The sequence below is a fragment of the Nostoc sp. genome, assembly GCF_036916975.1.
Lineage (GTDB): Bacteria > Cyanobacteriota > Cyanobacteriia > Cyanobacteriales > Nostocaceae > Nostoc.
In genome coordinates this window covers 1-57,671 of the sequence record NZ_JBALFF010000126.1, presented here as the reverse complement: position 1 = coordinate 57,671, position 57,671 = coordinate 1, and the positions used below count along the sequence as shown (strand labels likewise).

Here is a 57,671-nt window from a genome sequence, read left to right as displayed (position 1 = left end):
CAAGCTTATTTGTTTTTTAGCTTAGTAGAAAAAATTGGATGTTTTTAATTAGGAAGTCCCTTTGTACGCAAAACTACGCTATTGTCACCAAAGCCAAGCTGAACGAGCATCTGAAATTGCTAACTATGTGACAAAACTTCTGGCTAAAATAGGGCTATGTCTGAAATCACTTCTGCAACCCCAACACGCCCCACGTTCATCCTCGTAGATGGACACTCCTTGGCGTATCGTTCATACTTTGCTTTCGCTAAAGGGCGAGATGGAGGGCTGCGTACTAAAACGGGGATTCCTACCAGTATATGTTTTGGTTTTGTGAAGTGCCTGCTGGAGGTAATGGGAACACAACAGCCACAAGCAATGGCGATCGCTTTTGATTTGGGTGAGGCCACTTTTCGCCATGAAGCTGACGAGACTTATAAAGCCGATCGCAAAGAAACCCCAGAAGACTTTATTCCCGACTTAGCAAACCTGCATGAATTGCTCAATGGCTTCAATCTCCCAATTTTCACTGCCCCTGGTTTTGAGGCTGATGATGTTTTGGGAACCTTAGCACAAAAAGTCGCTGCTGCTGGGTATAGGGTGAAGATTCTGACTGGCGATCGCGATTTATTTCAACTAATCGACTCTGACAAAGAAATCACTGTTCTAAATTTTAGTCCAGATGCCCTAAAACGCTCTACAAATAGCATCACGGAATTTGAAGCAGAACAAGTCAAAGAAAAAATGGGCGTTTTACCTTCACAAATTGTTGATTTCAAAGCTCTTTGTGGTGATAAATCAGATAATATTCCTGGTGTCAAGGGAATTGGCGAAAAGACAGCAGTGCAACTGCTAAATACTTATGGTTCCCTTGAGCGTGTTTATGCTGCGTTAGATGAAATTAAAGGCGCAACTCAGAAAAAACTGGCAACAGGTAAAGAAGATGCCGATAAGTCTCGCTATTTGGCAACCATAGTTTTAGATGTTCCTATAGAATTTGATTTAGAAAAATGCAAATTAAAAGGTTTTGATACAAGCCTATTATCACCAATTTTAGAAAAGTTAGAATTCAAGTTTTTTTTAGGAAAGATAAACGACCTTCAACAACGTTTTGGTGGCAAAGTTGAAGAGAAACAAGAAGTCAAAACAGACGTAATTAATCCCAATACTAACTCAGAATTCAGCACTGATGAAGATAATGATTTGTGGTTTTTCAGTGCTAGTGATACAGCAGCAGTTACACAACAATCTACTTCCCCAATTACACCACACATCATCAACACCGAAGTAAAATTAACTGAGTTGGTGAAACTTTTGCAAAAATTCACTAGCCCAGAGACTCCCGTTGCTTGGGACACTGAAACTACAGCTTTAGAACCAAGAGACGCTGAGTTAGTAGGAATTGGTTGCTGTTGGGGAATGCAACCAGATGAGGTAGCCTATATTCCTGTAGGGCATAAAACTGGGGAAAATTTGCATAAAGATTTGGTGCTAGAAACATTACGCCCAATTCTCGAAAGTGCTGATTATCCTAAAGCTTTACAAAATGCCAAATTTGACCGCTTAGTTTTAAAGTGTCAAGGAATTAATTTGGCGGGAGTAGTTTTTGATCCCATGCTGGCAAGTTATATTCTAAATCCTGATTCAAGTCATAATTTGATGGATTTGTCGCAGCGATATTTGGGATTAATAGCGAAAAGTTATTTGGATTTAGTTCCTAAAGGTAAAACCATCGCTGATATAGATATTCCCGCCGTAGCAGATTACTGCGGTATGGATGCTTATTCTACCTTTGGCTTAGTGGCGAAATTACGTGAGGAACTGGATAAAATTCCAACTTTGTCTAAGCTATTAGTGGAAGTGGAACAGCCACTAGAAGCAGTTTTAGCCGAAATGGAATACACGGGTGTTCGGATTAATTCAGCTTATTTACAAGAACTTTCACAGCATTTAGAAACTGAGTTAGCCAGGTTAAAAGAGGAAGCAACTCAAATAGCTGGGGAAAATTTTAACTTGGGTTCTCCTAAGCAATTGAGCCAAATTTTGTTTGAAAAGTTGGGGTTAAGCACTAGACATTCTCGCAAAATTCAAACGGGCTTCTCTACAGATGCAGCAACGCTAGAAAGACTTCAAGAAGATGATAACACTGGATTTGTTGAGGCGATCATTGAGTATCGGACTTTATCTAAATTAAAGTCTACTTATGTTGATGCATTACCTGCATTGGTGCGTCCAGATACCCAACGAGTGCATACTGATTTTAATCAAGCAGCAACATCAACTGGTAGATTATCTTCTTCTAATCCAAACTTGCAAAATATCCCCATTCGTACAGCTTTTAGTCGCCAAATTCGGAAGGCATTTTTGCCCGAATCTGGTTGGTTAATGGTGGCTGCTGATTACTCACAAATTGAATTGCGGATTTTGGCTCATTTGAGTCAAGAGCCGATATTAGTGCAAGCATATCAGCAAAATGAAGATGTTCACACTGTGACAGCGCGGTTAGTGTTTGAAAAAGAAAATATAACCTCAGAAGAACGAGGGATGGCAAAAACTATCAATTTTGGCGTGATTTATGGAATGGGTTCTCTAAGGTTTTCGCGCTCAACTGGGATAGATAAAACGGTTGCCAACGAGTTCATTAAGCGGTTTAATGAAAGATATCCGAAAGTATTTGCATATTTAGAACGAGTCAAAAAAGAAGCGATCGCTCTTGGTTATGTAGAAACTATTTTCGGTCGTCGTCGTTATTTTGACTTTACTAATAACAGTTTACGCAAATTAAAAGGCAGTAAACTAGAAGATATTGATCTGAGTAAATTGAAGAATTTGGGTGCTTATGATGCAGGTTTACTCCGCTCTGCTGCTAATGCACCAATTCAAGGTTCCAACGCTGATATTATCAAAATTGCAATGGTAAGGCTGCATGAGGTTTTGAAGAACTATCAGGCGCGTTTGTTGTTGCAAGTTCACGATGAATTAGTGTTTGAAATTCCCCCTGAGGAGTGGGAAGAATTACAACCGCAAATTAAGTCGATGATGGAAAATGCAGTCCAGTTGAGTGTGCCGTTGCTGGTAGATGCGCGTGTCGGTGAAAATTGGATGGAGACGAAGTAACTCGAACTGTGACAAAGCTTTTATATAGAAAAGTCTCAATCAGTTTAAGTAGGTAGGCAAGATAAAACCAAACTATATAACGATAAGTAAAATCTCTGTATTTGGCTCGTAGTCGCGCTTTAGCGCTAAAGCGCAACTACGAACCAGTGATGATTATTTGCGCCGACTTACTTAGTTGAAAATTTAAAACTCTTATATCAAGTTGACAAAGTAATCAAGAGTCAAAAGTATCGACTCTTGATAATGGAATAGGCAACAGTTAAGAATTAACCACCACGCTTCAGCGCTGCTTCTACCTGCTGTAACTCCTTCTCTAAACGATTTTTGAGTTTTTCGGGTACGGCACGATTTGGGTAAGAACTGTAGTGTCCAGCCAGGGAGTTGAGGGCTGTTCGCATGGTTGTAAAGGAGCCAAGACCAGAAACAGAGTTAACTCGCTGATAGCGAGCCGAAAAGTCATTAATTTTTTGACGCGCTTCTGCTTGAACTGCTGCTTTTTCTGGTGAATCTTGTGAGATATCCAGAGCTTGTCTCATAACATTGACCACAGCTAAGGTATCTTGGCGATAATCCCCAGTCAAACTATCTGGACTGCCAGAACAGCCCATTAAGCCGATAGATACAACCAAAACCAGCGCAAGCAAACGCGACCAATAGCGCTTCATATTCATTAAGTAAAAGGATACGTAAATCAACGTCTATCCTATCTTGGATTGGTAACTTGGGGATCAATTGAGTAGGGAATGGGGAGAGACGCGATTAAACCAATTCGATGCATTTTTAATTCGCAATGATGCTCCTGCGTCGCTAAGGTTGCGTTCGCGGAGCGTCTCGTAGAGAATAGAGCAATTACGTTTTGTAACGTACAGCCCTTTGGGCATGAAAACCGCGGAGCGTCTCTAAGAGTTGAGTGCTGTTGTGGGGACGGTTTGGGTCCACAAAACTTCGGGGGATTTAAATTAGGCATTCAATTCTTGCTACCGTCGTTATGCTCTTGAATTAAACCCCGAAACTTTGTTAAAGATTTAATCAACTAATTTTTATTGCCTTAATCTTTGCAATTTAAGCATCGTAATACATATCATCAGCCACAAAAAACCGACTCCATAACCTGCAATTATATCTGTAGGCCAATGGACTCCTAAATATAAGCGGCTGATCCCAATAGCTGTAATTAAAATAATCGTCAAACTGTAAATAACTTTGGCAAAATTAGGATAGTGAGTTGCCAATTCGTAAGCAATAAAACCATAAAGTACCATAGAGCCTAGTGCATGACCACTAGGAAAACTAAAAGATTTTTCAGAAATCAATTGATGCCACAGTTGCGGGCGAGATTTAGAAAAAAACAACTTTAGCCCTGTATTTAAAATTAACCCTCCTAAGCAAGCAAATATAAAAATTTTCGCTTCTTCTTGGTAACGTCGCCACCAAAGTAATAAAAGAGTAATACCTGCAACTATAACCACTGTACTAGGATTACCAAGATTTGTAACAAACAGCATTAAATTATCTAAATTTGGATTGGCAAACTGATGTAGCCATAACAAAAAATTAGTATCAAATGCAAAAGCATCTCGCTCTAAAACCTCTTCAGCCAGTTTTGCTAAAACAAAAAGGATGAGCAGACAACTAGTAAGTCCAACAATACCAATTGTGGCAATTAAGGGAGCCAAGCGAGGATGTATATGATGCAACCAGAAATTAGAAATTTGTCGGAGCATACTTTAATTTTATTCATTATGCTTAAACGCATCACTCAATTGGGTGACGCAATTTTTTTTCTTTTCGCACGGAAAAGAATAGCACAATTGCGAGTAGGATAAAGGCGATCGCTGAAGCATAGCCCCTTGGCAGTGATAGACCGCCATTTTTGACTGGTTTTGTCAAAAAATCTCCGAAGGTGGCTCCGAAGGGACGTGTGAAGATGAACGCCACCCAGAATAGCAGAATATCGCTCAACTTTGTTACGTAGTGAAGGGCGATGACAACACCAATGACACTGGCTGTCACAAATGCGCCCTGGATATAGCTTAGTCCCAAGTTGCTTGTCAAAAAGTCACCAAAGGCGGTTCCCAAGCTGTTGGAGAACACTATAGCTAGCCAGTAGGTAGTTTCTGCATCTTTCCTAGCGATCGGATAAACGCTAAGATAGCGATCGCGGTAATACCATATACTAAGAACGCTCAACAGACCGGCTACCAGAAGAAGCGATCCCAGTGCGTAGCCAAGCCCAAGAGATCGATCCATCAGGTCTGAAACTTCGGTTCCAGCTGTGGTTGTTGCGATGATGACCACCCAATAAAGGGCTGCACGATATCTGTCGGATTGAATTTGAAAAAACAGGAGAATAGCAAGAATGGCGAACGTTACGGCAAAAGCTACATAATACCCTAGCCCAAGAGACATTGAGATGTAGTCACCTGCCGTCTCGCCGAGTGTCGTGGCGATGATCTTCATGATCCAGAAGAAAATCGTGACTTTTGCAACTTTGTTCATTTCTTTTTCACACTAAAAAATAGTAAGTCATCGTTTTTAAGACTTATGAGATTAAATTAACTAGACGCTAATCAATCTTGTCGGTCAATCGGGAGTAAGGCTAGTTTTTTCTGCTTAAGGCTTAAATAAATAACCAGGCTGATGATTATAGAAAGAAAAAGCATACTGGTTCCGACAGTACCAAAACCAAAGCCTCCATTTTTAGCAGATTGAGATAGTAAATCACCTATAGATGCTCCAAGTGGACGAGTCAAGATGTAAGCTAACCAAAATGCCAAAACTGCATTCAGGCGGAAGTAATAATAACCGATAGCTATGATTGCAATTGAAGCGCCAAATATCAGTGCTGATTGTGCATAACCCAACCCCAAAGACTCTGCTAATAAGTCTCCTGTTGCAGTGCCTAATGCAAAGGTAAACAAAACAGCCACCCAATAAAAAAGTTCTCTTTTAGCTGTATTGATGGAGTGCATGGCTAATGTCTTTTCGTTGGAATACCAGAGGGCAAAAACTACCAACAAGGAAACACTAAAAATTACAGTAGTTGTTAGCAAACTAACTCCAAGCTCGTCTACTAATCTATCAGTTATCAGTGTGCCAACGATACTTATCAAAACGACCACAAACCAGAAACTTGATGGAACATAGCGTTTCAGCTTAAACTGATTTAACAGCACAATCAGTAACACGCCACTCATAATGTAGGATGTAACGCCTAAACCAAGGTTCAGGGTTGCTGACAGAAAATCTGCTGCGGTTTCACCTACTGTGGTTGCCAGAACCTTAATAATCCAAAAGTAGATTGTAATCTCTGGAACCCTGTTTAACATCTTTTTCATGATCTTTCTCCTTCTTTATTTTTTGTAGAAGTGAGATTAAATGACATCTTAAAGTTAGCTGTATTCTCATAAATGACTGAGTGATTGTACTTTATACAGCAAAAGTCAAGAAATAGTCAAGATTTGATTAAAAACGGAATTTTATCCGAATAGAGTCCCTAAAAATAGCGGAAATCTCTACTTAAAAATTAATTTCACTATTTGATATTTTTATTTAACTTAAACAAATCTTGACTATTTCTGGACTTTTATTACTTACTGTGAAAATACAAACCCAGACTTCAAGGGACTTTACAGGTATGAAAACTTCAAACACAATCATTTTGGTAGCAGCTTTTATTGGTACTTTAGGACTTGCTGAATTATCGAGAGTTGTGTCTGCAAAACAACCACAATCTTTTGTAGCAATTGCACGTCAACATCATAGTGTTACCAAAGTTGCTGAAGCCGGTGATGGGGATGGTGAAACAAACGACGATGCACAAGAAGCGGCAAAACTGCAAGCGCTAGCTAAAATTACAGCACAACAAGCACAGCAAGTAGTTGAAGCATCTGTGGGAGGTAAGGCAAAAAGTGTCAAACTCGAAAATGAAGATAGCAACTTAATTTATGCTGTAGAAATTGGTCAGCAAGAAGTTACAGTAGATGCTGGTAACGGCAAAGTTCTCTATGTTGAAAATGCCAATCAACAAGATGAGAAGAATGAAGCGACTCGTCCCAAGAGTAGTATTCAAGTCAAAGAAACTAGTGATGGCGATCGCTAAACCAATGATCATGGTAAGTAAGAAACTTCAAATTACATTGTCAAGAAGTTGGTAAACGCACAGTAAAACAACTACCAACTCCTAATTGACTCGTAACACTAATTAATCCACCGTGATTTTGAGCAATAGCTTGAGCGATCGCTAACCCTAAACCAGAACCAGCTGACCAATAAGAACGAGACTGATCTGCTCGCCAAAAACGCTCAAAAACCTTGTCAATATGCTCTGGTGCTATTCCCACGCCTGTATCTTGCACGTTAACATAAAGCTGGGAACCGATGCGACTAGTTTTAATTTCAACTACGCCTCCCGATGGTGTGTAATAGAGAGCATTTTCAAATAAATTAGTAAACAGTCGCGTTAATTGAACTGCATCACCTATTAGCTGAAAATTAGCAATTAATTCAAATTTAAAGTTAATTTGTTTGGCTTCAGCTTGAGGTTTATACAGTTGTATTAGGTTCTCTAATATTGACGTTAAATTGAGAGTATCCCTATTCTGATCGGGGACTTTATCAGTGCGTGCTAACAATAATAAGTCTTCTGTGAGGCGAGTCATCTGGTTAGTAGCGCTGGCGATCGCTTGAAACTTTTCTGCATCTTTTGGCCCTATTTCTTCTGGATATTGTAGCGGTAACTCAGCATTAATTTTGATAGCCATTAACGGACTGCGTAGTTCATGGGAAGCATCAGCAGTAAACTGTTTTAGTTTTTGAAAGCTCTCTTCAATGGGTTGCATTGCTTGACGAGTGAGCAAAATTCCGCCAATACCACTAAAAACCAAAGTTATAATAATTCCACCGCCTAATACTAAGTCCAGTTTTTGCAGAGTTTCATCAAATTCTTCTAAAGATTGGCTCACCCTTACATACCCAACAAGCTCACCATTATCGCTAGCAATAATTGGAACATTCACCACTTGGATAGGAACTTTACCTGTCTGAATTTGTACTATTTTGTTTGGTAAAAAAGGTAAATTTAAAACAGTTTTTCCTTGTTGGTTAATTAAATTACCCTGAGTATCAAACCACTGTAATCCTTGATGATAAGCAATTAAGTCTTGGGGACGAAAGTCACTTTCAACTGTTAGGTGACCTTTTTCAAACTCTACATTTGCAGCCGCAACTTTGCCTATGGCTGTGAGTTTATCTGTTATTTGTTCGCTGAGACTGCGAGTGAAAGCAAATCGGACTGCGATCGCAAATATTCCTAGCAGCGATGCAAACACCGCTAAATAAGACAATAATAAACGATATCTGATTCTTTTAAACACATTATTTATCGGGTTTAAATTGTTAATTATTAATTTAAAATTTTATTTATATTAACAAATATTATAAGTTTAAGCCCCTAACAAGTAGCAAGAAGTAAGTTTTGTAGCTATTTGTAAATTCATGTTACAAAAGTGAATTACGAATTACGAATTATTTTACTTCTGTCCTAAACGATAACCAATGCCATAAATATTTTCAATCAAGTCTTCTGAACTTCCAGATGCTTTAAGTTTATTCCGCAAATTTGTAATATGAGTTTTAATACTTCCTTCTCCCGAAGATTTATCAAAGTCCCACAGTTTGTCAAGAATTGCAGAACGAGTAACAACTTGATTGGGATTTCTCAAAAAATATTCTAATATCATATATTCTTTAGGAGTTAATGATATGATATTTCCTGCATAAGTAACCTGTTGAGTTGCTGGGTCTAGTTGCAAATCACCGTGGATTAAAATCTGGGGACGAATTTCTGGAGTTCTTCGAGCTAAAGCCCTGATGCGTGCTGCTAATTCTTTTAGCTCAAATGGCTTAACCAAGTAATCATCAGCACCAGCATCGAGTCCGATAATTTTATCGTCTGTTGTATCTCGTGCTGTCAGCATTAAAATCAAAACATTAGATGAAGTAGCGCGTAAACGCTTACATAAAGTAATTCCATCTAATTTAGGAAGCATTAAATCTAATAAAATTAGCTCATATAATCCTGACTGCGACCATTCCCAGGCTGCAAAACCATCGGTTGTTATATCTACAATATGGTGTTGTCGTCTTAAAAATTCGGCCAATGGTTTAGCAATGCGATCGTCATCTTCAACTATCAAAATTCTCATAATGCTCCACCTTTCAATTATTGGGGCTTGCTAATACCGAATCAGGATTATCTTACCTACAAGGTTAATCTTAAAATTTTTATCATATATTCTTAACCTGAACTTAATTAAACTGGGTTAATGTTCCTATAAATGCTCAAAATATGTAATAGCAATCAAGCTGATTCATTAAATCACCAATTCCTAAATTAAATACTTTGATAGGAATAATGAGAAATAAAGGAATTTAAACTTGTGTAATTTAGTTAGTAAATATCTTTGCTAACTAAGTGCTCAGAAAGATGCTAGTAATGATGGTGGGATTGCTGCTGATGGAACACCTTCACCAGGTTTTGTTGCTGCTTTACAACATACAGACGCTAGTATCGGGAACATAGTTAATGCATTGAAGCAACGAAATTTGTTTGATTCAACATTAGTAGTATTGACAGCAAAACATGGTCAAAATCCCCGTGAGGGAACGGCTAATCTGATTTCGGAAAACACATTTACAGATGTCTTAAAAAAAGCTGGGATTACTGTAAATCAAGCAACACAAGATGATGTTGGCTTATTTTGGCTTGCAGATCAAAGCCAAGCTGATACTGCGACAACTCTTTTAAAGAATCTGAATAATCCGGCAATTAATCAGGTGTTATCTGGTGATGCCCTACAACAAGCAGGCTTTGGCAATCCGTTGTCAGATGACCGTACACCAGATTTAATTATCAAATTGAACCCTGGATATGTAATTTATGATAGTACAAAAAGGGCTGAACATGGAGGTTTTTCGGATGACGATACCCATGTTGGATTAATTGCTGCTAGTGGGATTTTAGCTTCTGGACTCAAAGGGACAATTCAAACGCAGACGGTAAAAACAACTCAAGTTGCTGTTACGGCTCTAGATGTATTGGGGTTAGATCCTGAGTTATTACAGGGTGCTGTGAAGGAAGGTACTAAAAAACTACCAGGGTTAGAAATTTCTGATACCCGTGGAGTTCCAGAGCCAAATACGAATCTTGGCTTGTTATCTTTTATGGGCTTGATGTTAACTGTTTCTCTATGGAGACGATGCAAGCAACTCATAGATGGTTGGAACTAAGTTAAGGGTTGAAGACTAGCTGACTTGTAAAATCTGTTTTTTTTCTGCGCCTAATAAGGTGAAATAAATTACTTTTAAACCGCAGAGGCGCAGAGAACACAGAGATAAGAGTTAAGAGTAACTGTTAACTTTTTGATAAATAGTATTGCGTTGTTGGTAAGGTCTTCCTAAAGAAGCGATCGCACCTTCTAAGGTTTCGACTTCCATACATGTACCACCTAAAGCACCTGCCATTGTGGTAATATGCTCCTCCATTAATGTGCCGCCAATATCGTTGCAACCCCAAACTAAGGCTTCCGTTGCACCAGCAAGCCCCAGTTTTACCCAACTCTGCTGATGGTTGGGAATCCAATTACCTAAGTAAATCCGCGCCACAGCCCCTAGCAGTAGTGCATCACTCAAAACTGGTTGATCGCGTCCGACACGGCGACGTAACGGTTTGGGCGCTTCTTGCCCAACGAAGGGTAATAAAATAAACTCTGTGATCCTTGCTGGATATTCCTGATTGATGGCGGTTTGTTGGAGCGATCGCAATTTTTCTAAATGCCCAATTTGCTGTTCGTGGGTTTCAATATGCCCAGATAACATGGTGCTGGTGGTGTGTAAGCCTAATTTGTGAGCGGTGCTAACAATTTCTAGCCAAGTCGCTGTGTCAATCTTCTCTGGACACAGTATCCGCCTTACTTGATCGTCTAACACTTCAGCTGCTGTTCCTGGCATTGAGTTAACACCAGCATCGCGCAAAGCAGTAATTACATCAGCATATTCATGTCCATCAAGTCTGGCGATAAATTCCACTTCTTGGGGGGAAAAAGCATGGAGATGTATGTGGGGAAATTCCTGTTTGATGGTTTCTACAACCTTGAGATAATAGGGCAAAGATTTACCATTTATCTGAGCTTGTGGATTTAATCCCCCCTGCATACAGATTTCCGTCGCACCCCGTTGCACTGCATCTGTCGCCTTTTCCAAAATTTGCGCCGAATCTAACCAGTATGCACCGGCATCACCATCATCTCGACGGAATGCACAAAAACTACAGTGTTGCTCACAAATGTTAGTAAAGTTAATATTACGATTAATTATGTATGTAACCGTATCGCCTGCTTGAGTGTGGCGGAGTGTATCGGATGTAGTACGTATCGCTGCGATCGCCTCTTCGTCAGTTTGTTGTAACAATACCACTCCCTCTTCGAGAGATAAGTCGTATCCCATTAAGGCACGCTCAAGAATTTTTTCAACAGCAATTTTTGTCAGCATCACTTTCTTAACTTCTGAGTAAATCTTAATTTGAGGATCTTGTAAATAATAAAATTCTACTTAATAAATACACCAAGTTCTGGAGAATCCCAAGATCGGACATAAGTTTTATCTTTAAAATTAATCTCTTGAGATTTTTTTTGTTTACTTTTTTTAGTTTCCATTGAAATAATTCCACAAGGCTCAAAATCTTTATAAGAAGCCTCTGTTTCTAATTTTGCGGAAACATTAGTAACATTAATATGTTGACTTTTAAGTAGTTTTTGATTATTTTCCTGCAAAAGTACCCATAAAGGGTATTCCCAAGGGTCTTTTCCCATTGATAGCCCAATATTCGAGCATTTTTTGGAATTTAAAAACTCAACTGCTCCTGTGTAAGTATCTTTGAGGAATGGTCTATTACTAAAATACTGCTCAATTCTGGGGGTTTGGAATATATTGTTGCTATCAATAATAGGTCTGTACCTATTAAAAAACACCCACGGTAATGATGATATTAGCAGAAGTGTTACTATCACAATGGCGATTTTCTGCTTTTTTAGCTTAGATAACACAACACCTACAAATGGAGAGAATAGGACAAACAAAGGTAAATGTAGACGACTATTCCATGCTTGCCATTTTAGCAAGTAGCAAAATATCAAAAATGTAGATACGGTTGCAATCAGATAAGTAAAAATATAACTTTTTTTACTGAGAGATTTTCGAGCTAGAAAAATAATTATACATATTATTATCAACGCTAGATGTAATAAATTACCAGCACTATTTTCATTACCACTTATCCCAATTGTTGACCAACCTCCTGGTACAAAGAATGTCTGCGAAAACGTTGTCCGAGGATCGTTATAATCTACACCGATGAATATATGTATAAGTTGAATTAATCTGTTCGCTTTTCCATTCCAGAAACCAATGGGTGTTCCTATATGTAAAGCAATATTTCTCAGGATATTAGAAATGAGTATATTAACACCGAGTATTTCATTACGATAGTCACTCGCTTCACCAAGTGGCGAACCAAATAAATTATAATTGCGTAAATAATGACTTATATTAAGCAATAAAGATATACTTGCTACTATCAAGGTAGGCTTCCATGTTTGCCACCGTAAGCGTTTAACCAGGTAAAAACCAAACCAAATTAAGAAGGGAAATACATAAAAATAAGCAGTTGCCTTGCTCAAAAGGGCTAATCCTGTGCTACTACCAATATTAAATGAATTAGTCCATATATCGCTTTTTGCTGCTTGGATAGTTGACAGTAAGTAGTAAGCAAGACAAACTAACCAAAATGCAACTACATAATCATTTTGAGTACTTGAAGCTTGCAAAATTCCCATAGGAATTGTTGCAGTTACAACCGCAGATAAAACTTGACCTCGTAAATCTGCTCCTACTTGTTTGGCAATTAATGACACTCCAATAATACACCCAATCATACTGAACCATTGAACTAAGTTAGCGAAGTAGTCACCACCACTTAAAATCTGAAAATGCAAAATCACGAACTCTGACCAAGGGTTTTGATATAACTGTGGGGTATAACTTGTTGGATAATGAGCAATGCTATGATTTTGTATCCAATGAGCAACACGACTCATGTGATAGTCCATAGAATCCCAGTTATTGGGGGGTGCGATGATGGCAATTAATCCAACTGTCGCTACAACAAAACCTATGCCATATAACAAAAAATTTACTTTAATATCTTTTTTTATTTTAGAATAATTTATTTGCTCTGGATTCGGTATTATTTGCTGATTTAGCCGAAAGTATATATAAATTAATGTGATAGATATTAATCCCCAAGTTACTAATATCCAGCCAAAAGTAATTAATTTAAAAATACTTAAAAATTCGGTGATTGCAGTGAGTAAAATTCCCCAGTAAGTAATTGCTAATATCAGCGACTCACGCCAATCGGTACGTTTTTTATTAATTAACAAAAAAATAGTAATTAAGGAAATAAGAGGCAAAAATATAAACATAAATAATATTATCCACTTTAAATCTAATTTATTACTAGCCTTGGCGGTTAGAAACCGCGGCTACACAGACAAAACCTGCCTCCGCAGGTTAAAAACCCTTGATTTTGTATTAGTCCACGGAGGTGGACTTCGTTTGTGTAGTAGCGAATTCTATTCGCCTAAAACTTGTTCATTCATCCTCTTTGTATTTTAAAATTGTAGATCAAATGTGTTGGGTAATTTGGCTTTTGATTCTCATATTGAATAAATTTACTCGCTACAAGTAACGGAATAAGTTAAATATCCTTTGCCGCAAACGTTCTAAAACTGGTTCTTCTTCGGGTGATACTTGTGCAAATAGGATCTCATATATCAATGGCACTCCTAACTGTAAGTCTTCGAGAACTTTACGTTGGGTAAATACATCTTGCGGTTTTCCCTCCATTACAAGTTGTCCCGCATCCATTACAAATATCCAGTCTGCCCAACGATAAACTAAATCAAGGTCATGGGTTGCCATGAGTATAGTTGTACCATCTGCATGAATCTTTTTTAGAGTTGTCATTAAGTTACGAGTATGCAACTTATCTAAATAAGCTGTTGGTTCATCTAACAATAAGAGTTCTGGCTTTAGCACCATGACATCAGCTATAGAAACTCGCTTTTTCTGTCCTAAGCTAAGATGATGCACTGGTCTTTGAGCTAATTCAGTAAGTCCAAATTCTATTAAGGCTTGCTCAACTCGCTGTTTAATTTCTCCTGTTGGCAATCCTAAATTACACAAGCCGTAAGAAATATCTTCTTCAACAGTAGAAGCTACCAGTTGTTGCTCTGGATCTTGAAAAACTAGCCCTACTTGTTGGCGTAATTTTATCAGTGATTTACGGTCATATTGCAGAGGCTTTCCTTGCCAAGATACTTTACCTTTATGAGGTTTGTATAGACCGTTAGCTAATAAAAATAATGTAGTTTTACCGCAACCATTCTGCCCAATTAACGCACATTTTTTGTTAAAAGGAATCCGCAGATTTAAACCATTCAAAGCTAATTGTTGTGCGCCGGGATAAGTGTAATGTAATTGCTCAAATTCGAGTAAAAATTGTTGCATTATCGTACCAATCCAAGGCGATTAATGACACACATCCTAAAATTGCTTCGATAGCATATCGCTTGGATAGATGGTAGCGATGAGGATGCCAAACTTTAAATTCTCCATTGAAGCCCCGTGATGCCAAAGTCAAAGAGACTTGACGATAGTTTTCTAGGGTTCGTTTGAGTAATTGTCCAATTAACAGAGCTAAACTTTTCATGCCAATCCTAAAAGTGCAGTAGCCACCGCGAGATTGTTGAGCAGTCCATAATTCAGAGGCTGTGTTTAATAGGACGAAAATAAAACGGTACATTAGTAATAATAGGTCAGTGAGTAGCACAGGAAAACCCACGCGACGCAGGACTTGTAAAAGCTCGGTAAAGGGGATAGTTAACATAATGAAATATAAGCAGGAAAGAGAGGCGATCGCTCGTGTTAAAATTGTCAATCCCTGCTGAAGACCGTGAACACTAATATACAGATAATACGAGCCAATATACAATCCTGTTACCGAGTCATTTTGCACTAAATGTAATTGAGAAATATCAACGCCATTGATAATTAAAGCTGGTAAACTTGTCAACCAAAAAAAACTAGCAACATACACTAGTTTAAAATAAATTTTGCTAGGAATTCTTGCATAGATAATTGTCCAAGTACTCATCCAAACTGCAATCAAAACTTGAACTAAGGGATGAGTAAAAGCAGCGATGATTAGCAGTGCGATCGCAAACAGTAATTTCTGCTCTGGTGCTAACCACCGCAATCGATTCGTATAAGCAAGGGTATCTATTTGCAGACTCATTCCTTATTCCTTTGTTGCTGGGAACGTCCCTTATATAAACCAATGACATAACCAATAACTCCAGCCCCTAAAGCCGCTTGTGAAGAAAATAACAAACTTTCTATTTCAGCACTAGGAGGTTGAAACAGCGGTTTAAACCAGCGTTGATATCCTGGGTGTACTTCACTAATCGCTTTTTGGGCTTGATCGTCTGAACCTGTAAATTTACCACCACTTACAAATATTAAGGGTGCAACTGCTAAAGCGATCACTGCTACTATTAAAAGCCAGTTACTCAATCCCTTTTTAGACTGTTTCATTGTGTTGAGGTTCCCGTTGAATTAATTTTAAAAATTCCAATTCTTGAGGCGTATAAGATTGTAGCCAATTCCATACCAGCACAGTCAGCAACCCTTCACTAATTGCTAGAGGAACTTGGGTAATCGCAAAAATACCGGCAAATTTGATGAATGAAGCAATAAACCCACCAACTGGGGCGGGAAAAGCCAAGGCCAGTTGCATAGAAGTAATAATGTATGTGAGTAAATCTGCTATGGCTGCGGCTAAAAAAATCGCTATTTTTTGCTTACCAGTTAGGCGCATCGTCAAATGATATATCCAGTAGGCGGCAAATGGGCCTGCGATCGCCATTGAAAAAGCATTTGCTCCCAATGTCGTCAAACCCCCATGAGCTAGTAACAGCGCTTGAAATAATAGAACTAAACCCCCCAACACTGACATCGCTAACGGCCCAAATAGTACTGCTCCTAAGCCAGTACCTGTAGGATGGGAACAACTACCCGTGACTGAAGGCATTTTTAACGCCGACAACACAAAAGTAAAAGCTCCCGCCAATGCTAAGAGTAATTTTAGTTCCGGGTTGGCTTGGGTGATGCGAGTTAGCGATCGCAATCCTAAAACAAAAAATGGTAACGCTACTATCCACCAAAAAAGCGCCCAATTTCCTGGTAAGTAACCTTCCATAATGTGCATAGCATAAGCTGGTGCAGATGCTCCAACAACTAAATAAAAGCTCAGAATCCCTATGAGGATGAGTGATACGCGTTTTGACTTAAGGGTAATTTTAGACACAATTTCTACCTCAAAATACTACATTTTGCTGCATTTAGCATGACAAAAACTTACTTCTAATAAAATATCCTCTCATCCTGATTGTTTGTCCTTCAGGTATTGCTAAGGCAACAAGCATATCAGGAATAGGCATGAAACAGTTAGTTGTCCTTGAAGATTATTTATACAGAACTCACTGTATAAATGCTGTAATATTTAAGTAAATTAGACTAAAGTTTTCAGGAAAAATTCTTCCTTTCTCTAAATTTAATAACTTCAGTAGCAGTTTTGCAGCGCTATCAGATTATTGACAATCATTACTAATTCCTCTAATATTTAGAAGCAATTGCAAAAGATTTGCAATTCTTTCTTGGTGCTAACCGTAACTAAATGTCATGCCCAACAACTTTGCTCTAGGTAACGGAAAACCTTGGAGCCGCCGTCAATTATTGCAGCTGGCACTAGCAGGTGCTGGAGTGACTGGTGCAGCTGGACTTTGGCAGATGCTAAATCTCCAAAGTAAGTCAATCGTCAAAGTGCCAGCATTCGATATTGAAGCACCAGACGAAGTTACTAACCCGATGAGGATGTTAAGGGATTTTGATTATGGGACGGTAAAGCAAGAAAATGGGCGGACTATCCGGGAATTTCAGTTAACTGCTGGTACTTCCATCATTCAACTCAATAGTGCTGTATCTTACAACATCTGGGATTTAAACGGTCGCATCCCAGGGCCAACGCTACGGGCAAAACAGGGCGATCGCATCCGGGTACTATTTCTCAACAAAGCGGGACATTCTCACTCTTTACATTTTCATGGCGTTCATCCGGCAGAAATGGATGGTGTTCGCCCAATCAGCAATGGTAGTGCCACAATTTACGAATTTGATGCTGAACCTTATGGCGTTCACTTGTACCACTGCCATATTGAACCAGTCACCCGCCACATCGCCAAGGGACTGTATGGAATGTTCATCATCGATCCACCTAATCCCCGTCCCCCGGCTGATGAGATGGTGTTAGTGATGGGTGGATATGACGTGAATGATGATAGCCATAATGATTATTACGCCTTCAACGGTCTGCCGCACTATTACATGCATAACCCGATTCGCATTTACAAAGATCAGTTGATTCGGCTGTATGTCCTCAATATCATTGAATACGATCCGGCGGTGACGTTTCATCTCCACGCCAACTTCTTTGATGTCTATCGCTACGGCATGAGTATGAGTCCTAGCGAGAAAGCTGATGTGATTACAATGGGTGTCGCAGAAAGGCATATCTTAGAATTTGCTTTTCGCTACCCAGGTAAGTATATGTTCCATCCGCATCAAGATGCGATCGCAGAAAACGGTTGCATGGGTCAATTTGAAGTACTTGCTGACACTAGCTCTCAAAATTCTGTGAAAAAGTCCTGACAAAATTATTAGTAATTCGTAATTAATTTATTAAAGTTTTCGGAAAATAGTTGATAAAAAATATCATTATGTGAGAAAGTAAAATCTATGACAATGTGTCAAACAAACTATTTTCTAGTAATAGTTTGAAATATTTCAATGAATACCTTTTTTAGTTGTGCGAGGAGCAAAAATGATAAAACTTCGTTATATTTGTTTAGCAGCAGCAGCAGCCGTAATAGTTACCTTGAGTTCATGTAGTAGTACGCCAACCGCAGAAAATCCATCAGCACCAGTTGCTAGTCCAGCTACAGAAACAGTAAGTAATAACAGTCATAGTAGCCACGGTGGCAAAGAAAAAATTAACATTAACACTGCTATATTGTCAGAATTAGATAAATTTGAAGGCAAACTAGGTGTTCCGGCTTTATCGAACAAAATCCAGGCAAGTCGTCCTTATGGTAGCCCAGAAGATTTAGTTACTAAAAAAGTAATCACTCAAGAACAGTTCGACCAAATTAAAGACCAGGTTGGTGTTCAAGAAGTGGCACTCACGGGTGAGGCAAAAGATGTTGACTATATGTCTAAATTAGGCTTAATGGAAGGACATCTTTTAGTAGCACGAGAACTGCTGGATCAGAATCAGCCAAAACAGGCAGAACCTCATATTGGACATCCAGTTGAAGAGATTTACGTTGACGTAGAAGACCAGTTGAATGAGCGCAAAGTCAAAGAATTTAAGACAACATTGGTAAGTTTGCAAGACTTAGTGAAATCTAACCCGAAGGATAGTAAAGTTAAAACTAATTTTACTTCTTCAGTGCAAGCAGTTGATTCTGCGATCGCAGCTTTACCAGCAGATCAACGCTCAAAACCAGGATTTGTGCTAAAGGTAATTAACGAATTGCTAGATTCAGCCAACTCAGAATATGGCGCTGCGATCGCAAATGGTAAAATAACCGCGCCAATTGAATATCAAGACTCCCGTGGTTTTGTCTTTTACGCCAATGAATTATACAAAGGAATTTCTAGTCAAGTAGCTCAAGCAGATCCCGAAGCACATAAAGCGATCGATACTAGTTTCGCTGAACTCATAAAAGTTTGGCCTTCTGCCATCCCACCAGCAAAAGCAGTTAAAATACCTAGTGATGTTACCAAGCTAGTCAAAACCATTGAGGAAAACTCTCAAAAAGTGGTTGATAAATCTAATACCCAAGCACAGCGATAACATTTTGTTTTAATGGGAAGGAGATGGGAAGAAGTTTAAGATAGTTAGGAGTTAGGAGTTATGAGTTAGGAGTTAGGAGTTATGAGTTAGGAGTTATGAGTTAGGAGTTATGAGTTAGGAGTTAGGAGTTATGAGTTATGAGTTAGGAGTTAGGAGTTATGAATCCCGATCTACTAACTCCTAACTTCCAACTCCTAACTCCTAACTATCTTAAACTCCTAACTCCTAACTATCTTAAACTCCTAACTATCTTAAACTTTTGATTTCCAACTCATTAAAATTCGTTACTTGAACTAAGAACTGATGCAAGAACTTGACCAAAAAAAGACCATTGACTTGCTGAACGCCATCATGGAATTTGAACTAGCAGGGGTAGTGCGCTATACACATTATTCTTTAATGGTGACTGGCCCTAACCGCATTCCAATCGTGGCTTTTTTCAAAGCACAGGCAACTGAATCTTTACTTCATGCCGAACAAGTAGGAGAAATTCTCACCGGTTTAGATGGGCATCCCTCCCTAAAAATTGCCCCAATGGAAGAAACCTACCAGCATAAAGTTAAGGATATCTTAGAAGAAAGCTTATCCCACGAAAAAAAGGCATTGGATCTGTATAAAAATCTGCTCGATACTGTTACCAATGCCAGCATTTACCTTGAAGAATTCGCTCGCGGTATGATTGGACAAGAAGAGATGCATAATCTCGAACTGAAAAAGATGCTACGCGATTTTGGTTAATAGTCATTAGTCCTTAGTCATTAGTCATTAGTCAAAAACAAATGACAAAGCGCAAAGTCTGAGCGTCGGTTTCCGGCGATCAGAACTTTGTAAGAGAGGACTAATGACAAATGACAAAAAAGAAAGGATAAAAGATGGATTTTAGTACTGCTCTACCTACTTTTGTAATAACGCTCCGAGAAGGAGTAGAAGCTGCCCTTGTTGTTGGGATTGTGCTAGCTTTGCTAAAAAAAGCGAAACAATCCCGGCTCAACTCTTGGGTATATGCTGGTGTCGGCGTTGGTATTGTCGTTAGTGCCTTAATAGGCGTGCTATTCAGTTGGGTAATTCAAATACTGGGAGCAGCGAATCCTCAATACACCACCGTAGTTGAGCCAGCATTGGAAGGTGTGTTTAGTGTGTTAGCGATCGCAATGCTCAGTTGGATGCTAATCTGGATGACTAAACAAGCCAGATTCATGAAAGCTACAGTTGAGGGAGCAGTTACACAAACGCTGACACAAAACTCAAATGCTGGTTGGGGTGTTTTTAGTTTAATTTTAATTGCCGTTGTCCGCGAAGGCTTTGAAACTGTTCTCTTCGTTGCAGCTAATTTTCAACAGGGATTAATGCCAGCCTTGGGTGCTATTGGTGGTTTGGTAGCCGCATCTGCCATTGGGGTGTTGCTATTTAAATGGGGTGTCAAAATTAACATCCGCCAGTTTTTCCAGGTAATGGGCGTTTTCTTAGTGTTAATTGTCGCTGGGTTGGTAGTTTCAGGCTTGAAACATTTTGACGAAGCAGTAGGTAACCTTTCCCTTAGCAGTCGCGCCACAGAAGGGCTTTGTTTCTATTACGAACGTTTTACAAAAGTCCACTCCTGTATTTTGGGGCCAATGGTTTCAAATACTTCTACAATCTTGCCTGACGAACAGTTTCCTGGCATTATTCTCAAATCTTTATTTGGTTACAGAGATAATCTCTATCTTGTGCAAGCAGTCGGATATGTGACGTTTTTACTCACCATTGGAGGACTGTATTTCCGCAGCCTTGGAAGTGCTTCTCCTGAAAGTAAAAAAAATATCCCCTTTGGTCAAAAACCACTTAGTTCTACAAAGGATTAAAAGGACAGTCAGTTGCCTAGTTCCCAGTCTATACTATGACTGGGAATTGCCTTAGCGATCGCCACTTGTCACCAACACAAAGTAACCAAAGCTGCCCTAGAGCAGATTAGGCAATGAGTAAAATTTTTATATTAAATTCCTTACTGTTGCTTTCTCAAATACCTAATCCAGAAGCCAAATTTTTAGATTTAAAAAATCAATTAGAAAAAAGAGGGTTTCAGGTAATCATTGCATTACCACCAAAGCGAGGAGCTTATGGGTTACTAAGAGAAGCTGACAAAAAAATTTGGATTAATCCCGTAGTGTTTGAGTTACATATTGGGACTCAAACATTAATCCATGAAACTGTTCATGCAGCGCAGGTATGCGCCGGAAAAGGAAAAATCAAAACTTTAGGCTTAGACATTCAACCAAGCAATTATGCTAGACCATTTTTTAGACACTATACCGATGTCAAACGCCAAGATTTAGAAAGAGAAGCCTATGCAGTACAAACTCAACCTAATAGTTTTGAATTAGCTGTATCTCTTCTTCAACAACATTGTAAATAGCTAGTTTTTAGAGGACTTTAAAACCTCAAAGAGTCCTATCGGACATCCCTCTCCTTAGTAAGGAGAGGGACAGGTTTTGCATAGCAAAACCAGGGTGAGGTATCTCAAGGGCTATGAAACTTATACCAATTCTGTATGAAGATGCGCTAAACCATATTTAAGTACAAGAAAGAAAAACGAACCGCAAAGTCCGCAAAGAACACAAAGAAAGAAAGAAAGAAAGAAGAAGTTAAGAGGGTTTGGCGCAGCCTCACAAAGAAATGGTATTAACCATAAATAGAATAGCCTCACCAAAGACTTGTGTATACACCGTAAGGGGATTCAGTACCTACTCAACCAAGAAACACTATATCTAAACTCCGATAAATGCATCCTTGATTGACTGCGACGTTCTCCCATTATTGAGCTAAGTTCCCTAAGCTACAAACAACGCTTGCTTAAGCTGCTGACAAGCCTTTTCAATTGCATCTATACTACCTGGATTCACCAGACCATAATAATCAAACACATAGACTCGGTTATTTTTAGTTGCTTGTAATTGTTGCCAAAAAGCTTCCTTTTTCAGCGAATCTAAAAGTGCTGCTTCGGAATTCCCTTGTGGAGGATTAACCAAAATTATCACCTCTGGATTTGCTTCTAAAACCTTCTCAGCCGAAAGTGTCACGTAGCCACCAATTGGACTTTTTCCTTGTAAATCTGCTGCTATATTTTTCGTCTGGAATTTCGCCAGCAAATCCCCTGCCCAACTATTTTTATTCGGCGCTAAAATTGGTTGACGACTAACCAGCGCTAGAGTAGAAAAACCCTGAGTTGGCTTTTCTGGCAATAAAGTTTTGTAACGATTTAATAAAGGCTGAGGATCAGCGTCAATTGATTTAGCAAGTGTTTTAGTAAGTTCTTCTAGAGATTCCCAGCTATTCACCTTAGTGAGCAAAGTTTCAATTCCTAGCTGCTGAAGTTTTTGGATTGGGATGTTAGAAAAACCTTCTGCACCAATAACTAAATCTGGTTTGAGTGCTACCACTTTTTCTAAATTTGGTGGACTTTGCCCTTCACTAACACGGGGAATATCCTTAAATCTTGAGTCATTATTAAATAATTTACTACCAGTGATGCCAACAATTTTTGTTTGATCGAGTCGAGAGATAATGTCAGCAGAAAGAGAAGAAAGAGCAACAACTCTTTTTGCTGATCCTTTTGGTAATTGCTGAGAATTTGTGTTTGTCGTCTCAGTATGGTTTGTAATTTTTGTTAGTGGTTGCTGAGTGGTTGCAGTCGTGCAAGCAGCTAAAAATATACTCATCAAAAGTGCTAAAGCAGATAAAAGCCAACGACGATGCATATTAAAATTCCTTTTGGGGTAAGAATGGAATAAGATGATTTTCACTAACTAAGATACAAGCAGAATCTACCCAATAACAGACTAAGCTTGGTGTGTATTCTGATTTTTATACTGCCATGTATATGTTTATGTCTTTATCAAAAAATGCCGCAACACAAACAAGGCTTTGGTAGTCTTAAAAAAATAGGTTTTAAAACCCCTGTTACTTAAATATATAATTCGATACAGATTGCCCACAATTATCTGAATTGGGGTCGATGATTATTGCGTCCATCTACTGCTAGATATGTCTAACCATCCCTTGAACGTTGCAAGATCAACATTATTTTGGCGGCGTCTATTCGCTATTGTTTTCACTAGTAGTTCGTTGCTCTCCAGCTTGGGAAGCGAACCAGCAAGGGCGCAAGTAACCCAGTATTGTCAATTATCATCAACGGCGGCACAAGAAAAAGAAAACTTACGTTTGTCAGCCCTCAAAGGCAAACCAGATGCCCAAACCCGCTATCAAAAGATCCTACAAGAACAGGCACAGCAATTACAAGAGTGCCGCACGCGGACTTGGCCGCAAATCCAAGCCATTTGGTTGCGCTTGTATCCCTGTGACATTCAGCCAGGAATAATTGACCAGATTATGGATCGGATTGTCAACCGTGGCTACAACCAAGTTTATTTAGAAGTATTTTACGACGGGCAGGCATTATTGCCAGTAAAAGCTAACCCGACGGTTTGGCCTTCTGTAATTCGCACCCCAGGAGCAGAAAACGCCGATATACTCGCCACAGCAATTAAAAAAGGTCGGCAACGCGGTTTAAAGGTTTACGCGTGGATGTTTACGACCAATTTCGGCTATACTTACGCCCAGCGCCCTGATAGAGAAAGTGCGATCGCTCGTAATGGCAAAGGTCAAACGAGCCTATATGTAGTAGATAACGGCTCTCAAGTATTTATCGACCCCTATAACTTACAAGCAAAACGCGACTACTTCCAATTAGTAAAAGAAGTTTTGCGCCGTCGCCCAGATGGCTTGCTATTAGACTATGTGCGCTATCCCCGCCAAGCAGGAAGTGATTCCATCGCCACCAAAGTTTCAGATTTATGGCTATTTAGTCCCGCAACCCAAGAAGCTTTATTTAAACGAGCATTAAATTACAAAGGGCTGGAATTGATTCGGCGCTTTTTGAGTAAGGGATTCGTCGGCGCCGGAGATATAGCGGAAGTTGATAACCTTTATCCCCAAGAAGGCGAACCTTTGTGGCAAGGACGCATTCCTCCACCAGCGCAAAAATCAATTCTGCCTGCAACCGATAGACAGCCGCTTTTACAATGGGAGTTATGGCAGCTTGCTGTTGCCCACGCCATGCAAGGAATTTTAGATTTTGTCACCATAGCCAGTTATCCCGCAAAGCAGCAAAGTATTCCCACAGGAGTAGTGTTTTTCCCGGATGGCAACCAAACTGTAGGACAAGGGTATGATTCCCGTTTGCAACCTTGGGATCGATTCCCCACTACATTGCAGTGGCATCCTATGGCTTATGGGAATTGCGGTAACGTCAGTTGTATTGTGACACAAGTGCAACGAGTTTTGAGTATGGCAAAACCTGGTACGCAGATTATCCCAGCTTTAGCAGGCAAATGGGGAGAATCTGTTAGTAATCGTCCATCCTTAGAAGCGCAAATGGACGCACTTCGCCAATACGCGCCCCAACTGAAGGGAGTTAGCCATTTTGCCTATTCTTGGCAATATCCTGAAAGTGATAACGATCGCAAATTTTGTCGCAGTCGGTAAGCAGCAGAATTCCACAATATATACTCTAATACGCTTGAGTTAACGCTTAACTCTTAGCCAAGTCCTCTGGTGTATTACAGTTAAACAGCATTTCTGCTTCTGCTAAAGGCAAAACTTCAACCGGATATTGCTGAAGCCACTGCTGAAACGATCGCCCCCCTTGGTTGATAAACTCTAAAAGTAGTGGCAAACAGCGACGGCGATAGAAACCACATAGAGGTTCCCAACCTTTGGGATGATCAGCTAAAGCTGCGATCGCATTATCTCCCACGCGATCGAGTCTACTGATCCAATCTTGCAAAACTTCAACCCGCAACCTCGGTAAATCGCAAGCTAGCAGCAGTACCCATTCTGTCTCTACTTGCGCTAATCCTTGGGCAAATCCAACTAAAGGCCCCTGTGCTAGAGATTCTCCAAACATAGGCACTTCTCGGATAAACTGACAACCAGGCAAAAGCAAATCTTGATAGCGTTCTGGCCAGGGAGTGACTATATAAATAGTATCTGCACAACCTTTAGCGATCGCACAAACTCGCTGCAACAACGGCACTCCTTGAATGGGAATCAAAGCTTTATCCTCACCCATGCGAGAACTCTTGCCGCCGGCTAACACCATTGCGGTTAATTCCCTTCGGTTCGTCATAATTTCGTAAGTTCCTAGCGAATCCTCTCAAAAAAACTCTGCGTACCTCTGCGCTTTCCTCAGCGTCCCTTTGCGTTTAAAAATCATCCTCTATTTTGACTTTTCTGGACTTGCTGCAATAAATGCTCTACACTTTCTGCTGGTGCCAGACACTTCAAACCTTGGCAAACTAACCCAACGCTTCCCTCTGGTAAATCCGATGTGATGGCAAACACAGCCGCCGGCAAATACTTGGGAATTAAAGCCTTAATCTGCTCAGTTGTGCTGCGAATCAAGGTAGAATTACGATACCAATCCAAAGCTGTAAATAAACTAGGACTTGCTTGAGGAGCGCGATGCATTACACTCCTAAAAGCTTTCAAACCAAGTTCTGCTAAATCCAAATAATCTAGATTATCGGTGAGTAGAGCCAGACGAACAAGGTTAGCGATCGCAATTCCATTCGCTGATGGTGTAGCATTATCAACGTAACTGCGCTCCCTGACAATTAAATCTTGACTAGAATCACTAGATGTGTTATAATAACCACCTAACTCTACACTCCAGAGAAATTCGTTAAATTCATCTTGGATAGCGATCGCTTTCTCTAACCACAGCTTATGCTCAGGATTGGAAGCTTGTAAATCTAGCAAAGCTTTAATAAACAAAGCATAATCTTCAGACTGCGCTAAAACGGTTGCTTCTCCTTGATAGTTGAGTCTTTGAAAACGTCCATCAACAAACTGATTTTCTAAGATAAAATTCGCCGCTTGTGCTGCTAATTCCAGATATGACGATTTTTGGAACACCCCAGCAGCCTTAGCTAGTCCAGAAATCATCAAGCTATTCCAAGCGACAATCATTTTGGTATCTGTCACTGAAGGAATGCGACCTGGCCAGTTAACAGTTTTTGCTTGGTGGTTGTTACAAGCCGGGGGAAAAGTTTCTAGTGACTCAGAACTAACGCCATAGCGAGCGCTAAACAACTTGCTGAGTGTAGTTTCTAGCGTTGCACTCAGTTCACCAGAATTCTTTCTTTGTAAAACGTTACGTCCTTCAAAATTACCGTTGGGGGTAACAGTAAATTGTTGTTGTAATTCTGCTAATTCTTCCGGTGTTAACAGTTGTTGTAATTCGCTGTAACTCCAAACGTAAAAAGTCCCTTCTTCTGGTTCTACTGCCGTGGGTTCAATGAAGCTGTCGGCATCTTGAGCAGCATAAAAGTAACCTTCTGGTGCGGTCATTTCCCGCTTTAGCCATTGTACAGTACCAGCGATCGCTCTTTCAAAGGCTGGTTCTTCTACTCCGGCACTCCATAAAGAAGCTATATACTCCACAATCTGTCCATTGTCGTAGAGCATCTTTTCAAAGTGGGGTACTGTCCAAGTAGCGTCAACAGTATAGCGATGAAAACCACCGCCCACATGATCGTAAATGCCTCCCAGCGCTAAGTCTAATCCCCGTTGGGTACAAACTTGCTTGCCATCATAGCCAGATTCAAAATTAAACCGAGTTCCCCGCAATGCCAATTCTGCGTAGGGAATCATCGGAAAACTATTACCAGATTGACTAGGACTAATTACCCGTATGCTGGTTTCCCAACCTTGGCGGAGTAATTCATGGTCTTCAAGCTCATCTGTTGTACCATCTTGTAACACCGCAGACGTATGCAGCGACTCAATAATTAAAGCTTTGCGTTGCTGTAAATCCTGTTTTTCTGTATCGTAATAACGGCGAAGGGATTGCAACACCTGTAAAAATCCCGGACGACCATAGCGGGGGTCTACAGGGAAATAAGTACCAGCGTAAAACGGGACTAAATCTTCTGGGGAAAGAAATACGTTTAAAGGCCAACCCCCTTGACCACTCATCATCTGCAAAGCTTGCATATAGATGCTATCGAGGTCAGGTCTTTCTTCCCTGTCTACTTTGATGGGAAGATAATTAGCATTCATGTAGTGGGCGATCGCAATATCAGAAAAAGCCTCGCCTTCCATGACTGTACACCAGTGGCAACTAGAGTAGCCAATGGAGAGAAAAATCGGTTTATTTTGCGCCCTTGCAGTTGCAAGTGCTTCATCACACCAAGACCACCAATCAATGGGGTTTTCGGCGTGTTTGCGGAGATAGAGGCTCTTAGCTTCAGCAAGGCGATTAGTCATGATCAAATGCAAATAGTTGCCTTCCTTGCTCAGTCTATCCTGTTCCCAGGAGTGTTAGCCCAGACCGCTATGTAGATAAGCAAGAAATACTACGAGCGAATTATCCCTTGGGTAAGACTTATGCAATTTATAAAAATTCTTACTGAAAAGATCGCAATACTAAGCTAACAATATTTCGTGGCGTTTCTCGCACAGGTGATGCTGTCTTTGACTGAATTAAAGTATTTGGGCTAAGTATTGCTATCAGGTGGAGCAAGAAGGTGATGATGGCAGCTTGTACAAGTTTTTCCAACATGGCACGTCTCTCTGGATGGATAGCATTTCAAGTATGACTAGTTATTCTAAATACATTTAGTTGTATAGACTTACTGAATGTAACAAAAATAATTTGATATTTGCCGAGGGAAAATCTAAAAAAATGTTTAAATTGTTACAGGATTAACATAATTCCCTAAGCAAGTCTGATTTTGGTTCTCGGTCTAATCACCACATCGCCAAAGTTGTCGAGCAAATGCCGAGATATGAGGTTGGCGATGATTGGAGTTTTTTGATTTGTTCTTCATGGGATATTCTTTTAGACGCCTTTTGCGGTTAAAAAGTGCCTTTGGGGGTTGAATTTATCGCAAAATTATCTTTTGTCCTCTTTTTGGGCAAGGGAAAAGGATAAAGGTTTAAGTTATCTGCTTGCCAACAGTAGAGACAAACCCCAGTTTCGTGCTGTCACCGATAAAATGTATTTAAAGTAGCCACAAACACGCTTCTATGATCCCTATCGTTATTGAACAATCGGGTCGAGGCGAACGCGCCTTTGACATCTACTCACGGCTGTTGCGTGAGCGCATCATCTTTTTGGGACAACAAGTTGACAACAACATTGCTAACTTGATTGTTGCCCAACTGCTGTATTTGGATGCCGAAGACTCGGAGAAAGACATTTATATGTACATCAATTCTCCCGGTGGTTCGGTGACGGCTGGTATGGGCATTTTTGACACTATGAAACACATTCGCCCTGATGTCTGTACAATTTGTACCGGATTGGCGGCGAGTATGGGCGCTTTCCTTCTCAGTGCTGGTGCTAAGGGTAAGCGGATGAGTCTACCTCATTCTCGGATTATGATTCATCAACCTCTAGGCGGCGCTCAAGGACAGGCGACTGATATTGAAATTCAGGCGCGGGAGATTCTATACCACAAACGGCGGCTAAATGACTATTTAGCTGAACATACAGGTCAACCAATTGAGCGGATTGCTGAAGATACTGAACGTGACTTTTTCATGTCACCAGAGGAAGCCAGAGAATACGGTTTGATTGACCAAGTGATTGATCGTCATGCTGCTGGTAGCCGTCCAGCAGTTGCTGTTCTTAATTAATAGTAGCGATCGGTTAATGGTGATTTACCACTTTTAATTTTTTTAAACCCTAAAAATAACCCCTCTTTACTTATGAAGAGGGGTTATTTTGGGAATGGATGGTCTGCTAAAGTACTTATACCAATTCTGTATGAAGATGCGCTAAACCATATTTAAGTACAAGAAAGAAAAACGAACCGCAAAGTCCGCAAAGAACACAAAGAAAGAAGAAGTTAAAAGGGTTTGGCGCAACCTCACAAAGAAATGGTATTAGGAATGAGAATTAAATAACATACAATTTATATCCCTGGTTTACCTCACCCTCAATCCCTCTCCGATATATTGGAGAGGGAAGCTAGAGACAGGATAAAGTTTTGTATCTTATTTAACTGGGTCCGTGGGTTTAAGTCCCCCGGTTCTAAAAATAAGCAAGTAATGCGATTGGGGTTAAATCGCACGTTGTAATGCGAGTCGGAAACCGTCCCCACAACAGCACTCTTCATTACAAAACAAAATTGACGTACAGCCCTTTAGCCCATGAAAACCGCGCAGCGTGCCGGAGGCTCTATTACGAATTACGTACAGCCCTTTAGCCCATGAAAACCGCGCAGCGTGCCGGAGGCTCTATTACGAATTACGAATTATTTAATCCATTTTCCTTAATACCGATTTGGACAAATGACCAACTAAAATCCCGCTATTGGGTTTGGCTGAGATTGTAAGTATTTGAGGAATTCGTGTAATTCTTCTTCAGTAAGCAAAGTACGCGATCGCTTACCGTAGACTTTAATCAGATGTTCTCGTCCTTGTTCTGTTGTCCAGCCTAAGCGCTGGATTTCGACATCTGTTTTAGCAATTACATCCGGCAAATCTGCTGGTGTTGGTTGAGATGCAAGGGATGCAAGGTATTGCCGAAAGTCTAGTAATTCTGCTTCTGTCAGTAAGGTACGCGATCGCTTACCATAAGTTTTAATCAGATGCTCCCGTCCCTGTTCTGTTGTCAACCCTAAACGCTGCATTTGAACATCGGTTGTATCCAATATCTGAGATAAATCCTCAGAAGATATTCTAGTAATTACATTGTCTGATTCTTCTGAGTATGTAGAGAAATCTTGGAACTCTTCATATTCCGTATCAAAATCAGTGGAGGATTCTATTGTAGGTAGAGATACAAGGTATTGGAAGAAGTCTAGTAATTCTACTTCTGTCAGTAAGGTACGCGATCGCTTATCATAGGTTTTTTTGAGATGTTCCCGTATCTGCTCTGTTGTCCAGTCTAATCGCTGCATTTCCACATTAATTTTGGCAATCAGAATTTCGTATAATGTTGGTGATGCTGATTGAGGTGCAAGGTATTCGAGGAAATCTAGTAAGTCTAATTCTGTAAGTAAAGTAAGCGATCTCTCCTCATACCTTCCTTTGAGATGTTCCCGTATCTGCTCTGTTGTCCAGCATAATCGCTGCATTTCCACATTAATTTTGGCAATCAGAATTTCTAATGGTTGTGTCGGTTGAGATATAAGGTATTGGAGGAAGTCTAATAATTCGACTTCTGTAAGCAAAGTAAGCGATCGCTTCTCATAGTAGTTTTCCAGATGTTCCTGTCCCTGGTCTGTTGTCCAGTCTAATCGCTGCATTTCAACATTAATTTTGGCAATCAGAATTTCGTGTAATGTTGGTGTCGGTTGAGATACAAGGTAAAGGTATTGGAGAAAGTCTAATAATTCAAATTCTGTCAGTAAAGTACGCGATCGCTTCCCATAAGTTTTTTTGAGATGTTCGTGTTCCTGCTCTGTTGTCCAGCCTAATCGCTGTATTTCGACATCTGTTTTAGCAAGTATTTCAGAAAAATTCACAGGTTCCATAGCTTCCTTACTCTTTCAATAGCCTACGTTATTAGTCATTAGTCCTTACTAATGACTAATGACAAATCAAAATCCCGCTATTGGGTCTGGCTGAGATTGGAGGTATTTGAGGAATCCGTGTAATTGTTCTTCACTTAGCAAAGTACGCCCCCGCTTACCATAAGTTTCTATCAAATGTTCCCGCCCCTGTTCTGGTGTCCAGCCTAAACGCTGAAGTTCGACATCTGTTTTAGCAATTACATCCGATAAATCCACGGGTTCAGCTTTCTTCTTTCTCTTTCCTGTGGCTGACAGGGTGGCGACATCCTCTTGAGGGCTGTAACTCCGAGGTGTAAATGGTGTGACATTATTGGCAGAAATTGCTGGAAAGGTTTGATTTTCTACCTGGTTATCAAAGGTTATTTCTAAGTTTTCCACTGGAGGATCAAATTCTAGCTCCCGGTTGGTAGTCACAGGAAAGTTGTGACCTAAATCCTGGCTATAGGTATCGCTTGGTGGGGACGCAGCATTGCTGTACCCGTACTGTTCATTATTGTTTGTTATTACTTCTGGTTTGATGTTCCGTACTTTAGAAGGCGGTATCGATATTTCTTTGTCGTTAACCACTGGCCACTGGCTACTAACAAAATCCTCATCTTTTGCAGAGGAATAGCCAGCAGACTCTTCTAATCCACCTTTGGTATTCAAGGAAGGGTTTAGCGGCGCTGGGGGAATTGAATTTGAGCTAAATGCCACTGATTGCTCTGGCGCATTTGTAATACCCAAAACTATCAGCGCCCTGGTTCTGGCTTGGTCTTCTGCTGCTTCTACTGTTTCTGCTGCTGCCATACCCGTAGCACGGGTTACGCCTTCTATTTGCACGCTTGCCCGGACAATATATTTTCCTTGAAAAATTTGCACTAATTCAGAAATCAGACTGCCTTTGGGATACAAGCTCTGGAATTGAGCCAACATAATACTGCTACCAATCTAAATATTTTTAATAACGGAGTTGATACTGCCTGTATGTTCAAGCTAGCTCATCTGCTCTTACTTTAATTTACATCCACTCGATACCCAGGATGCCTGCCAAGATTGCTTATTATTGTGTCATCAGTTTATTGGCAGGGGATGAGTAAGTAGGTCGGCGAGAAAAAACAAAACTATTTAACGAAAAGTAAATAAAATCTCTGTATTTGGCTCGTAGTTGCGCTTTAGCGCATCCGGATAAAGATGCGCTAAAGCGCAACTACAAACCAGTGATGATTATTTGCGCCGACTTACTTAGGTATAATTATCTGCTCTGAGCTATCAAGGTGATATTCTTGCTTTGCCTTATGTTCCAATTGTAGCAGTAGCTGTTTTTTGACGAAATTTTTGGCTAGTGCTAACTTATCTGGGTAGTCTTGCTTGCAATGCTATACTGATTACCCAACTGGATATCTAGAAGTATTTTCTGGAAGTGCGCTCTAAATCTACAATAATGGAGATAAGGTTCGCCCTCACTGCTTATTAAGCTGCTCACCTAATTGTTACCGATTCTACATGTGGGAAAATTGGGTTTACGGCAGTTTTGCTTAGTTAAAAATCAGAGTCTAATGTCGTAAAATTACCTTCACTCTAGACAATCAATTGTAGTTTCCACGCCACTTGCTCCACTTGGGGAAACCCCAAGACCCAACAAGAAAGGCAGTCCCCCAGACGCTCGTTCCTCGCTACCGCTAGCGCTAACGACGGGAACCGCCAAGACGGGGGCTGCCTCACCGCAGTGGCTCACCTGTATAGCGCTTTTGGGCAGTATGGATTCTCTAAACCCAGCTTCTCAAAAACCCGTCGCGTAATTACCTAGCGGGGCTAAATTCTATTCAGGCGTGTAATCTTAAGTTTGGTTAGGTGAAGAGACTTGAACGCAGGCAAACTCTGAGAGCATCGTGCAGTGAGAAGTTTAGACGCCCATTGTCTGTGGGTCGCCTTCCTTTGCTCCCAACTGCGGGAGTAGTTTATTGCTCTTGCGGGGTCGGGCTTCCTTTCCTTAGAACTTAGGAGGTCTTTCCTCTGAGCAATTCGTTTCTAACTTGTTTCTGTAAGCCGTGAGGGTATACAGAAAAGAACCAGATTAAACACAAAATGATGTTTTGACCAAAGGTCGGTTCACTGCATGGAATTTTCAATCGCTACACTCCTTGCCAATTTCACCGATGATAAATTGGTAGCTCGGAAGGTTTTAGAAAAGAAACTTGGCTGTGAAGATGAAAAAAGTTTACAAAAACTTCACATTGCCTTAGATGTTCTGGAAAAAATCGGTATTTTAGTGAAGGAACGGGGCAAGTATCGCCGTGTCTCAGAAGAGGGAATAATCGAGGCAAAACTCCGTTGTTCTAGTAAAGGCTTTTGCTTTGCTATTCAAGATGTGGAAGGGGCTGAGGATATTTACATCCGCGAAAGTCATCTGAGTAATGCTTGGAATGGCGATCGCGTTTTGGTTAGAGTTCTCAAAGAAGGTAGTCGCCGTCGCTCTCCCGAAGGGGAGGTGAAGTTGATTCTAGAACGTTCCAACCACACCTTATTGGCACGAATTAAGCAGGTGGAAGCTGGTTTTAGGGCTGTGCCTTTAGATGATCGATTGCTGTTTGAACTGAAGATCCAGCCTAACGGAGCAAAGTTGGAAGAAGCGATCGATCACTTGGTTCATGTAGAAGTTTTGCGTTACCCATTGGCACAATATCCTCCCCTTGGTCGAGTGGTGCAAATCCTCGGTAGCGATGCTGAAGCTGCTGCTGATATAGATTTAGTTACGTGCAAACACGACCTTTCCCGGACTTTTTCAGATAATGTCCTAGATGCAGCCGCCAAGTTGCCCAAAAAGCTACTCAAAGCAGACCTGAAAAATCGGCTGGATTTACGTAATTTATTTACCTTCACCATTGAAGGGGTAGGCGATACCAAAGTTATAGAAAACGCTTTTAGTTTAGAAAAAAACTTAGCCGGAAATTGGCTTTTAGGCGTTCATATCACCGATGTTTCTCACTATGTCCAACCTGACGAAGCTTTAGATAGAGAAGCTCTCAAACGGGGCAAATCAGTATATTTGGGAGAATTAGTACTGCCAATTTTACCCCCAGGTGTGGCTGAACGCTGTTCTTTAGTCCCTGGGAGCGATCGCTTAACTATCTCTTTTTTAATTACCATTGATCCCAAATCTGGAGAAGTCCTGGAGTGGGAAATTCAACCCAGTGTAATTAATGTTGAAACTGCACTGACTACAGAACTTGCTAAAGCAATTCTCACAGGTCAATCTCAAGAATCCCCACAGGTTTCCCAAGTCCTGCAAGACCTCCAAGCCTTGCAAACATCTGTGAAACAGGTACGGTTGAATCGTGGTAGCCTCCAGTTGAATCTGCCGCCTAGCCAAAACGCTTATTATGATGAGGGGATTTTGGGCGCTGTGGTGGTGAATGATTTACCAGTGCGATCGCTACTCACGGAGTTGGTACTGTTAGTTAATCAACTGATGGCAACTCACTTAAATGCTCTTGGTGTTCCGGCTATCTGGCGAGTTCAAGGTACACCCGATGTTGAAGATGTCCAGGAAATGCTAAAATTAGCAGTCAATTTAGGCGTTGACCTCACACTAGATCCAGAAGTCGATATCCAACCCTTAGATTATCAACATTTGACCACAGCTTTTGCGGAATCCCCCTCTGAGCAAGTTCTTACTTACTTATTACAAGATACACTTAAGCCCTCTGCGTACAGCACCACTAAAGGATCTCACTTTGGTCTGGCACTACCGCAATATGTCCACTTTAGCGCTCCCTTGCGACGTTACCCAGATTTGCTGATGCAGAGAGTGTATTATGCGCTACTTGAAAACGGACGCGATCGCCGCAATACCCGTGTGAGAGAGCGCGTTAACCTGCGCCACTCCTCCAGCCACGAGGAAATTAACTGGAACGTTTTACCCCCAGAATTGCAACAAGAACTGCAAAGCGATTTGACTAGGGTAATTGTCCAAATCAACGACCGCGAAAAAGAAGTCCAAGAAGCTGAAGCCGATTTAGCTGGACTGCAAAAAGCCCAACTGATGAAGCAACGCATCGGTCAGGTATTTCAAGGCGTGATTACCGGGGTTCAATCCTACGGTTTCTTTGTGGAAATTGAAGTACCAGCCGCCGAGGTAGAATCCAGCAGTAATCCTGGTGTGCCTTTGCGGGTAGAAGGATTGGTACATGTCAGTTCTCTCAAAGACGATTGGTATGAATATCGCGCCAGACAACAGGCACTGTTTGGGCGCAAAAATCGCGCTTCTTATAGGTTAGGCGATCGCGTCGCCGTGCAAGTAAAAAGTGTCGATTACTACCGTCAGCAAATTGATTTGGTAACAGTCGGCAGCGATGGTGTACCTAGAGGTTTAACTGGTAATGGTTCCAATGAGGAGCTTTCAGACCTCTACTTACCAAATGACATTGAGCCGGATGACCTAGACTCTTACTCTGATGAGGAGTAAAATGAAGTAAATATTTACGTGTCAAATAACACCAAACCTCTAATTTTAGGCGTATCGGGCGCATCTGGTCTAATTTACGCTGTTCGGGCGATCAAATTTTTGCTAGAAGCGGAGTTTAGTATTGAATTGGTTGCCTCTAAATCTACTTACATGGTTTGGCAGTCAGAACAGGAAATTCGGATGCCAGCAGAACCAACCGGACAAGAACAATTCTGGCGAGAGCAAGCTGGAGTCGCAGTTTCGGGTAAACTCCGCTGCCATCCTTGGGGTGACGTTGGAGCCGGGATTGCCAGTGGTTCCTTTGCTACTCTGGGGATGATAATTATTCCATGCAGCATGAGCACAGTGGCAAAGCTAGCGGTTGGCTTGAGTTCCGATTTACTAGAACGGGCGGCGGATGTCCAACTCAAAGAAGGACGAAAGCTGGTCATTGTTCCTCGTGAAACGCCTTTTAGCCTCATCCACCTTCGTAACTTAACATCTCTAGCAGAAGTTGGAGTCAGAATTGTCCCCGCTATTCCTGCCTGGTATCATAATCCCCAAAGCATTGAGGATTTAGTCGATTTTGTAGTTGCCCGTGCTTTAGATCAACTAGATATTGACTGCATCCCGATTCAACGGTGGCAAGGTCGTCGCTAACATCCTCAATAGATTTATTGTAAATTTCACAATAGTCCTAAAAAGGTAATGATAGAGATGGCTGATAGTGTCGGTAGTCAGTGAACAGTAATTAGCCAAGAATAATCAGACTGATAGCTGACAACTGACCTTTATAGGCAGGGGAGTAGGGAGCAGGGGGCAGAGGGAAAAAGATTCTGGAATTCCCGGTCTGAGAGCGAATAAATTTATTTATAGGGTGTTTCAACCCCAGCAAGAACTGCCTCCTGCCCCTTTTCCTCTTCAGTGACCACTGATAACTGACAACTGACTTTCATTGCTATGGCTGTAATTCGCTTAATTTTATTGGTGGCAGTACTGGGAGGACTAACGCTGTTATTAGTCCAAAATTTCTCACCTGCCCTATCGCTAGTATTTTTGGGCGTGCGAACTCAACCATTACCACTAGCTATATGGATTTTGTTCAGTACTGCGACTGGTGCTTTCACATCTATATTGATTGCTACTTTGTTTAACTTATCTAATTATTTTGGGGGAAGACAACGCCAAACTCCTAACCGCCAAAGCGCAACGCCTCGTGCGAAGGCAACCCGTAGAGAAGAATTTACATCTCGCCCTGCCAGTTCTCCACCACCAGCTAGTAAAAAAGAAGAACCTACTAGTGATGTATTTGATGATTGGGAGACAAATAGCAGTAAAGATGATGATTGGAACTTTGATGAAAAGTCAGAAGAAACACCTACTCCTAATCCTCAAGCTCAACAGCCTAAAGACTCTAAAACTTACGAACCTCAATCAGAAGCCAAAAGCAGTTCTGGGTCTGGTTCAGTTTACTCATACAGCTACCGGGAACCAAAAAATACGGCTGCGGGAAAAACTGAATCTGTTTACGATGCTGATTACCGCGTAATTATCCCCCCTTATCAGCCGCCGACTACCAATCAAGCCGATGATGATGATTGGGATTTTTTTGAGGATGATGATGATTTTGAAGATGATGGTAAACGCCCCCGTCGGTGAGATGTAGCAGGCTACGTGTCTACTTAATGCCACACCGCTCTCTAGACTCTTGCTTGACCTTACCTGTCATGGCAGCTTCTTGCAAAGTCATGAAAGCATTAAAATCTTCCAAGTCATACCGGGTAGTCAACAATTGTCTTAGTTGATTTTCTGCTTCTACTGTCAAATAGCCAGTTGCTAAAGCTTTTTGTACAAGGTCACGAATTCGAGTCATGGTTGACGCCTCATTCATACTATATTTATTCATTCAGGCTTATTGGGGTGAAATATGCAGTAGTCTTTGTGCCGAAACTTAAACTTGGCAAGATTTTTTTGGCCGATCGCAGGATATAAGTCATTATTTACACCTTTACCAGAAACACTTAATTCATTGGCGCTTGTTATAACTGAACTTTTAGAATAAAGACCCTGTGCTAGTAGAAACACAGTATCGGCTATACTTAAAATTAGCCACCAGAGTGAAAATTCGGGTTATTTAGATAGACAGAAATTGTTTAGATAAAGTTTCAAACAAGCTATATTAATTTTTTCGTTAAGCATAGCGATCGCTATACAGCAAATAGCAAGCTACATCAGGGATATTACTAGATTTTTGAGAAATTCATCGTTTATTATTTATGGTAATTTCACAGAGGAATCTTAATCTATTGCCTTAGTTACTTTAAATACATTAATAACGGTAATAACAACAGTTGATTCCTCTTAAATAGAAGATGAATTTGGATAAATTAAAAATAAATAAAAGCTTTGAGATAAATTCAAGTTGATAGCTCATTTATCAAAACAGAATACATGCGTTAGTCGCCAGAATTTAGAATCGAATGATTAGCGATCGCCTATCAAGTAATTTTATCCGGTTGTGCGATCGCTGCAAAACTCCGTATTATTAAATCCGAGATTGAGTCGTTGAGTTTATAATTAAACCACGTCTATCTTGAAACCTATAGTTCTTCCATGATCAAAAGGATTTGCCCTCATCCCCCAACCCCGAATCCCAAAATTGGGATTCGGGGAGAGAATTTCAAAGTCCCTCTCCCAAGCTTGGGAGAGGGATTTAGGGAGAGGGTGAAAACTACGGTTCTGAACTTAGATAAGGTTTAGAAACTGTGACTCAGCACTCAGAATTGGAGCGAAGCAACTGGTGAGCAACTTATTACAAGGAGTCAACCTGTATTTAATTGGGATAATGGGCGTTGGTAAGACGACAGTAGGGCGCTTACTGGCGAAGGAATTGGGTTATGGGTTTGTGGATACCGATAATGTTATTGCCCAAGCAACAGGTAAATCTATCAATCAGTTATTTGCACAAGTTGGTGAAGTAGGGTTTCGCCAGGTAGAAAGCGACGTACTTTCACAAGTTTGTGCTTTTACAAAGTTGACTATTGCAACCGGTGGTGGTATTGTACTGCGGCGAGAAAATTGGGGTTACTTACACCACGGTTTGATAGTGTGGCTAGATGCGCCAGTGGAGATAATTTACAGCCGTTTAGCTGAGGATACCACAAGACCACTGTTGCAAGATGCTGATCCTAAGGGGAAATTGCGATCGCTCAAGGAACAACGAACACCACTTTACTCTCAAGCTGATTTGCACATCACCGAGCGAGAGGGAGATACACCTGAAGACGTTGCCAAGCGAGTACTTGAGGCAATTCCTAGCGTTCTGAAAAAAACTGTTTCTCATTAATGGGGAATGAAGAATATTAATTGATGCTGGTGCAGAGTTAGGTTATGAACACAGAAGAAGCACCGTAAAATAATTCACCAATATCAACACTAGGAATAAATATTTCTTCTGCATTTACCAGCTGATTATTTACTGCTATATCATTTGCAAATAAAGCAATAATAATATTAGTGTCAAGCAGATATCTACCAGTCATTTATATCAACCTGTTCGCACCCTTGTTCAATTGTTTCGCGCATCAACTGAATATCATTTGGCGATATTGTAGCTGCAAAATTTAATAATTGTTTACCTGGAACACCATGAATTTGCGAACCTACTAAAGTTCGAGCAAACTCCAGCACTCGATATTGCAAGTCTTCAGGCATAACTTTTAATTCTTCAATTAGCCGCAGGGTAATCGGTGTATCCATATATAATATCCTGATAATTTTCGATTCGGGTTGCTAGTCTTTCTTCTAGAGATTTTCACATTTTTGAGACGAACCAAACAGCTATGGCTGCTCAGTACAAAGATACTCAAATTTGGCAGTAGAGATTGTGACGAGTTACAAAGTCTTCTACACTGACTGAAATAGGTATTAACTCTCTCTGTTAGGCTCCTCATGACGTTCAACGATTCTGAATACATCAGGCAAACTGAAGCCACTCGTGTACGTGTACTAAGCGAAGCACTACCTTATATTCAACAATTCGCCGGTCGGACTGTTGTTGTCAAATATGGTGGCGCAGCGATGAAAGATGGCATACTCAAAGACAAAGTTATCCGCGATATTGTATTTTTATCCTGCGTGGGCTTGCGTCCAATTGTAGTCCACGGCGGTGGCCCAGAAATTAACAGTTGGTTAGATAAGCTGGGCATCGAACCACAATTTAAAAATGGTCTGCGAGTCACTGACGCCGCGACAATGGATGTGGTGGAAATGGTTTTAGTTGGTCGAGTTAATAAAGAAATTGTCGCCCTAATTAACCAAGCTGGTGGATTGGCTGTAGGACTTTGCGGTAAAGACGGTAATCTATTTACAGCCCGTCCCCAAGGTCAAGAAGGCATCGGTTTTGTGGGGGAAGTCAGTAATGTAAATATCAAGATTTTGGAGACTCTCGCTAGCAATGGCTATATTCCTGTAGTCTCCAGCGTCGCCGCCGATGAGACAGGACAAGCTTATAACATTAATGCCGATACTGTAGCTGGAGAAATCGCTGCTGCACTAGGAGCAGAAAAGTTAATTTTACTGACTGACACCAGTGGAATTTTAAAAGATTACAAAGACCAATCTACTTTGATTCCAAAAATAGATATTCGTGAAGCCCGCGAACTGATTGCCGATGGTATAGTTAGCGGTGGGATGATTCCCAAAGTCAGTTGTTGTGTGCGATCGCTTGCTCAAGGAGTCCGTGCAGCACACATCATCGATGGTCGCATTCCTCACGCCCTGTTACTAGAAATTTTTACTGATGTTGGGATTGGGACGATGATTCTGGGTTCGCAGTTTACGTAATAAGAGTTAGGAGTTAGGAGTTAGGAGTTAGGAGTTTGGAGTTAGGAGTTAGGAGTTAGGAGTTAGGAGTTTGGAGTTTGGAGTTTGGAGTTAGGAGTTTGGAGTTTGGAGTTTGGAGTTAGGAGTTAGGAGTTAGGAGTTAGGAGTTAGGAGTTAGGAGTTAGGAGTTAGGAGTTAGGAGTTTGGAGTTTGGAGTTTGGAGTTTGGAGTAAAAAGTTCTCCCTCATCCCCCTCATCTCCCTCATCTCTCTTTACCGGGGATAAATGAAAACAGGCGATCGCTCGTCGCTAAATGGTCTACGATGCCATGAATTATCTATAATCACCGGATTAACTATGGTTGAGTCTTGAATTGCCGGATTAATCAAAGTTGGATTAATCAGGGTGGAATTTCTCACGTTTTCCCTGAACTGGGGATAGGAATAATTGTAGTAATCAGTGCGTTGTGGTATTAGTCCCGTTCCTGGGTCTACAGGCATAGGTGTGGGAATCGGACTACCATAAATAAAGGAACCAACCGGAGGCGATCGCCTGACTCCATAATCGGGTGCGGGAATCGGATTACCATAAATGAAGGAACCAACCGGAGGCGATCGCCTGACTCCATAACCACCATCAATCACGATCACACTCTGGGCAAAAGCTGGAGCAATGCTTACAGCCATCACTGCTAAAATCATACCTGCTAGGAACCAATTCGGTTGTGAATGCTTGATTTTCAACATATTTTTGCTCACCTGCATTTGATACCGGAATTTTTAACCAGAAAATAGTCGCAGCTACTTAATTAAAATTTTAGAAGTTTATTTAGTTTCAGGTTGCCACCTTCTAAAAAAATTCCAAAAAGATTGCTGATATTGGCAAAATTAAAATAGTGCTAATTTTTGTATAAGCCGTGAGTGTAGAAAGTTTAGAAATTGCTAAAACCCGCTACCAGGCTGGGAAAGTTGCCTTTGAAAATGGGCAATACCGCCAAGCCATCGAAAATTTAGAAAAGGCCAGCGCCCTGTTAGCTCGTAATTCTCGCCTTGGGGGGGAAGTAGAAATTCTTCTGGTGACAGCTTATGAAGCAGCTGGACGCACCGATGATGCGATCGCTCTTTGCGAAAGACTCAAACGCCATGCCCATTTTGAAATTAGCAAACAAGCGCGACGGATGCTTTACATCTTAAAAGCACCAAAGCTGAAAAGGCCGAGCGAGTGGATGACTGAAATCCCAGATTTGGGCGCACTATCCGATAATGAACTCAAAATTTCTATTGCTGCTAAGTCTACTAAATCTTCTGTGCAGCAGAAGCCTAAACCTACGGAGCCAGAATTAGTTGACCTTAGTCAAGTCAATACCAGAGATAATCGCTTTATCTGGGTGGCGCTAATTGCCATTGGTTTAAGCATCTCTTACTTGGTTTGGTTGAATTTTTCAGGAAGCCCAAGCTAGATACGACTTTATCCAAATCAAAGAAGGTAAACTTCGTTATTTGACAAAATTCTGGCTTTTGGGCAAACACTTTTTCCATCATCACCTCAAATCAGTGACGATGGAAAAAGCAAAATCATACCTGCATAAAGGTTTCAGCATCAAGTTATCCGTTTCATTGAATCCCACTAGATATCCGATTTAGTCGGGGACTTAAACCCATTTATTTATAGTTGCATTTAATTTTGGTTTGAAAATACCCAAAAGTGCAGGTTGCTACTGCTCTATAAGATTCGGATTGGGTATATTTTTATAAATTTCAATTAATTTGTCATTTAATATACGAATGTCGTAGTTTTTTTCCACAAATAAACGACCTGCTAAACCCATACTTGACCAAGTTTCTGGATGCTCAACTAAATAACCCAATTTGTCAGCTAAAGCCTCCACATCCTTTTCTGGAACTAAAAAACCTGATTTACCATCCAGCACACCATCAGGAATCCCATTGTGCAATGTAGATAACACTGGCAATCCCATAGCTTGTGCCTCTTGTAAAACTAGTCCCTGTCCCTCTTTATCTCCATCCGAGGCAGTTACACTTGACAGAATAAAAATGTGGGAATCAGCATAAATCTGGCGGATTTCATCTTGTGTTTGCCATCCTAAAAATTTAACTTTATTTGTAATTTTAAGTTCGGTGGTTAGCTTTTCTAGTGATTTACGAAGAGGACCGTCACCAATGATATTATATTCAATATTTGAATAATTTTTCAAAACCCTGGCTACTGCCCTAATTGAATATTCAATCCCTTTTTTCTCAACTAATCTTGCAACTGTGATAAGTTTTATAGTTTCGTTAGCTCGAAGTATTTTTTCTTGGAAATTATACTCTGATATATCAATACCTACAGGAAGCTTAAAAATCTTATCTGGCGGGCAACCTAACTCTATAGCCATATTACCTGTAAAAGTTGTATTAACAGTGTACGAATCTCCAAGATAAAGAATATGTTTATACATTTCTACATATTCTCTCATAAATTTTTTATTGACATCATAACCATGAAAAGTTGTAATTACTCTTCCTTTAATTACACCTAGTTCTCGCAATATTATAGCTTTGATACCATTAGGAGCAAAATGACAATGAATAATGTCATATACTGGACGTTTATCTAAAAGGTGAACAGTTGCATAAAATAAGGTTAAAGACGCAGATATTTTCCCATATTTAAAAACATTAAGAGTCTCTAAGATAATCAGAAAATTGTCCCAATTCTTCCTTCGGATTAGATGATAGATTAGTAACTTAAGCGCTTTGAAAATCTTCCAAAAGTAATTACTAGGTTCTTCAAAATAGAATGTATGCTCCGAAAGATTATAACTTGCCACCTTTGAGTGTATTTTGACAGTATCAGCAATTCGTTCAGCATAAATATCAACCTCATACCCACGATCCACTAGAGATGTTATTTGTTCCAAGATAAAAGTTTCGGATAAAACTGGGAAATGATTAATCATGAACGCTATTTTCATAATAGGCTTACCTAAAATTTTTAAAAAATTAAAACGATCTAGAACCCACATTTACTTATCAAAGCAATAATTATTGAATCAATGGGACAAATACGCTATTTGTCATGGAGTTTTTTGTGAACTTTACGATCCACTAAATCATGCAATTTATGATAAGTTTCTTTAAATAGTTTTTGGCTAAGGTGATAAATTACCTTACAAAAGTAGAAATTGTATTTTGATTAGATATTTAAAGAAATAATTAAAATCTTATTCAAGTTTATTAAAATTTTATTTTTTTAATTCCTTGAATAAATTTAAATAATAATTTTTCATCTTAAATATATAGAACAATAACCCAAAATATACTACGCTCATTACAACAGAATAGATAATCAGCATTGCCCATAATGGTAAACTATTTCCAATACTAATTTTGATGCCTAATACTACTATACTTGCTACTACAGATGATATGAATACTTCTTTGATTGCTTGTAAGACATCAAGAATAGTGATTGGTGTGCCTCGTGTTGCAAAATAGATGCAAGGAACTGCCTGTAAAAGCATTGCGATCGCATAAGACAAAGCAACTCCAAATGCTTGATATGGCAAACCTATAAAAAATGATGTTACCAGCCAGGACGAAGAGAGCAACCCCCATCTGAACATATAATCAGTTCTGCCTCTGGATATATACAGCCAACCTGTAGTGTTACAAATAGGTTGAACTAATGCGGATATGCTTAACAATCGAAAGATTATGCTAGCATCTCGCCATTGGTAACCAAGAAGAAATACAATAATTTCTTCTGAAGCCACTATCATAAAAACAATAGTTGGCATGGTTAAAAAAGCAATTACTGAAATAGCTTTGAGGTAATACTGGCGAAATTTTTGTGGGTCGTGCTGCAATCTGCTTAAACCAGGAATAGCAACGGCAGTAATTGGTGCATTAATCTGATTAATCGGCAGAAGTAGCAATTGATAAGCCTTGGCATATAGACCTAATTGTTGAGTACCCCAGAATCTGCCGATAAGAACATTATCAAGATTTCGCGCAAAGTAATTAATAGCTGTGAACCCAGTGAGATTTCCTCCAAAAGCCAGCATTGAGCCTATTCCTGATTGCCAAGCAGGTGCGCTGGGACGCCAACTGCAAGCCATCCAGAGCCCGATAGTGTTGACTAATCCCAAAACAATTGGAAAAATCACTAGTGACCAGTAGCCAAGTCCACATAAGGCAGCAATGATTGCAGCTATGACACCAAGGAACATAGAGATAACATCATTCAACATCAATGCCTTGTAATGCATCTGGCGATTGAGCAAAGCATTGTGCTGAACACCTAACCCGCTAAAAATAAATCCAGATACTAGCGCCAGAGTAATCCAAATCAAACGGGGTTCGTGATAAAACCAAGCAATTCCCGGTGCGAGTGCTGAAGCCAGCAGTGCAGCAAATACACTAAGTGCTACGTTTACCCAAAATAAGGTACTGACTTGCTCATGATTAATCTTTTCCTTCTGAACGGTTGCCATCGACAATCCCAAGTCTTTGAATAGACTGACAAACCCAATAACCGCAGTTACCATACCTATCAAGCCGTAATCCTCTGGTGTGAGTAATCTGGCTAACACTACGTTAGATATTAAGTTCAAGCTAAACTTCAAAATTTGGGCGCCCATAGTGATTGCACCACCACGAACAGAACGACCTTTAATATCTCCTTTGAGGTGATCTGTATTAAAATACTCGTCGTCTTTTTTTCTAAAAGAGAAATTTTTCATAAATATGCTCAAAAATTACAGATGCTTAGACCCTTATTAAGTTAATAACGACGAGATAGACAATCAATCACAATTATTATAATAATATTTTCAGAAAACTCAATAATTAAAATTAAAGGATAAAAAAACTATTGAAGAAGAATTCACAAGTCAGAATCAATCAGTCGGGGATTGGAACCCGCGACTGATTTAAAACGACTAAATTTTATTGTTTTGTGGGGGTCTTAAACCCAATTATTCATCCGTCAATCGCACAGAATATCCAACTGAATTCTGCCGACTGACGCATATATTCTGTTCGATAAAATAATAAGTATAAAATTATTTATCAATGCTAATGCTTACCTTATCTAATTATTTGGATTTTTTTTATTATACCAATATTGGGTCTTGTCCACTTGCGAGCATCCCTATTTGGCCAAGAAGACGAAGAAGGGAGAAATATTAGCGATGATACCTTGCAAATTAGGAAGGACTATACGGATGCTGTCCATAACTGAGAAAATTATCAGAGTTAGAAAATATGGTTAAAATAATGACACCACAAAAGAAAAAACTAGCTAAACACACTTACTAATTATTCATTTTTTATACAACTATTAAAATTTTTAATTAATATAGACCTATTGCAAAAATGATTCGTGGTATAATAATAAACTTTGAACTTTGTGTTTGCGCTCCATTTGAATCAGACATACCAATGAGGTAATAAAATTTCTCTGTATCGATTCTGATGTGCATTTTTAATAAATCGCTGACAATTGCGACAAAATAATTTTGCAATAGGTCTACTATACTACTAAGTAAAATATAAATTTGCTAAAAGTACAAGATTTGATATTGGCAAATTTTTGAAAGTCTTGTTTAATAAGCTAAAGCTGGCAGAGCGTAATAGACTTGACTTTAGACCATTAAAGTGTAACGGTCTGATAATTTTTGAATATTCGTGAGGAGTTCCCCCTAGAGTCCGCATAAATTGGGAAGCTTTTCAGCAGTTTCTCCAAAAGAGCTAGTCTGTTGGGAACTTTCCCAAAATTATAGAAACTGGCGTGGAAACCTCTAACACCAGATTGCCTTCCTTTGAGGTAAAAGTCAAGATTGGTTAAAAAGTTTGACTTTTGGAGAGATTTATTGTTATGAATTATTCCATTTTCGGAAAGATTTTTTTGTGGTTAATCACACCATTTAGTTTTGTGTTGGCAAATATGAAATTTATTTCACCACTGAATGGTCGAAATCGAATCAAACCGGTCTTTCCCATGCGAAATCCTATTCTGTGGCTAGTGGTGTTAACATCCCTGTTACTGACTGGCTGTGTTAAGTACGATGTAGGGCTTAACTTTGACAACTCAAATAGTGGCGAACTAGTACAGCATATTAAGTTGGGAGAGCGGCTAACTAGTTTTAGTGGCGATTCTGTATACGAATGGTTAAATAGCATAGAGCGCCGCGCCCGTCAACTAGAGGGAAAAACGCAGCGAGTTTCCACTGAAGAAATCATTGTCACAATTCCTTTTAGTAGTGGTAGGGAATTACAAGAGAAGTTTAACGAATTTTTTAACTCCCGTGCGAATCAACCCTCTGAGTCATTGGGGAGGCAATCTGACTCAGAACTGCCGAAAATTGAATCAAATGTCCTCTTGGAGCAGAACAATTTTTTACTTTTAGTCCGAAATCGGTTAATTTATGATTTGGATTTGCGATCGCTATCCCTAATTGCCAGCAAAGGTAACGTCTTGGCTAATGCTGGTTCAATTCTTGACTTGGAATTTAGCTTGAAAACTCCTTGGGGAGCCAAAAATATTCAACTAACTGAAACTGCGATAGAGCCAGAAAAAAATGGCAATCGATTAGTGTGGAAACTCCAGCCTGGTGAGCTAAACCACATAGAAGCTATTTTCTGGCTTCCCAGTCCCCTTGGTATTGGTGCGTTGTTAATTATCGTGTTTGTCTGGGCAGGATTGTACTTGAGATACAATTTTATGCCAGATCCCAGACTTCAGTTTTCTGCCAAAGTAGCAGTAAATAGGGAATAGGGAATAGGGAATAACTTTAGTTCTGGGTTTAGAGCCGCACTCAAAAAGAAAAATTATGCTGAAATTGGAATAAGGACGCTTTATGCGTCCTTATTCCAATTTCACAACTTCAGTCGTCACTATTCCCCATTCCCTGTTCCCGTTGTGCGCTACCATACCAACGTTCAGCAAGTGCATTGAGTTGATGAAGGATCTCAATGAGTTCCTGACCACGTTCTGTGAGACCGTAAGTTACTTGGGGTGGGACAGTCGGTTCATAGTGGCGATAAATAATTTCTGCTGCCTCAAGCATCCTGAGTCTTTCCGTCAAAACTTTGGTTGAGATGCCCTCGACTAGCTGCTTCAATGCACCAAAGCGAGTAGGCCCACTATTACACAACACCCACAGTATATACATTGTCCAGGGGCCTGATAGTAAGGACATCAGAATATTGACAGGGCAAGCATCAGGATTTTCAGGATTTTTAGAGACAGACATCGATAAGTTAGGCAACAGTTACTTTATGGTAACTACTTTACTTTAGTAACTAGTTACTTTTAGTATCTGATGTAATGCTTTGAAATTTAGACTCAAAAAAAGTAAAAGCAGAAATCCTAGCTAATCAGGAGATTATTTGGTGGTCAACATTCTACATATTGATTCCAGTCCCCGTGGAGAACGATCGCACTCCAGAGAACTATCTAAGGAATTCGTCAGTGGTTGGAAGGCAGCACATCCTGAAGATGCGATCGCCTATCGAGATTTAGGGCATTACCCAGTTCCTCACGTTAATGAAGCTTGGATTGCGGCGGCATTTTCACCACCAGAAACCCATACCCCAGAATTAACTGAGGCACTTAGGATTTCTGACGAACTGATTGATGAGTTTTTGGCAGCCGATCGCTACGTCTTTGGAGTGCCAATGTATAACTTCAATATACCTTCCACTTTTAAGGCTTACATCGACCAAATCGTTCGCGCTAACCGGACTTTTGCTGTAGATGCTCAAGGTTTAAGAGGCTTAGTTGAGGGGAAAAAGGCAGTTATCATTACAGCTCGTGGCAGTGACTTTAGCCCCACCTCCCCTTTCGTTGCCTACGACTTCCAAGAACCCTACCTGCGGGCGGTTTTCGGCTTTATTGGGCTTACAGACATTCAATTTATTAACGCTAACAGCCTAAACCAGGGAGATGCCCGTACCCAATCTCTATCAGAGGCACGGGCAGCAATTCAAGATGCGATCGCCCAGTGGTAATGTGATGCGGAAAATTGGGAATTGGGCATGGGAACATTGGGAATCGGTCAATAATCAATAATTCTTCTTCCCCTGCCTCCCCTGCCCCCTGCCCCCTGCCTCCCCTTCACGGTGACAACCGCTCAATTTTCCAAGTGTGATTATCTAAACGGCTATAGAGCAAGCGATCGTGCAAACGACTGGGGCGGCCTTGCCAAAACTCAATTTCTGTGGGGATCACTCGTAAGCCTCCCCAATGAGGCGGCCGGGGGATCTCCTCATTTTCATATTTGCTCTTAAACTCCTGTAAACGTCGCTCAAGAACTTCTCGGCTTTCTATCACTTCGCTTTGATTAGATATCCACGCACCCAGACGACTGTTGGCAGGGCGACTGTGAAAATATTGGTCGGACTCAGTTTCGGAAATTTTCTCCACATACCCCGAAATTCGCACTTGACGTTCTAGTTCTGCCCACCAGAACACTAAAGCCGCCTGGGGATTTTCTGCGACTTCTTGTCCTTTGTGGCTGTTGTAGTTGGTAAAGAAGGCAAAGCCCCGTTCATCAAAATCCTTGAGTAACACCATTCTGGCTGAGGGCTTACCGTCTGGTGTGGCAGTAGCAATGGTCATGGCATTGGGTTCTGGGAGTTGCGCTGCTAGTGCCTGATCGAACCATTTTTTAAATTGGATAAACGGATTGAGGTCAACTTCAAGTTCGCTCAAACCTTCCAAGGTGTAGTCTTTGCGAAGGTCGGCTACGGTTTTGTCCATTTTGATTTACTTCCTCACTATCAGATACGCTAATACATGTCTTTGTTAAAAATATCTATGATGATGATCAGCACCATCAAGAATTTTACAAATTCTCTTAAGGAATATCTAAAATAGGTTGCATAAAATGCGCCGTTCGACCTCCCTTCGACGCCTGTTAATTTATGGTCTAAGCGGCCCGATTATCGCTCTCAATGTCTGGCTGCTGTCTGTGCTTTTTCGCTATTTTCAGCATCCCATTAGCGTTTTGATCATTGCAGCGATTCTGGCTTTTCTACTAAATTACCCAGTTAAGTTCTTTGAACGGGCCCGGATCACGCGCACTCAGGCGGTGATCATAGTTTTACTTGCAACATTAACCGTGTTGGTGATTTTGGGCGTGACTCTAGTGCCGTTGATCATTGATCAAACAATTCAACTGTTAAATAATATCCCTGATTGGTTAGGCGCGAGTCAAGCAAACTTAGAGCAGTTTGAGAAGCTGGCAAAACAACGACGTTTGCCAATTGATTTGAGGGTTGTGAGCAGTCAAATCAATGCCAATATTCAGAATCTGGTACAACAGCTAGCTTCTGGTGCAGTGGGATTTGCTGGGACACTGCTCTCAGGATTACTTGACGCAGTGTTAGTAATTGTGCTGGCATTTTATATGCTTTTATATGGCGATCGCGTCTGGTATGGTCTAATCAATCTTTTGCCCTCTAATATTGCAGATCCCCTTACCGCATCCTTGCGCCTAAATTTTCAGAACTTTTTCCTCAGCCAGTTATTGCTAGGACTGTTCATGGTGCTAACCCTGACGCCAATTTTCTTAGTGATGAAGCTGCCCTTTGCCCTGTTGTTTGCCATATTAATCGGTATCTCGGAACTCATTCCCTTTATTGGGGCATCTCTCGGCATTGGTCTAGTAACGATTTTAGTACTGCTGCAAAATTGGTGGTTGGCAGTTCAAGTTGCCATAGCGGCAATTCTCATGCAGCAGCTTAAAGATAACTTGTTAGCTCCCAGGTTACTCGGCAACTTTATTGGACTGAACCCCATCTGGATTTTTGTCGCTATTTTGATGGGATTTGAGATTGCTGGTTTGTTGGGGACGCTTGTTGCTGTTCCTATTGCTGGTACTATCAAAGGCACTTACGATGCGATCAAGAGCGGTAAGCCAAGTGATTTTGCAACTGTCACTATTACTCATGACCCGCCCTGATTAAGAGGGCAGGGGGCAGGGGGAGAAGAATTAAAAACCAATGCCCAATTCTCAATTCTCAATGCCCAAAGTTGCACAATCTGATCTCACAATTCACAATGGTGATTGATTACAAATTTTAGGGGATACTGCCAACAGGCAAGTTCTGTCATTAATTAACTTAGAACTCGTTAATGGAAGCTTCTGAGCTATTAGAAACAATCACACTCCTGATTTACCAAGCCCAGCAGGGAGAAATTGATCCTTGGGATGTCCAAGTGATTGAGGTGATTGACCGTTACTTAGAACTGATGGCACCGGAGGCAATAGGAAGAGGTTATGAATCGGACTTGTCTCAATCTGGACAGGCATTTTTGTCAGCATCAATGCTGGTATTATTCAAAGCTAATACATTGATGCAATTGTCAACAGTAGAAGATATCGAGGATGGTGTAGTAGATGATGCCCTATTGTCAGATGAAGACGGAATATCACATCAGGGTCATCGTCTACCATTAGAACGGCAATTGCGTCGTCGTGCATCGGCAATGCCGCCACAAAAGCGCCGGGTGACTCTGCAAGAGTTAATTAAGCAATTGCAGATTATGGCGAACCAGCTAAAACTGGTAGAAAAAGTCAGCAAACCGATCCGTCCCAGAGGGCTGCCTAGCGTCCAAAGTATGCGGGAGGCGCTGGAGTTAGCTCACCAGGAAAATCTGACAGAAGTAGCTGGGGAACTGGAGCAGGTGTTGAATATGTCGGCAAGGGAGCTAAATTTAGAACAAAATTGGTTGAATCTAGAACAACTTGTACAGTTGTGGACTCAGACAAAGCATTTCAACCAAAATGGGTCTGGACATGATTCTAAACACAGTCATTTAGTTAGCGTTTTCTGGGCGCTACTGTTACTCTCGGCTCAATCGAAAGTAGAGCTATTTCAAGAGGAGTTTTATCATGAGATTAAAATTAGGCTACTTACAGATTCAACTAAGACTGGTAAACCTTTTGAGCAGTCGATGAACTAAAAAAGCGAAAAGTAGCTTTACAGATAATTTACAGATTTTTGATTCAGTCCCAAAATCCGAGTAAATTGAAAAGATAAGCGATCGCTTGTCATCTAAGTATACGTATGGTTGCAATAACCACTAAATTCCTGTTATCCCTGTTTAAGGGATAACTTAGAGCAAAAATAAAAACTGATGATTAAGTATCACTCGATGAAAGTAAACTGGCTTGTGGTTGAGGAATAAATTTTTATGAAAGCGATGATTCTCGCGGCTGGCAAGGGTACTCGCGTGCGTCCGATTACCTATACAATTCCCAAACCAATGATTCCCATCCTGCAAAAGCCAGTGATGGAGTTCTTGCTGGAACTGTTACGCCAACATGGATTTGACCAAATTATGGTCAACGTTAGTCATTTGGCTGAGGAAATAGAAAACTATTTTCGTGACGGTCAACGGTTTGGGGTGCAAATTGCCTATTCCTTTGAAGGCAAAATTGATGATAACGGGAAACTAGAGGGAGAAGCAATTGGTTCAGCTGGAGGGATGCGCCGTATCCAAGACTTCTCGCCATTTTTTGACGATACCTTTGTGGTGTTGTGCGGTGATGCTTTAATTGATTTGGATTTAACTGCGGCGGTTAAATGGCATAAATCCAAAGGAGCGATCGCTACTATTATTACGAAATCTGTCCCCAAGGAAGAAGTTTCTAGCTACGGTGTGGTGGTCACTGACGAAGAGGGGCGTGTTAAAGCTTTCCAAGAAAAACCTTCAACTGAAGAAGCCCTCAGCACCAACATCAACACAGGTATTTACATCTTTGAGCCAGAGGTTTTTAACTATATCCCCTCTGGTGTAGAATATGACATTGGTAGCCACTTGTTTCCCAAATTGGTAGAAATCAAAGCTCCCTTCTACGCCATCCCTATGGACTTTGAATGGGTAGATATTGGTAAAGTACCAGATTATTGGCGGGCGATTCGCGGTGTACTTCTGGGTGAAATCAAGAATGTGCAAATCCCTGGTCATGAAGTCGCCCCAGGCATTTACATTGGCTTAAATGTCGCCGTAAATTGGGACAAAGTGGATATCACAGGTCCAGTTTACATTGGCGGGATGACGAGAATAGAAGACGGAGCTAAAATTGTCGGACCAGCGATGATTGGCCCTAATTGTTGGATATGTAGTGGCGCAACAGTAGAGAACAGCGTGATTTTTGAATGGTCGCGCCTGGGGCCAGGAGTGCGTTTAGTCGATAAGCTGGTGTTTGGACGTTATTGTGTTGATAAAACTGGCGCTGCAATAGATGTTCAAGCGGCTGCTTTAGACTGGCTGATTACCGATGCCCGTCAGACTCCGCCATCACATACCCCTCTTGAGTTACAAGCAATAGAGGAATTGTTGGGGACAAACGCAAGTTAAAGTTTGGAGTTAGGAGTTAGGAGTTAGGAGTTAGGAGTTAGGAGTTAGGAGTTAGGAGTTAGGAGTTAGGAGTTAGGAGTTAGGAGTTTGGAGTTTGGAGTTTGGAGTTTGGAGTTAGGAGTTAGGAGTTTGGAGTTTGGAGTTTGGAGTTTGGAGTTTGGAGTTAGGAGTTTGGAGTTTGGAGTTAGGAGTTAGGAGTTTGGAGTTTGGAGTTATTATTTCGTGTTTTCCTCTTCACTTCTAACTCTTAACTTTATTCCTAACTCTTCACTCCTAACTCCTAACTCCTAACTTTATTCCTAACTCCTAACTTTATTCCTAACTCCTAACTATTTAGATACGTATATCTTCTGAGACTCTGTTCGTAGGTTTGTAGCAGTCGCTGAGATTCTGCTAGGGTGATGCGCTTTTCTTCTAATGCTTTCTCGCAACGCTGGCGAATGTTTTCCACCATATCTTCGGAGTCATACTGGACATAGCTCACTACTTCGCTCATGGTGTCACCTTTGACAACGTGTTCAATCTGGTAACCTTTGGGCGTTAATTGAATATGAACGGCGTTAGTATCCCCAAATAGGTTGTGCAAATTGCCCATGATTTCCTGGTAAGCTCCATTCAAGAACATTCCCAAATAATAGGGTTCTCCGGGCTTATGGGTGTGCAACTCTAAAACCGATTTGACATCGCGCAGGTCTATAAAGCGGTCGATTTTACCATCACTGTCGCAGGTGAGGTCTGCCAAAATTCCCCGCCGCGTTGGTTCTTCATCCAAGCGGTGGATTGGCATAATCGGGAATAGCTGATCGATCGCCCAGCAATCTGGTGCTGATTGAAACACTGACATATTCACGTAGTAGATGGAAGCCATGATTTTTTCTAGGTCTTCCAGTTCATCGGGTACGTATTCTTGCTGTCTAGTGATTTTGAGAATTTTCTGACAACAAGCCCAGTACAGGCGTTCGGCTTTGGCTCGTTCTCTAAGGCGTAATATTCCTAAGTTGAAGCGGCTGATTGCTTCTTCTTTGAATTGTGCAGCATCGTGATACAACTCTTGGTAATTCTCTTGGTTAATGGATTGGTAGCTTTCCCAAAGATAATTAATTATTGGGGATTCTCCCTCTTGTGGTGGTTCTGGTGAATCAAGGGGGACATCGCTAGTACTGAGAACGTCGAAAATCAAGACCGACTGATGGGAAGCGATCGCTCGTCCACTTTCACTAATCAATGTTGGTACGGGAATTTGCCGCTCTGCACAAGTATCTTTTAACTCTGCCACGATGTCGTTAGCATAGTTCTGCATGTTGTAATTTTTCGATGCATAGAAGTTGGTTTGGGAGCCATCATAATCTACGCCCAAGCCGCCGCCAACATCAAGGTATTTCATATCCGCCCCCAGCATCGACAATTCTACATAAATCCGGCTGGCTTCTTGGATGGCATCTTTAATTACATTAATGGCAGAGATTTGTGAGCCAATGTGGAAGTGCATTAACTGCAAAGAATCGAGCAGGTTAGCTTCGCGTAATTTGTCAACAGCCTCGATTACTTCAGGCATTGTCAAACCAAATTTAGCGCGATCGCCACTGGAGGCTCCCCAACGTCCCATACCTTGGGTACTGAGTTTAGCTCGAACACCTAATATCGGCTTAATACCTAACTGGCGATTGGCATCAATTACCAAATCAACCTCTTCAATCTGTTCTAAGACTATGATTGGTGTTTGCCCTAGTCTTTGGGCTAACATTGCCGTTTCGATGTATTCTCGGTCTTTGTAGCCGTTGCAAACTAACAAGGCTCCTGGTGTATCCAAAACAGCCAGAGCAATCATTAATTCTGGCTTGGAACCAGCTTCTAATCCAAATTGATGGGGTTTGCCAAATTTTACTAAATCCTCAATCAAATGCCGCTCTTGATTGCATTTGACGGGAAACACGCCACGGTAGACACCAGGGTAATTGTAGCGGGCGATCGCTTTATTAAAACAAGCATTCAACCGCTCAATCCGGTCTTCCAAAATATCGGAAAAGCGAATCAACATGGGAAGTCCCAAGTTCCGCTGTTTCATGGCGTTGACCAGTTCAAACAAGTCAAGAGATCCCCCGCGATCGCCTTTAGGTGCCACGGTAACGTGACCAGCAGCGCTAATGGAAAAATAAGGTTGTCCCCAACCTTCAATCCGGTATAAGGCTTCACTATCCTCAATTTTCCAGGAGCGAGGTAAATCTCCCGTGGTAGAACTAGGTGGTAACAGCTTTTTTTGCTTATGGTTTTTCACTTCTTTGTGTCCATTGGACGGTAGTACCACCTCTTCAGATGTAGCAGATGAATCAGCACCCATTTCTTCCTAACCTCTGTTTTTCGCCCACGACTTAACAATTTAACGCATTCATTTGGGAACGTATATGCACCCAAGGATAATTTCTGAGATAAACTCTGATTGGTCATTGGTCATTGGTCATTGGTCATTGGTCATTGGTCAAGAGTCATTGGTCATTGGTCAAGAGTCATTGGTCAAGAGTCATTAGTGGAAAACTCTTAGACTCAAGACAGAGGATGACAAAGGACAAAGGACAAATGACAATTGACAAAATAAAAAATTCATTAAGTTTTTGGAGATAGCTTTGGAACGCACATTCTTAGCAATTAAGCCAGATGGAGTACAACGGGGATTAGTGGGGGAAATTATCCGTCGCTTTGAAACTAAAGGTTTTACCCTGGTTGGTTTAAAGTTCCTGAAAGTAAGTCGGGAATTGGCCCAACAACACTATGATGTTCACCGGGAACGTCCTTTTTTTGCTGGTCTAGTCGAATTTATCACTTCTAGCCCAGTGGTGGCGATGGTATGGGAAGGTGATGGTGTTGTTGCATCTGCCAGAAAGATTATTGGTGCAACTAACCCCTTAACATCAGAACCAGGAACGATTCGCGGCGATTTTGGCATAAATATTGGTCGCAACTTAATCCACGGTTCTGATGCTCCAGAAACCGCGCAAAAGGAAATTGCCCTATGGTTTAAGGATGAAGAATTAGTCAATTGGCAACCACACTTAACGCCTTGGTTGCACGAGTAAAAAAAGTTAGGAGTTAGGAGTTAGGAGTTGAAAGTTAGGAGTTAGGAGTTGAAAGTTAGGAGTTGAAAGTTAGGAGTTGAAAGTTAGGAGTTAGGAGTTGAAAGTTAGGAGTTGAAAGTTAGGAGTTAGGAGTTGAAAGTTAGGAGTTGAAAATTAATAACTCCTCACTCCTCACTCCTCACTCCTCACTCCTAACTCCTCACTCCCAACTCCAAACTCCAAACTCCAAACTCCAAACTCCAAACTCCAAACTCCAAACTCCTCACTCCTCACTCCTCACTCCTAACTCCTAACTCCTAACTCCTAACTCCTAACTCCTAACTCCTAACTCCTCACTCCTCACTCCTCACTCCTCACTTGTAACTCCTAACTCCTCACTCGTAACTCCTAACTTATTTAGAGGCTTCGCTCTTTTCTGGTTCTACTTGGGGTAATTCAGTGCCAACACGCTTGGAAAATCCCCAGCCTAAAATCAGGAAGATGGCAACAATCATGATCCATTCTGGTGGAACTAAACTATCGTTTACCACTTTCAACAACAAGCGTAAACCCACCAAGGCCACAGTTACATAGCCTGCGTCTTCTAGGTTTTCATATTCGTCTAGCCAACGGATAAACAATCCCGCCATGAATCGCAGCGTGATAATACCAATTGTTGCACCCGTCAGCACTAGCCATTTTTCTTGAGAAACTGCGATCGCAGTTGTCACGCTATCCAAAGAAAATGCCAAATCTGTAAATGCAATCACTGGTATCGCTTGCAACAATGATTTAAAACGCGGCTCGTGATGCTGATCGTCTTCACTTTGTTGAGAGGTAAAGTGTTGGAATACCAGCCACAGCAGATAAGCAGCGCCCAATAATTCAAATTGCCAGAATTGTTGCACCCAAGTGGCAGTGAGAATCAGGGTGATTCGCAGCACATAAGCAACGACTAAACCAAAGTTGAGGGCTTTACGCTCTAGTTCCTTGTCTTCCAACCCCCTTGCGATCGCAGCCAGAGCGATCGCATTATCTGCCGATAACAGCGCCTCTAAAACCACCAGGATCAGCAGAACTATTGGGGCTTCAACGCTGAAATGAAAGTCGAGGTAATTAAAAATTTGGTCTAGCATTCCGGGTTTCTCAAGCAGAAAAAATTAAAATTGGACAGGGACAGAGATTTGCATATTAAAAAGCGCAATAAATTGCCACTCTAATTCAGCTTAACGTGGTTCTGGTGCATTTTGAAGAGGGTTGAGTGTGTGCGATCGCAGTGCAAATTGGGTAATTTGCGTATAAGTCAATACACCCAAAGTTTTAACATTTAGTGAATGCGATCGCAATGGGCTGCTGTCAATTCGCATCTAGAATTAGGATATGAGAACGAAAATATGGTAATAGTTTATGAATATTTCTTTAACGACCGAGCTTGAGGAGTTCATTCAAAGTCAGGTTACAAGTGGGAAGTACACCTCAAATGAGGAAGTGATTCTTGCAGGTATTAGGCTGTTGGAGGAACGAGAACGGATTTACAACGGTCGGTTTGAGGAACTGCAAAGAGAAATTATGATTGGGGTTGAGCAACTTGATAGTGGAGAACGACTCGACGGTAAAGAAGTAATCGAGCAACTGCGTCAAAAGAACCAAGCTTTGAGAAAGACTCAGGGGCAATAATGAGTTTATATTTTCTATCGCCCTCCAAGTGCTAAGACCTCATACGTGAACATAACTTTTCTGGATTACTAACAGCATGGATAACACACTTTTACAACGCATCACTCATAATCCAAATATCTGCCACGGGAAACCCTGCATTCGAGGACTCCGTTATCCAGTTGAATTTATTTTGGAACTGCTCAGTTCTGGTATGACTACTGAAGAAATATTGAAAGATTATGACGATTTAGAATCTAAAGATATTTTAGCGATTACAACTTTCGCTTTAATCAAATAATCCTAAAAACTTCTCCCATAAGGAATTATTAGTATTATTCTTAACTTTACGGTTAGCACTCTTTTGAGCCTGAAGATTTTCTAGATTTTGCCGAACAGTAACCGTATTTGCATGATTCACTCCAAACACCTGCTGACGAATTTCTAAAGCTTGCAGAAACAGGGATTCGGCTTTGTCGTAGCGTCCTTGATAATACAGCATTTACGGCTGTTATGAGGTACAGTAGCAGCAACTGGCAAACCAGTTTCTTAAATGTTGAGGATTTATTAAATCGAGTGCAACTGAG

General features: G+C 40.8%; 55 protein-coding genes. 24 read left to right on the top strand and 31 right to left on the bottom strand.

Going from position 1 to position 57,671, the window contains the following annotated elements:
* The first annotated feature begins 156 nt into the window (after nucleotides 1-156).
* Complete coding sequence (gene polA, locus V7K73_RS28685) at nucleotides 157-3,096, top strand: DNA polymerase I (RefSeq protein WP_334885322.1); 2,940 nt, start codon at nucleotides 157-159, stop codon at nucleotides 3,094-3,096.
* Between the two features lie 266 nt (nucleotides 3,097-3,362).
* Here polA and psb27 read toward each other — a convergent pair whose 3' ends face one another.
* The 4 genes from psb27 to V7K73_RS28665 form a co-directional block, all read right to left on the bottom strand.
* Nucleotides 3,363-3,767, bottom strand: coding sequence for a photosystem II protein Psb27 (psb27, locus tag V7K73_RS28680; RefSeq protein WP_334885321.1), 405 nt, complete (start codon nucleotides 3,765-3,767; stop codon nucleotides 3,363-3,365).
* A gap of 369 nt (nucleotides 3,768-4,136) precedes the next feature.
* Nucleotides 4,137-4,820 (bottom strand): phosphatase PAP2 family protein, encoded by a 684-nt coding sequence (locus tag V7K73_RS28675; RefSeq protein WP_334885320.1) that lies wholly within the window; start codon nucleotides 4,818-4,820, stop codon nucleotides 4,137-4,139.
* Nucleotides 4,821-4,851: 31 nt separating this feature from the next.
* Nucleotides 4,852-5,556 carry a COG4705 family protein gene (locus tag V7K73_RS28670; RefSeq protein WP_334885318.1) on the bottom strand — a complete coding sequence of 235 codons (705 nt, stop codon included), beginning with the start codon at nucleotides 5,554-5,556 and terminating at the stop codon, nucleotides 4,852-4,854.
* A gap of 110 nt (nucleotides 5,557-5,666) precedes the next feature.
* Complete coding sequence (locus V7K73_RS28665; RefSeq protein ID WP_334885316.1) at nucleotides 5,667-6,434, bottom strand: COG4705 family protein; 768 nt, start codon at nucleotides 6,432-6,434, stop codon at nucleotides 5,667-5,669.
* A 299-nt stretch (nucleotides 6,435-6,733) separates the two neighbouring features.
* Here V7K73_RS28665 and V7K73_RS28660 point away from each other — a divergent pair, with 299 nt between their 5' ends.
* Nucleotides 6,734-7,198 carry a PepSY domain-containing protein gene (locus tag V7K73_RS28660; protein WP_334885314.1) on the top strand — a complete coding sequence of 155 codons (465 nt, stop codon included), beginning with the start codon at nucleotides 6,734-6,736 and terminating at the stop codon, nucleotides 7,196-7,198.
* Between the two features lie 40 nt (nucleotides 7,199-7,238).
* Here V7K73_RS28660 and V7K73_RS28655 read toward each other — a convergent pair whose 3' ends face one another.
* Nucleotides 7,239-8,471: a sensor histidine kinase gene (locus V7K73_RS28655; RefSeq protein ID WP_334885312.1), complete on the bottom strand. Its 1,233-nt coding sequence runs from the start codon at nucleotides 8,469-8,471 to the stop codon at nucleotides 7,239-7,241.
* Between the two features lie 156 nt (nucleotides 8,472-8,627).
* A complete protein-coding gene (locus V7K73_RS28650) occupies nucleotides 8,628-9,302 on the bottom strand; it encodes a response regulator transcription factor (RefSeq protein WP_334885310.1) in 675 nt (224 codons plus the stop codon).
* A 301-nt stretch (nucleotides 9,303-9,603) separates the two neighbouring features.
* On the opposite strand from V7K73_RS28650, the gene V7K73_RS28645 reads away from it, so the two are divergent.
* The gene (locus tag V7K73_RS28645) at nucleotides 9,604-10,386 is read left to right on the top strand and encodes an alkaline phosphatase family protein (RefSeq protein WP_334885604.1); all 783 of its coding nucleotides are present in this window, start codon (nucleotides 9,604-9,606) and stop codon (nucleotides 10,384-10,386) included.
* 111 nt (nucleotides 10,387-10,497) lie between these two features.
* Here the strand turns inward: V7K73_RS28645 and cofH are convergent, their stop codons facing one another.
* From cofH to V7K73_RS28615, 6 genes are all read right to left on the bottom strand, one after another.
* Nucleotides 10,498-11,646, bottom strand: coding sequence for a 7,8-didemethyl-8-hydroxy-5-deazariboflavin synthase subunit CofH (gene cofH, locus V7K73_RS28640; RefSeq protein WP_334885308.1), 1,149 nt, complete (start codon nucleotides 11,644-11,646; stop codon nucleotides 10,498-10,500).
* Nucleotides 11,647-11,702: 56 nt separating this feature from the next.
* Nucleotides 11,703-13,637, bottom strand: a complete 1,935-nt coding sequence (locus V7K73_RS28635; RefSeq protein WP_334885306.1) for a hypothetical protein — start codon at nucleotides 13,635-13,637, stop codon at nucleotides 11,703-11,705.
* Between the two features lie 256 nt (nucleotides 13,638-13,893).
* Nucleotides 13,894-14,724, bottom strand: a complete 831-nt coding sequence (locus V7K73_RS28630) for an energy-coupling factor ABC transporter ATP-binding protein (protein ID WP_334885304.1) — start codon at nucleotides 14,722-14,724, stop codon at nucleotides 13,894-13,896.
* A complete protein-coding gene (gene cbiQ / locus V7K73_RS28625; protein WP_334885302.1) occupies nucleotides 14,699-15,511 on the bottom strand; it encodes a cobalt ECF transporter T component CbiQ in 813 nt (270 codons plus the stop codon). The genes V7K73_RS28630 and cbiQ overlap by 26 nt, the downstream gene beginning before the upstream one ends.
* Entirely contained in the window at nucleotides 15,508-15,810 is a 303-nt protein-coding gene (locus V7K73_RS28620) for an energy-coupling factor ABC transporter substrate-binding protein (protein ID WP_334885300.1), read from the bottom strand. The genes cbiQ and V7K73_RS28620 overlap by 4 nt, the downstream gene beginning before the upstream one ends.
* Complete coding sequence (locus V7K73_RS28615) at nucleotides 15,797-16,483, bottom strand: energy-coupling factor ABC transporter permease (RefSeq protein WP_334885602.1); 687 nt, start codon at nucleotides 16,481-16,483, stop codon at nucleotides 15,797-15,799. Before V7K73_RS28615 ends, V7K73_RS28620 begins: the two co-directional genes overlap by 14 nt.
* Before the next feature lie 473 nt (nucleotides 16,484-16,956).
* Here V7K73_RS28615 and V7K73_RS28610 point away from each other — a divergent pair, with 473 nt between their 5' ends.
* The 5 genes from V7K73_RS28610 (at nucleotide 16,957) to V7K73_RS28590 (ending at nucleotide 21,581) form a co-directional block, all read left to right on the top strand.
* Nucleotides 16,957-17,982, top strand: a complete 1,026-nt coding sequence (locus V7K73_RS28610; protein ID WP_334885298.1) for a multicopper oxidase domain-containing protein — start codon at nucleotides 16,957-16,959, stop codon at nucleotides 17,980-17,982.
* A gap of 172 nt (nucleotides 17,983-18,154) precedes the next feature.
* Complete coding sequence (locus tag V7K73_RS28605; protein WP_334885297.1) at nucleotides 18,155-19,189, top strand: helix-hairpin-helix domain-containing protein; 1,035 nt, start codon at nucleotides 18,155-18,157, stop codon at nucleotides 19,187-19,189.
* Between the two features lie 303 nt (nucleotides 19,190-19,492).
* A complete protein-coding gene (locus V7K73_RS28600; RefSeq protein ID WP_334885295.1) occupies nucleotides 19,493-19,927 on the top strand; it encodes a ferritin-like domain-containing protein in 435 nt (144 codons plus the stop codon).
* 134 nt (nucleotides 19,928-20,061) lie between these two features.
* Nucleotides 20,062-21,030, top strand: a complete 969-nt coding sequence (locus V7K73_RS28595) for an FTR1 family iron permease (RefSeq protein WP_334885293.1) — start codon at nucleotides 20,062-20,064, stop codon at nucleotides 21,028-21,030.
* Between the two features lie 113 nt (nucleotides 21,031-21,143).
* Nucleotides 21,144-21,581 (top strand): hypothetical protein, encoded by a 438-nt coding sequence (locus V7K73_RS28590; RefSeq protein ID WP_334885291.1) that lies wholly within the window; start codon nucleotides 21,144-21,146, stop codon nucleotides 21,579-21,581.
* Nucleotides 21,582-21,996: 415 nt separating this feature from the next.
* On the opposite strand, the gene V7K73_RS28585 is transcribed toward V7K73_RS28590, so the two are convergent.
* Entirely contained in the window at nucleotides 21,997-22,923 is a 927-nt protein-coding gene (locus V7K73_RS28585; RefSeq protein ID WP_334885289.1) for an ABC transporter substrate-binding protein, read from the bottom strand.
* A gap of 286 nt (nucleotides 22,924-23,209) precedes the next feature.
* Between V7K73_RS28585 and V7K73_RS28580 the strand changes: the two genes are divergently transcribed.
* Complete coding sequence (locus V7K73_RS28580) at nucleotides 23,210-24,709, top strand: family 10 glycosylhydrolase (RefSeq protein WP_334885287.1); 1,500 nt, start codon at nucleotides 23,210-23,212, stop codon at nucleotides 24,707-24,709.
* Nucleotides 24,710-24,755: 46 nt separating this feature from the next.
* On the opposite strand, the gene V7K73_RS28575 is transcribed toward V7K73_RS28580, so the two are convergent.
* From V7K73_RS28575 to V7K73_RS28565, 3 genes are all read right to left on the bottom strand, one after another.
* Nucleotides 24,756-25,352 carry a molybdenum cofactor guanylyltransferase gene (locus V7K73_RS28575; protein WP_334885286.1) on the bottom strand — a complete coding sequence of 199 codons (597 nt, stop codon included), beginning with the start codon at nucleotides 25,350-25,352 and terminating at the stop codon, nucleotides 24,756-24,758.
* 83 nt (nucleotides 25,353-25,435) lie between these two features.
* A complete protein-coding gene (locus V7K73_RS28570) occupies nucleotides 25,436-27,493 on the bottom strand; it encodes a thioredoxin domain-containing protein (protein WP_334885284.1) in 2,058 nt (685 codons plus the stop codon).
* 139 nt (nucleotides 27,494-27,632) lie between these two features.
* Nucleotides 27,633-27,788, bottom strand: a complete 156-nt coding sequence (locus V7K73_RS28565; RefSeq protein WP_334885282.1) for a hypothetical protein — start codon at nucleotides 27,786-27,788, stop codon at nucleotides 27,633-27,635.
* Between the two features lie 467 nt (nucleotides 27,789-28,255).
* Between V7K73_RS28565 and clpP the strand changes: the two genes are divergently transcribed.
* On the top strand, nucleotides 28,256-28,867 hold the full coding sequence (clpP, locus tag V7K73_RS28560) for an ATP-dependent Clp endopeptidase proteolytic subunit ClpP (protein ID WP_196517036.1): 612 nt from the start codon (nucleotides 28,256-28,258) through the stop codon (nucleotides 28,865-28,867).
* Between the two features lie 665 nt (nucleotides 28,868-29,532).
* Here the strand turns inward: clpP and V7K73_RS28555 are convergent.
* From V7K73_RS28555 to V7K73_RS28545, 3 genes are all read right to left on the bottom strand, one after another.
* On the bottom strand, nucleotides 29,533-30,711 hold the full coding sequence (locus tag V7K73_RS28555; RefSeq protein ID WP_334885280.1) for a hypothetical protein: 1,179 nt from the start codon (nucleotides 30,709-30,711) through the stop codon (nucleotides 29,533-29,535).
* Between the two features lie 66 nt (nucleotides 30,712-30,777).
* Nucleotides 30,778-31,665, bottom strand: coding sequence for a hypothetical protein (locus V7K73_RS28550; protein WP_334885279.1), 888 nt, complete (start codon nucleotides 31,663-31,665; stop codon nucleotides 30,778-30,780).
* A 640-nt stretch (nucleotides 31,666-32,305) separates the two neighbouring features.
* Entirely contained in the window at nucleotides 32,306-32,467 is a 162-nt protein-coding gene (locus V7K73_RS28545; RefSeq protein WP_334885277.1) for a hypothetical protein, read from the bottom strand.
* Nucleotides 32,468-32,848: 381 nt separating this feature from the next.
* Here V7K73_RS28545 and V7K73_RS28540 point away from each other — a divergent pair, with 381 nt between their 5' ends.
* The 3 genes from V7K73_RS28540 (at nucleotide 32,849) to V7K73_RS28530 (ending at nucleotide 36,835) form a co-directional block, all read left to right on the top strand.
* Complete coding sequence (locus V7K73_RS28540) at nucleotides 32,849-35,197, top strand: ribonuclease R family protein (protein ID WP_334885275.1); 2,349 nt, start codon at nucleotides 32,849-32,851, stop codon at nucleotides 35,195-35,197.
* An 18-nt stretch (nucleotides 35,198-35,215) separates the two neighbouring features.
* Nucleotides 35,216-35,836: a flavin prenyltransferase UbiX gene (locus tag V7K73_RS28535; RefSeq protein ID WP_334885273.1), complete on the top strand. Its 621-nt coding sequence runs from the start codon at nucleotides 35,216-35,218 to the stop codon at nucleotides 35,834-35,836.
* Nucleotides 35,837-36,136: 300 nt separating this feature from the next.
* Complete coding sequence (locus V7K73_RS28530) at nucleotides 36,137-36,835, top strand: LapA family protein (protein WP_334885271.1); 699 nt, start codon at nucleotides 36,137-36,139, stop codon at nucleotides 36,833-36,835.
* A 19-nt stretch (nucleotides 36,836-36,854) separates the two neighbouring features.
* On the opposite strand, the gene V7K73_RS28525 is transcribed toward V7K73_RS28530, so the two are convergent.
* A complete protein-coding gene (locus V7K73_RS28525; protein WP_334885269.1) occupies nucleotides 36,855-37,049 on the bottom strand; it encodes a hypothetical protein in 195 nt (64 codons plus the stop codon).
* A 927-nt stretch (nucleotides 37,050-37,976) separates the two neighbouring features.
* On the opposite strand from V7K73_RS28525, the gene V7K73_RS28520 reads away from it, so the two are divergent.
* Entirely contained in the window at nucleotides 37,977-38,522 is a 546-nt protein-coding gene (locus V7K73_RS28520; RefSeq protein WP_334885268.1) for a shikimate kinase, read from the top strand.
* A gap of 37 nt (nucleotides 38,523-38,559) precedes the next feature.
* Here V7K73_RS28520 and V7K73_RS28515 read toward each other — a convergent pair whose 3' ends face one another.
* A complete protein-coding gene (locus V7K73_RS28515; RefSeq protein ID WP_334885266.1) occupies nucleotides 38,560-38,718 on the bottom strand; it encodes a PIN domain-containing protein in 159 nt (52 codons plus the stop codon).
* On the bottom strand, nucleotides 38,708-38,935 hold the full coding sequence (locus V7K73_RS28510; protein WP_334885265.1) for a hypothetical protein: 228 nt from the start codon (nucleotides 38,933-38,935) through the stop codon (nucleotides 38,708-38,710). Before V7K73_RS28510 ends, V7K73_RS28515 begins: the two co-directional genes overlap by 11 nt.
* A 192-nt stretch (nucleotides 38,936-39,127) precedes the next feature.
* Between V7K73_RS28510 and argB the strand changes: the two genes are divergently transcribed.
* Nucleotides 39,128-40,021 carry an acetylglutamate kinase gene (argB, locus tag V7K73_RS28505; RefSeq protein WP_334885263.1) on the top strand — a complete coding sequence of 298 codons (894 nt, stop codon included), beginning with the start codon at nucleotides 39,128-39,130 and terminating at the stop codon, nucleotides 40,019-40,021.
* A gap of 251 nt (nucleotides 40,022-40,272) precedes the next feature.
* On the opposite strand, the gene V7K73_RS28500 is transcribed toward argB, so the two are convergent.
* Complete coding sequence (locus V7K73_RS28500; RefSeq protein WP_334885261.1) at nucleotides 40,273-40,746, bottom strand: hypothetical protein; 474 nt, start codon at nucleotides 40,744-40,746, stop codon at nucleotides 40,273-40,275.
* 170 nt (nucleotides 40,747-40,916) lie between these two features.
* Between V7K73_RS28500 and V7K73_RS28495 the strand changes: the two genes are divergently transcribed.
* Nucleotides 40,917-41,459, top strand: coding sequence for a tetratricopeptide repeat protein (locus V7K73_RS28495; RefSeq protein ID WP_334885259.1), 543 nt, complete (start codon nucleotides 40,917-40,919; stop codon nucleotides 41,457-41,459).
* 255 nt (nucleotides 41,460-41,714) lie between these two features.
* On the opposite strand, the gene V7K73_RS28490 is transcribed toward V7K73_RS28495, so the two are convergent.
* Nucleotides 41,715-43,028, bottom strand: coding sequence for a glycosyltransferase (locus tag V7K73_RS28490; protein WP_334885258.1), 1,314 nt, complete (start codon nucleotides 43,026-43,028; stop codon nucleotides 41,715-41,717).
* Between the two features lie 219 nt (nucleotides 43,029-43,247).
* Nucleotides 43,248-44,747, bottom strand: coding sequence for a lipopolysaccharide biosynthesis protein (locus tag V7K73_RS28485; protein ID WP_334885256.1), 1,500 nt, complete (start codon nucleotides 44,745-44,747; stop codon nucleotides 43,248-43,250).
* Nucleotides 44,748-45,883: 1,136 nt separating this feature from the next.
* On the opposite strand from V7K73_RS28485, the gene V7K73_RS28480 reads away from it, so the two are divergent.
* Nucleotides 45,884-46,783 (top strand): DUF3153 domain-containing protein, encoded by a 900-nt coding sequence (locus V7K73_RS28480; protein WP_334885255.1) that lies wholly within the window; start codon nucleotides 45,884-45,886, stop codon nucleotides 46,781-46,783.
* A 109-nt stretch (nucleotides 46,784-46,892) separates the two neighbouring features.
* Here V7K73_RS28480 and V7K73_RS28475 read toward each other — a convergent pair whose 3' ends face one another.
* A complete protein-coding gene (locus V7K73_RS28475; protein WP_334885253.1) occupies nucleotides 46,893-47,261 on the bottom strand; it encodes a winged helix-turn-helix transcriptional regulator in 369 nt (122 codons plus the stop codon).
* Between the two features lie 139 nt (nucleotides 47,262-47,400).
* On the opposite strand from V7K73_RS28475, the gene V7K73_RS28470 reads away from it, so the two are divergent.
* Complete coding sequence (locus V7K73_RS28470; RefSeq protein WP_334885251.1) at nucleotides 47,401-48,018, top strand: FMN-dependent NADH-azoreductase; 618 nt, start codon at nucleotides 47,401-47,403, stop codon at nucleotides 48,016-48,018.
* 106 nt (nucleotides 48,019-48,124) lie between these two features.
* Here V7K73_RS28470 and pdxH read toward each other — a convergent pair whose 3' ends face one another.
* Nucleotides 48,125-48,769, bottom strand: coding sequence for a pyridoxamine 5'-phosphate oxidase (gene pdxH / locus V7K73_RS28465; RefSeq protein WP_334885249.1), 645 nt, complete (start codon nucleotides 48,767-48,769; stop codon nucleotides 48,125-48,127).
* 127 nt (nucleotides 48,770-48,896) lie between these two features.
* Between pdxH and V7K73_RS28460 the strand changes: the two genes are divergently transcribed.
* The 3 genes from V7K73_RS28460 to V7K73_RS28450 all read left to right on the top strand — a co-directional run bounded on the left by V7K73_RS28460 (nucleotide 48,897) and on the right by V7K73_RS28450 (nucleotide 52,378).
* On the top strand, nucleotides 48,897-49,973 hold the full coding sequence (locus V7K73_RS28460) for an AI-2E family transporter (protein WP_334885247.1): 1,077 nt from the start codon (nucleotides 48,897-48,899) through the stop codon (nucleotides 49,971-49,973).
* A 173-nt stretch (nucleotides 49,974-50,146) separates the two neighbouring features.
* On the top strand, nucleotides 50,147-50,977 hold the full coding sequence (locus tag V7K73_RS28455) for a ScpA family protein (protein WP_334885245.1): 831 nt from the start codon (nucleotides 50,147-50,149) through the stop codon (nucleotides 50,975-50,977).
* 231 nt (nucleotides 50,978-51,208) lie between these two features.
* Nucleotides 51,209-52,378 (top strand): NDP-sugar synthase, encoded by a 1,170-nt coding sequence (locus V7K73_RS28450; protein ID WP_334885243.1) that lies wholly within the window; start codon nucleotides 51,209-51,211, stop codon nucleotides 52,376-52,378.
* 325 nt (nucleotides 52,379-52,703) lie between these two features.
* Here the strand turns inward: V7K73_RS28450 and speA are convergent, their stop codons facing one another.
* Nucleotides 52,704-54,716 carry a biosynthetic arginine decarboxylase gene (speA, locus tag V7K73_RS28445; RefSeq protein WP_334885242.1) on the bottom strand — a complete coding sequence of 671 codons (2,013 nt, stop codon included), beginning with the start codon at nucleotides 54,714-54,716 and terminating at the stop codon, nucleotides 52,704-52,706.
* 283 nt (nucleotides 54,717-54,999) lie between these two features.
* Between speA and ndk the strand changes: the two genes are divergently transcribed.
* The gene (gene ndk / locus V7K73_RS28440; protein ID WP_229483831.1) at nucleotides 55,000-55,449 is read left to right on the top strand and encodes a nucleoside-diphosphate kinase; all 450 of its coding nucleotides are present in this window, start codon (nucleotides 55,000-55,002) and stop codon (nucleotides 55,447-55,449) included.
* A 392-nt stretch (nucleotides 55,450-55,841) separates the two neighbouring features.
* Here ndk and V7K73_RS28435 read toward each other — a convergent pair whose 3' ends face one another.
* Entirely contained in the window at nucleotides 55,842-56,564 is a 723-nt protein-coding gene (locus tag V7K73_RS28435) for a TerC family protein (RefSeq protein WP_334885240.1), read from the bottom strand.
* A gap of 90 nt (nucleotides 56,565-56,654) precedes the next feature.
* Nucleotides 56,655-56,795: a hypothetical protein gene (locus V7K73_RS28430; RefSeq protein ID WP_334885238.1), complete on the bottom strand. Its 141-nt coding sequence runs from the start codon at nucleotides 56,793-56,795 to the stop codon at nucleotides 56,655-56,657.
* A 40-nt stretch (nucleotides 56,796-56,835) separates the two neighbouring features.
* On the opposite strand from V7K73_RS28430, the gene V7K73_RS28425 reads away from it, so the two are divergent.
* Complete coding sequence (locus V7K73_RS28425; RefSeq protein WP_334885236.1) at nucleotides 56,836-57,105, top strand: type II toxin-antitoxin system ParD family antitoxin; 270 nt, start codon at nucleotides 56,836-56,838, stop codon at nucleotides 57,103-57,105.
* Nucleotides 57,106-57,181: 76 nt separating this feature from the next.
* Nucleotides 57,182-57,385, top strand: a complete 204-nt coding sequence (locus tag V7K73_RS28420; RefSeq protein WP_334885234.1) for a DUF433 domain-containing protein — start codon at nucleotides 57,182-57,184, stop codon at nucleotides 57,383-57,385.
* Here the strand turns inward: V7K73_RS28420 and V7K73_RS28415 are convergent.
* Nucleotides 57,374-57,586 carry a tetratricopeptide repeat protein gene (locus V7K73_RS28415; RefSeq protein WP_334885232.1) on the bottom strand — a complete coding sequence of 71 codons (213 nt, stop codon included), beginning with the start codon at nucleotides 57,584-57,586 and terminating at the stop codon, nucleotides 57,374-57,376. The genes V7K73_RS28420 and V7K73_RS28415 overlap by 12 nt on opposite strands.
* Nucleotides 57,587-57,671: the final 85 nt, after the last annotated feature.

Bases quoted from the DNA above. Each gene is read 5' to 3' on its own strand.
- V7K73_RS28635 (WP_334885306.1), bottom strand. From the start codon at position 13,637: ATGTTTATATTTTTGCCTCTTATTTCCTTAATTACTATTTTTTTGTTA.
- V7K73_RS28565 (WP_334885282.1), bottom strand. From the start codon at position 27,788: ATGTTGGAAAAACTTGTACAAGCTGCCATCATCACCTTCTTGCTCCAC.
- cbiQ (WP_334885302.1), bottom strand. From the start codon at position 15,511: ATGAGTCTGCAAATAGATACCCTTGCTTATACGAATCGATTGCGGTGG.
- V7K73_RS28435 (WP_334885240.1), bottom strand. From the start codon at position 56,564: ATGCTAGACCAAATTTTTAATTACCTCGACTTTCATTTCAGCGTTGAA.
- V7K73_RS28675 (WP_334885320.1), bottom strand. From the start codon at position 4,820: ATGCTCCGACAAATTTCTAATTTCTGGTTGCATCATATACATCCTCGC.
- V7K73_RS28590 (WP_334885291.1), top strand. From the start codon at position 21,144: ATGAGTAAAATTTTTATATTAAATTCCTTACTGTTGCTTTCTCAAATA.
- V7K73_RS28430 (WP_334885238.1), bottom strand. From the start codon at position 56,795: ATGCGAATTGACAGCAGCCCATTGCGATCGCATTCACTAAATGTTAAA.
- V7K73_RS28570 (WP_334885284.1), bottom strand. From the start codon at position 27,493: ATGACTAATCGCCTTGCTGAAGCTAAGAGCCTCTATCTCCGCAAACAC.
- V7K73_RS28660 (WP_334885314.1), top strand. From the start codon at position 6,734: ATGAAAACTTCAAACACAATCATTTTGGTAGCAGCTTTTATTGGTACT.
- V7K73_RS28425 (WP_334885236.1), top strand. From the start codon at position 56,836: ATGAATATTTCTTTAACGACCGAGCTTGAGGAGTTCATTCAAAGTCAG.
- V7K73_RS28525 (WP_334885269.1), bottom strand. From the start codon at position 37,049: ATGACTCGAATTCGTGACCTTGTACAAAAAGCTTTAGCAACTGGCTAT.
- V7K73_RS28540 (WP_334885275.1), top strand. From the start codon at position 32,849: ATGGAATTTTCAATCGCTACACTCCTTGCCAATTTCACCGATGATAAA.
- V7K73_RS28555 (WP_334885280.1), bottom strand. From the start codon at position 30,711: ATGGAACCTGTGAATTTTTCTGAAATACTTGCTAAAACAGATGTCGAA.
- V7K73_RS28605 (WP_334885297.1), top strand. From the start codon at position 18,155: ATGATAAAACTTCGTTATATTTGTTTAGCAGCAGCAGCAGCCGTAATA.
- V7K73_RS28515 (WP_334885266.1), bottom strand. From the start codon at position 38,718: ATGACTGGTAGATATCTGCTTGACACTAATATTATTATTGCTTTATTT.
- V7K73_RS28585 (WP_334885289.1), bottom strand. From the start codon at position 22,923: ATGCATCGTCGTTGGCTTTTATCTGCTTTAGCACTTTTGATGAGTATA.
- V7K73_RS28595 (WP_334885293.1), top strand. From the start codon at position 20,062: ATGGATTTTAGTACTGCTCTACCTACTTTTGTAATAACGCTCCGAGAA.
- V7K73_RS28630 (WP_334885304.1), bottom strand. From the start codon at position 14,724: ATGCAACAATTTTTACTCGAATTTGAGCAATTACATTACACTTATCCC.
- V7K73_RS28615 (WP_334885602.1), bottom strand. From the start codon at position 16,483: ATGCACATTATGGAAGGTTACTTACCAGGAAATTGGGCGCTTTTTTGG.
- V7K73_RS28600 (WP_334885295.1), top strand. From the start codon at position 19,493: ATGCAAGAACTTGACCAAAAAAAGACCATTGACTTGCTGAACGCCATC.
- V7K73_RS28500 (WP_334885261.1), bottom strand. From the start codon at position 40,746: ATGTTGAAAATCAAGCATTCACAACCGAATTGGTTCCTAGCAGGTATG.
- clpP (WP_196517036.1), top strand. From the start codon at position 28,256: ATGATCCCTATCGTTATTGAACAATCGGGTCGAGGCGAACGCGCCTTT.
- V7K73_RS28420 (WP_334885234.1), top strand. From the start codon at position 57,182: ATGGATAACACACTTTTACAACGCATCACTCATAATCCAAATATCTGC.
- V7K73_RS28665 (WP_334885316.1), bottom strand. From the start codon at position 6,434: ATGAAAAAGATGTTAAACAGGGTTCCAGAGATTACAATCTACTTTTGG.
- V7K73_RS28620 (WP_334885300.1), bottom strand. From the start codon at position 15,810: ATGAAACAGTCTAAAAAGGGATTGAGTAACTGGCTTTTAATAGTAGCA.
- V7K73_RS28610 (WP_334885298.1), top strand. From the start codon at position 16,957: ATGCCCAACAACTTTGCTCTAGGTAACGGAAAACCTTGGAGCCGCCGT.
- V7K73_RS28650 (WP_334885310.1), bottom strand. From the start codon at position 9,302: ATGAGAATTTTGATAGTTGAAGATGACGATCGCATTGCTAAACCATTG.
- polA (WP_334885322.1), top strand. From the start codon at position 157: ATGTCTGAAATCACTTCTGCAACCCCAACACGCCCCACGTTCATCCTC.
- V7K73_RS28450 (WP_334885243.1), top strand. From the start codon at position 51,209: ATGAAAGCGATGATTCTCGCGGCTGGCAAGGGTACTCGCGTGCGTCCG.
- V7K73_RS28460 (WP_334885247.1), top strand. From the start codon at position 48,897: ATGCGCCGTTCGACCTCCCTTCGACGCCTGTTAATTTATGGTCTAAGC.
- V7K73_RS28670 (WP_334885318.1), bottom strand. From the start codon at position 5,556: ATGAAGATCATCGCCACGACACTCGGCGAGACGGCAGGTGACTACATC.
- V7K73_RS28510 (WP_334885265.1), bottom strand. From the start codon at position 38,935: ATGGATACACCGATTACCCTGCGGCTAATTGAAGAATTAAAAGTTATG.
- V7K73_RS28550 (WP_334885279.1), bottom strand. From the start codon at position 31,665: ATGTTGGCTCAATTCCAGAGCTTGTATCCCAAAGGCAGTCTGATTTCT.
- V7K73_RS28415 (WP_334885232.1), bottom strand. From the start codon at position 57,586: ATGCTGTATTATCAAGGACGCTACGACAAAGCCGAATCCCTGTTTCTG.
- V7K73_RS28530 (WP_334885271.1), top strand. From the start codon at position 36,137: ATGGCTGTAATTCGCTTAATTTTATTGGTGGCAGTACTGGGAGGACTA.
- V7K73_RS28580 (WP_334885287.1), top strand. From the start codon at position 23,210: ATGTCTAACCATCCCTTGAACGTTGCAAGATCAACATTATTTTGGCGG.
- argB (WP_334885263.1), top strand. From the start codon at position 39,128: ATGACGTTCAACGATTCTGAATACATCAGGCAAACTGAAGCCACTCGT.
- cofH (WP_334885308.1), bottom strand. From the start codon at position 11,646: ATGCTGACAAAAATTGCTGTTGAAAAAATTCTTGAGCGTGCCTTAATG.
- psb27 (WP_334885321.1), bottom strand. From the start codon at position 3,767: ATGAATATGAAGCGCTATTGGTCGCGTTTGCTTGCGCTGGTTTTGGTT.
- V7K73_RS28575 (WP_334885286.1), bottom strand. From the start codon at position 25,352: ATGACGAACCGAAGGGAATTAACCGCAATGGTGTTAGCCGGCGGCAAG.
- V7K73_RS28480 (WP_334885255.1), top strand. From the start codon at position 45,884: ATGAATTATTCCATTTTCGGAAAGATTTTTTTGTGGTTAATCACACCA.
- V7K73_RS28490 (WP_334885258.1), bottom strand. From the start codon at position 43,028: ATGTGGGTTCTAGATCGTTTTAATTTTTTAAAAATTTTAGGTAAGCCT.
- speA (WP_334885242.1), bottom strand. From the start codon at position 54,716: ATGGGTGCTGATTCATCTGCTACATCTGAAGAGGTGGTACTACCGTCC.
- V7K73_RS28475 (WP_334885253.1), bottom strand. From the start codon at position 47,261: ATGTCTGTCTCTAAAAATCCTGAAAATCCTGATGCTTGCCCTGTCAAT.
- V7K73_RS28455 (WP_334885245.1), top strand. From the start codon at position 50,147: ATGGAAGCTTCTGAGCTATTAGAAACAATCACACTCCTGATTTACCAA.
- pdxH (WP_334885249.1), bottom strand. From the start codon at position 48,769: ATGGACAAAACCGTAGCCGACCTTCGCAAAGACTACACCTTGGAAGGT.
- V7K73_RS28485 (WP_334885256.1), bottom strand. From the start codon at position 44,747: ATGAAAAATTTCTCTTTTAGAAAAAAAGACGACGAGTATTTTAATACA.